The sequence below is a fragment of the Chryseobacterium sp. Leaf201 genome (genome assembly GCF_001421435.1).
Classification (GTDB): Bacteria; Bacteroidota; Bacteroidia; order Flavobacteriales; family Weeksellaceae; genus Chryseobacterium.
In genome coordinates, this window is record NZ_LMKA01000066.1 from 1 (window position 1) to 43057 (window position 43057).

Genomic DNA, 43057 nt, shown 5'->3' on the forward strand with positions numbered 1-43057 from the left:
TTGAATGCAATTAGAAATAAAATCATCCATAGAGTTTATGCCCTAATAAAAAACAATTCTGTCTATGAAAATAAGTTGCATATGTCATAGAAATCGAAGTGACGGTCTGTCAGTTCATATGCTTGTTAAGAAAATTATATAAAATGTTCATTTGACTCCTTACAGTCGAACCACTTCGTTAGGTTTTACATTAATGCAAAACGAATCAAAAATCTAATTCTTTGTTCATTTTGCCTTGATGCAAAACGAACCAAAAGATCAAGACCCAAAACTTTCTTAACGCTACAAATTGAGCCGGCGCTGAAAAGTTTAAACTCGCGCGGATTTAATATAGGCCTGTTGATCACTATTACCGCCGCGCTTCAAACACTAAACTTTTTTTGGTGGCCCGCTCTTTCAATTTGCTTAACGCTGAAAGTTTAATGGTCAGTTAAGGCCAAACAACAATCCTGTCGATCGCTGAACCGCCACCGTCTCTTCGAGTGTTTTTTGGAGCGTAGCGAAGAAAAATGTATCGAGAAGTCAGTGTTATTAATTCACATATTCTTTTGTCTTGAAATCGAAGATTCGACGCAGTCAAACCATGCTTCAGTAACAAAAAGAAATGATCGGAAAGCTGGAAAAACTTATTCAGGATAAATAAAAAATTACTCATTGCTGATCCGTCAGATGTTCTTTTAAAAGAAAAATAAGACCCAACTGTACACCAACCACCAGAATTAATTTGAGGATAAATGTTTTTTTTGCGTATTTGTGTTTAAAAAAGGTCATCCCGAGCAATGCTCCAAAAGTACCTCCCAAAAATGTGAGGATCAGCAACACACTTTCGGATAGTCTGCGCTGCCCGTTTTTTGCCATCCGTTTATCCCATCCGAATGACAGGAATGTAAGGAGGGTTATGATGATGAGGTAGTATTTTAAGGCCATGTATTTTAAATTTTCCGGGATTAATAATCTAATTAGAGATTTGTAAATGTAAGGGGATATTTTAACAACAGTTTTGCCAACTTCCAGCTTTTTTAAGAAGAGACGATCTTAGCTAAGTGTTCAAATAGTTTGCTGTATTTTAATGTTTTACCATTTGAATCGACCTGTTCCGCAGCTTCAACTCAATTTTTAAATAATCAGGTTTCACAAAAATACATTATTAATGGTTTAAAACTTACTATAGGCTATAAAGTATTAAAGCCGGTTTGTTATAAGTTGAAATCAAAGATTACTTAGAATAAAAAATCCTGAGTTCATACTCAGGATTCTAAAATTGTTACTTTTGTTTTTCTTGGTTAGGGTTCATTTGCTTTCCACGGTCACCTTGGCTTTGGTCATACTGTAGATTAGTACCTTTCTCACCCTTATTCGGATTTTTAATGTTGCTCTCATTGTCTTTCGGATCAATTTTCTTTTTCATTTTTTTTAATTTTAATTGTGTTATAATATAGTTTACGATTTCCTGCGGTGTTGTCATATCATCAATATGAATAACAAGGTCATAATGTGATTCCAGCGTATAATCAATGCCATACGAATTTACAAACTGCCTTTTAAAAAATCTGTTGCGTTCTGCAACGGTCCTGAACGTTTCATCCGGCCGGTTGGCTTTTTTAAGCCTTTCCACTGCCTTTTCTTCAGAGATTTTCAGAAAGACATGGAAAGCATCCGCAATAAACCTGAAACCCAGCCGATAATCCATTACCAGATGGTCTCCGGCATTGCAGTACGATGAGAATTCCTCATCAATTTCCTGATCCAGTACCGGATTCCCTGTACATTTATTTTGAAAATCAATAATGTTCAGTCCTTCCCTTTCTGCTCGTTCCCTTATTATGTTCCCTAATGAAATAAAATCATAGCCCAGTTGCATTGCCAATAATCTGCCCACTGTACTTTTCCCGGAAGCCACTTCTCCGGATAGTGTAATTTTTGTTTTCATGCTAATATTTCTATGATTAAGCCGGCTGTGTTTCCCATTGATAAAGTCCGCCCCTTTTAATAAACTTTTCATAATTGTAATCCATCTGTCCGTAAGCCTTTTCAACTCCCGTTTCCATGATTGGCCGACTGTATTCCTGAAGCCCTTTTTTGTTGGTGAAAAACCTGCCGGCAGGATCGATCATCACATAGCTGTCTTTCATTTCTGCATTATCTTCGGTAACCATGATGTTTTCATCTTTAAAAGACCGGTGAGCAGCTATAAAATGATCAAACTGTTCTTTACCGATTACAAATTCATCGATATGCTCGTCATTCTCACCTTTTATCGGCAGCACCTGAAATACCTTCCACCGTTCAGGCTGAGCATATTGTATCAGGTCCGTTAAAGATTCCCGGTAATTCAGCTGATGCACTACCGTGTTGATCTTCAGCTGATAGCCAAAGTCTTTGATGCGGTCAATAAGATTTTTATAAAATTCAACAGTCAGAGGTCTTTTTCCTGCCACTGCCCTTCCGGAACTGATGTTAATGCCGTCATCTATACTGTCAATACTCAGGATGATCCAGTCTAATTTCCCCTGGTTTCTCATCAGGAAATCATCATCAAGCCTGGTCCCGTTGGTAACGATCATGGTGGTCATCCCGCTGTCCTTTGCGGTGCTGATCAGGTCTGAAATCCAGGGACACAGTGTGGGTTCGCCGCCGGCGAAAGTGATTTTCTCAAATCCGGATATCCCGATCTGCCGGACAAGCTCTACAGACTGTTCTCTTGCCAGGTGCCCTTTCGGGAGTATTTTTTTCGCATCCTGAAAAGTGGCAAAGCAAAATTTGCATCTCATGTTACATGGTTCCCAAAGGTGATAGTTTACTGAAGGGATCCTCCCCTCAAAAGGTGTTGTCATTGTTATTTTACTGTTTTTTTGTTGTACTGAGTAATAAGCAAAACAACATCCGGAAAACAATAAAAATGCGTTTCCGGAAATATCACCGGAAACGCAGGAACAAAAAGTTTTTTATGAGGAATGAGAGCGGCTTAGCCTAAGATTTTTTTCAGGGCACCCTGATAATTTTCAGACACCGGCAAATGGCGGGACTCTATTTTACCGTTGTCACCGAAAAGGCTGATCTCCACCGTTTCTTCTTTTTTATGGTAACACCGGATGTGCCTTTTATTCACCCGGAAAGATTTATGGATGGTTACAAACTGGCTTGTCAGCAGGCCCTTCTCTTCCATCCTGGAAAAAGAAAAGTCGACGAGGTTTTCAGGCTTCCGGTTAATGAAGTGGATCTGTTTGTTGTTGGATTCAGATCCGGCCTGCTTATCGGCACAGAGATATACGATCTCATCGATCAGGATCCGGTTCTTTTTGGTTCTGTTGAAATCAAGGTACACATACCGGAGCCCGGAGAACAGTTCCACTTCCCGAAGGAACCTGGTAAAGCTTTTAACAAACTGCTCTTCCGTAAAAGGCTTGGTGATATGATCTACACAAATTTCCGCATCGCGTTTCAGGTGCTCGATATGCTCAATATAATCGGCGGTATTGATGCTTGCAAAGAACACCGGGATTTTCAGTTCCTGCGCGACTTCCATCCCCGTCATGCTGTCGTTGCCCAAATCCAGATCTGCCACCAGAATATCGGGATGTGCCTGTACTGTTCCAAGCTGCTCAAAGAAATGGTCGGATGACCTGCTCCTGAGCACAATCCTCGCATTTGGAATCTTATTGAGATAAGCTTCCAGCTTTTCCAGATGCTTAGAGTTGTCTTCGAGGAGGGCGATGCGGTAAGTGTGGGTCATCTATGTTTCTTAATTGATTTGCAAAATTTATAAAAAATTAATTCTATTACTATAGCTGATCTTATTGCAAAATATCATTGTTACCAAATAATGTTGGCAATATCAAACAACAGTTTATGTCTTTCTTCTAATTCCTCTGCTCCAAATTGGTCATATGACTTAAAGTTCAATTTATAAACATTAATCATCTTGTAGAAATCTAATTTTGATTTATATGAATCTGCTCTTAAAGTTTCATTCCAATACAATGTATTAGAATATGATTTCAATTTCTTTTTAAAATTTTCATTATTACTAGAAATATTGTCCAATCCTTTTAATAAGAGTAATCCGCCTAATCGATTACGCTCTCTCTCAAAAACTTCTTCATTATTATCAAACAGTAGTAAATTTTCTGCGTTATAAGATAAAATATGCTCAATATGAAAACCATTAACTGCACCAGTATTCTGAACAAGGTTATAAAAAGTTTGCTTCATTTCCATCTTCGTGTTGGACGATATGAATTTTTCTATTCTGGCAAAAAAATATCTTTTAAATCTTTTATCCAAGTCAATACCTGTTTCTCTGAATAAGTTGTAATTTAATTTATTTTCTACAGGTAATTGTCTTTGATTTGAAAGCTCTTGTAATAAAAAGTTATCAAAAACCTCTTGTATTTTTTCTAGTGATTGATTTCGAATATCAGAACTTAGCTTATAAATACCAGTAGCAAAAGAATTACTATTATAGCCTCTCTGTAATTGTAACAGACAAAATAACTTATCTAGATTTTTACTTATGGAAAATATTTTTTGCTCCTCATCAGGATCATTAAGAACACAGGCAGACATTATTAGCAAAAATTGCGAATTCATGTCTGTAAGATTATTATAAAAAACATATGGTTGATTATCATTAAATTCTCTGTAATAGTTATAAACTTTTGCGTAAATATTTGTATAATAAACAAAATCATTTAATAAAAATGTTTTTACGCCTTTTGGATTATGCTTTAACATTAAAGTTTGATTATATTCATCCTCAAACATTACACGATGATAATCTTTATCAAATTTTTGGGCTAGACCTCTCGTTTCTGATAATTTACCCTTAAGAAAATAGATAAAAAACTCATCTATTTCATCTTCTTTGAAACTATTAATTAACTTGACTTGATTATCCCAAATCTCATTAAAATCTAATGACACAAGTTCATCCTTATCAATCTGCCCTAGAAGTTTGCCTTTGAGAATTTCGTAGGGTTTCAGTTTTATACCTCGATCATTGATGACTTCAAAAACCATTGGAACATCAGTTTGCTTAACATCAAGATTTATTAATACTAATCTTCGTAGAAAATAGAAGACAAAAGTTTCAAATTCTTTTTTATCGTCAAGCACATTCAGCCATTTTGAGATTTCAATATAATTCTTAACCATATTTTTTGCCGTAACACCTGATGAAGTGTCTATTTCATTTGGGTCTTTACCATCAAACAGATCTTGCATTGCAGTGATATGGAGGGTATGGTTCATCCAAAATTCTTTTTTGAATCCTGAAGTTCCCATAATCTTACTTTTAATCCAATCAATTAAATCAGACTTGTGCAACTCTGATAGGTGTTTTAATTTGATAAGAATTAATGTTAGAGTTGTTAATCTTTGCTGACCATCAACAACAAATAATTTGCCTTCTACTAAGTTTGTAACATAAGTATTGAGATAATACCAAGAGAATTTATCAATTAACTGATCTATTCGAATATCTGAGTCCTTAAACTTTTTATATTCTTCGTTAAAACGGTAAAAAACATCTTCTAATAGTCTTTTTACTGGTTCCTCATTCCATTTATACTGCCTTTGATAAAAATCAATAAAATAAGTTGTATTTGAAAAAACACTGTCAATGTTTTGTTTGTCTGGTGAAATATCCATTGTAAGTTAAAATTTAGGTTATTCTTAATTTATTTTTTACTCCAACTTCTGGCAATTATATAACGTTATATTTTTCCGAATTAATCATAATAATCTTCTTTTAGTTGAAATCTCAAAGCCTATAGGAAAAGGCTTAAATGGTCTCTTAGGTGGTATAACATTTGTTTGAAAATCACGTAGAGCTTTAATATCTAACTCACCAACAATATAACTATCATTAATACCTCCATGAATTTTCATTATATCTCGCTTCCAGCTATCTTTATATGGAGCTCTTATTCTTGTATCACCATATACCCTATTATTACATAATGTTACAAAACTATGTATATCTAAACATGATGATTTTACTAAATTTTCGTACGTTTCAGTATCCTGATTCCAGGCGATCACAAAAAGATTATCAACCTCACCAACTAAAACAGATCTATTATCTATATATAATAAATCGTTACAAATTAAACCACTGAATACAAAACCATTATGTCTAATAATTAATTTTTCTTTATACAATGGTTCAATTCTTAAATTGGCCTTTTCTCTAATATCTTCAATTTCATGTACAGCTCCGATTAATTTAGACTGAAATAATGCTATACTTTGATTTATAGAACCATCTAAATTTTTTAAAACATATATTAATTGATTATCTACTTCTCTCAGTGGAGAATTTATTTTATAATCTAAGCCTGCTACCAAATTAATACCTGCTAGACCTAATTTTGTTGCTATTAAAACATATAAATTTCTTGGTAGTGCTAATTCGTGAAAAACTAAATAATCAATTTTTTGTTTGCTATGAATGATTTTATTGACCAAACTAATTATACGATCAGTTCTATGCAGGTCGGTATCTAAAATCTGTCGTACAACAGCATCATATGACGAGTAGTTTGTCAAGAAATGTGTTGTCGCAATGATTGGATTAATAAGTGAATTAATAGTTTGATTTTTTTTATCAAAATCAACAAAGTAACATCCATCTTTTTGATGAGGTACAGAATTATCTGCATGTATAGATGAAATCTTGTAGTTGTAACTCGCTGCTAAATCAGAAAAACTTTCGGATTCAGTGATAATTTTATTCTTAAACGCAATACTGAGTTCCAATAAACTGATCCTTCGCGTGTAAAAAAAGAATCCTGATGATTTAGTAATAATTCTACATTCCTCATCACACTTTTCATACTTACATCCACATTTAGTGGAATGTAAATTATTTGCTACGAATTCGATACTTTTATATGAAAAAAAGTTATGAACTACTAATTCATCAGTGAGTTGCTGTATGTTTTCAGATAAATAACTAACATATTCATCGTATCTAAAATAACAATCTTTATATGGAATTCTATGTAAATCACAATTGAAAAATTGTTTTACTTTGTATTCTAAGTCATCCTCTAAATAAAAAGTATCTAAATAAATACTCATCATTTTAACTATAAAATTATTATCTGAATGTATAAGAGATAAACTACTTATAATTACTTCTACAATTTTGTCCTTGATAAATTTTGTTGCTAAATCAATTTCGAGGGGATTATTGACACTTTCACTTAAAAATAAAGTAACCTCATGCAATCTTTCAAAATATTTTATGTGCAGTTTTTTATTATTTGAGTGTATTAGAATTCCAAATAATCTTGGTATAAATTTACATAAGTCTATAAAATTTTTTAAATCAAAAACATATTCATAAATAAGCTCTAAAAACTTGTCTAATCTATTGGACCAATATTCTTGGGTCAACAAATTAATATTATTTTCAAAGCCAATTAATTCCTTTACAAAATTATTTCTTTTTAAAGTTATACCAGTAGATTTACGTAAACTATCTACTTCTTCGCACTCTTTATTAGAGTCACTAAAAAAATCTGAAGAATCAATAGCATCATACTCTGATGTATCTGGTATTAATTTCCATTCACTTGAGTTTTTATTAACTGCTCTTTTAAGGTGCTCTATTTCTGTTTTATCTTTTTCGAAATTAAATAAAAAAATTTTCTCCTTATCAATGTTAAATTCTCCTAGTGCAATTTTTCTATTATTATCTTTTTTTTCAATAATTGTATTTTCAACAATGTCATGCTTCTCTAATCGTTCAAGTATGGTGGTTAAGTTTATTTCGCGATCTTCAGTATCTTCAACGGCAATTATAAAATCATCAACATACCTTCCATAATATAATGGTTTGACATTATCTACAATATCTTGATCGAACTCTTTTAAATAAAAATTTGCTAAAATTTTTGAAACATTTAATGTTAATGGCAAACCATTTTGAGATTTTTCTTCATTTTGATCAAAGTGCGAATAAAATTTATTATTTTTTGAATTAAATTTTTTGATAAGATTAAATAATACTTCATTAATAAATATATCAAATCCATCAGTCATAACTTCTGAAGATGATAACAATTTATCAATCTTCAACTTCAGATAGTCTATATCAATTGTATGATAGTATTTACGTAAATCTGATGTGATAACTACAATGTCCTTCTCACTCTGCTCAACCTTTTTAAATAAATTATTCTGCCAGTTTTTATAATCGGTGAAATATGGTTTATAAAGATTACTATTTTGTCTATAATACGGCTGATTAATCTTTTTATTATTTTTTTCAAGTCTACATCCGTACACATTAGAAGATAATAGTTCATCTATCTGATATCCAATTCGATTAATCCATAATCCTCCGACCATTTGGAAAAAAATGTCAATATTTCCAATAAAGCGACATTCAACACTTCTAATATTAAAAAGACTCTTTCTTGCGTTTTCTATCGTTTTAGGTGCAATTATCTTTGAACGATTACCATCAGTAAAGTCAATCTTTTTAAAAAAAAAGGTCATGCTTCCAACAGATAAATTAGATATAACTCTTTTGAGATTTTTACTTGAAAGAATATCATACAGAATTTCAATATTCTCCTCTAAGTGATCCTCAAATTCGATTATTTTTTTTAAAAGAATACTGTCTTTTTCAAAATACAAATCTCGTTTAACTTTTCTGTAAACGTAATATAACTCTTTACGTGAAAATTCGTTTAGATTATTCATGGTTTAAATTTCGCTTAAAATACTTTATTTCTTCTTAACTCTCATTATCTCCTTTCCCCAACCATTCGGCACAATGTTCTTTTCTCGCATCCAATCCAAAGCCTTATCAAGTCGATCAGCATATTTTGCCTTACCTTGATCCCAGTTTAAGAAATCTTCCTTCAAAAGGTCATCAGTGATGGATTCTTTTCTAATTAATCTATTATTCCAGACGGCATATAAGGTTGAGATAATTTCAGGTTCTTGATAGTTATAAGATTTGAAAACCTCAATCAACTGGTTGATTTTCTCTTTCTGCTCATCTGAAAAATAGCCATAATCTTTCAGCGATTTATCATTATTTTCTCCACTAACTATTCTTCTTAAATTACCGTGTTCTTCTATGACAAACCATTTTGATTTTAAAACCTCATCCCAAAACGTTTTTGTAAAACCACCGTCATAAGGACCTGCTGCCTGCACAGAATAATTTTGATTAAGGTCCTTCTGCAAAATGTGACATTCTACCAAATGAAGAAGCTTCTCAAACTTCGTCTTACCAAAAGATTTATCTTCTAATGATTGGTTGATAATATGTGTTGCCAGCATTTTACGCTGTACTTTTTTATCTCTTGTAGATAAAGTGGGATAAGATGGATTTTCTTCTGCTACAATTCTTAAAACCTCTTCATCAGGCTGAACATACTTTTTAGAAACAACTTTTTTAGGTTTCTCACCATTCTTCAACGCCACAATCTCTTCTAACAAAACCCTCGCATCCCCATCAGTCTCCAGCTGTTCTGTAAGATCGCCTTTGAAAGCTTTGTGCAAAATAGTCTGTGGCAAAGTTTCTATTTTGGCTTTTAGGTTTTTGTATTTTTCTTCTATGGCATCTGCTTTTGCAAATAGACTTTCTACGCGGAAAACTATTTCTTTTTGTTCTTGAAGTGATGGTAGGTTAATTTCATATTCTTTAAGTAATGGAAATTCTACACTTTCTACAGTAGTACCACTTTTCATACAAGTATTACGTATGTCTTCTTCTAGCCCTCTTAAAGAATAAAGCAAAAATTTATAATTAACTCTGTCATTAGGAATCAAAACTTTTAAATCTTGATTAACGGTTGTTTCAACAATATTTGATGATATGGGTAATATTCTTCTTAAAATCCCACTTCTTGTAACAATTAAAATTGAATTTTTTGGAATTAAGATTGCAGATGAATTTTTAACAGCTTGCTCTGTAATTTTATCTATCGAATCTGAAAGAAATAAACCTTTCATATCCTTAGCAGTTATCCACAACACTGTACCATTTTGCCAATAATCTGTTACAGCTTTACTTGGAGTTCCACCACCTTTCCAAACTCCTAAATCTTTAAGTTTTAAAAATTCAGATTGCTTAAATGGCAGTATATTCCCCGTCACCGCTTTCGTCAAAACCTGCTGACGAAAGTTCTTCAATAAAACCGGTATTTTTGCCATTGAGGTTTTGATGCTTTCTAACTGCGCAAATAAAGAATCTAACTTTGCTACAATACGGGTTTGCTCTGCTAATGGCGATAGAGGAAATTTTAAGCCTTTTAATAATTGTATTGTAATTTGTGGTTGTGCTGTTCCTGTTATGACCGATGATTTATCAACTTGAATCATTGCATATTTAACATATCTAAGATTTATTAGTTCATCACTAATTTCATCTAAGACAATCGAATTACTTGTGATAAATGATTTTAGATTAGTTTGATGAATCGCTCCACTTGCAGCTCCTCGACAAGAAATTATTATTTTATATTTTTCATAAGAATAATTAGAATATTTTCCAATAATTCCATTGGCTCCGTAAACATTATAACCATCTTCAGTTAATTCACTTACAGATAAACCCTTCCCATACACTAAATTAAAAATATTCTCAAGCTCAGTTTCCACCCAATTATTTGGCAATTCTTTCTCCATCAATTCAATTCTTTAATCATTGCATTCAGTTGTTCGGTAATGCTTTGCAGTTCTGCCAATGCGTCTTTGGCAATATCTATCGGTTCGCCAAGATCATCGTTGTTGCTCAGACTGCTGTCGGATATTAATCCTAAATCGAGGCTGTAATTTTTCTTTTCTATTTCTGCCAAAGTAATGCATTGCCATCTTTCGTTGGCAACTTTTCTTCTTTTGGCTTCGTCTATGGTAGCATCGTAGTCTTTCACCACATTTTCAAAGCCTAAACCTCCAGTGTAAGCGGTAATGAAATCATCAAATGCTTTCTCTGTAAACGGGGTACGCTTTCCGAAGTTGGGCATATTGGTACGCATATCGTAGAACCACACGTTTTTGGTGTTGGCTTCTTCGGTTTTGCCTCTGGTGAAAAATAAAACATTTGTTTTCACACCTGCTGCATAGAAGATTCCGGTGGGCAAACGCAAAATGGTGTGAAGGTTGCATTTTTCCATCAGGTCTTTTCTGATGCGCTGTCCGTCGCCATCTTCAAACAGAACATTATCTGGTAAGACAACAGCTGCACGACCTGTTCCGTCTGCAATAAGACTTCTGTAAATATGTTGCAGAAAATTCAGTTGTTTGTTACTGGAAACGTATTTTAAATCATTTCTTGTAGGTTTCTCACCACCTTTCTTCGTTCCAAAAGGTGGATTTGCCAATACGCCGTTGTAACCTTTCAGGTTTTCGCCTAAGCTGGTTAAGGTATCTCCTAAATGAATGGTACTTTCCAATCCGTGAAGTCGGGCATTCATCAAAGCCAAACGGTGCGCATCGCCCACCAGTTCTACGCCAGAAAACGCTTTTTCTTCTTGAAATTTAATTTGGTCTGCCGACAAAGTATATCGGTAATCGTATTTTTCTTTCAGATAATGGTCTGCCGAAATCATAAACCCGAAAGTTCCGCAAGCCGGATCGTTCCATTTTTCACCCAATTTCGGAGCCATCAGTTTCACCATCACATTAATTAAAGGACGAGGTGTAAAGTATTGTCCGGCACCGCTTTTCTTTTCTCCCGCATTTTTCTCCAGAAGGCTTTCGTAAATATCGCCCATCACATCACGGTCCGATTCTTCATACCAATCGAGCTTATCAATCGCCTGAACTAATGTATTGAAGTTGACAGGTTTTGTCAATGTTGTAGAAGCATTGGTGTAAATATCTTTGATGGATGCGCTTTCGGTCTCATTACTTACAGTAGCTAAAAAAGTACGGTACATTCTAAAAGCTTCTACATTGTCTTTCTGCTCTACAAATTTAGCCCATCGGTAATCTTCTGGAATCTGATCTGCAAAGCCTTTTACTTCAGATAATTTCAGAAAAAGAATGTATGTTAATTCGTTAAGATATTGGTGATAGGTAACCCCGTCGTCGCGGAGTACGTTACAAAGATTCCAAAGTTTATTGGCTATTTCCTGTGCGCTCATATATTTTATTTAATCAAGATACTCCCATTGTCTCAAACCATGATTTTACTGATTTGCGGGATTACTTGATTTTTTTGTTTTTTATTTTTATCTCTATTCTTATTTTCGAATCTTAATTCTTTTCATCATCTGAACCATGATTTTCCTGATTCTCAGGATTACAGGATTAAAAAATCCTTCATTCAGGTCAATCCTGTGAATCCTGGTTCAAGACTTTTTATCTGTACAGCCTCTTAAATTCCAAACTCTTTGCTCCGAAATTAATAAGCAATCCGTCATTGATATTATAGGCTTCCAGATAGTTTTTAGCCTGTGCAAGATGCACATCCTCTAATTTGATGATGGCTTTGATTTCCAGCATTATTTTATTTTCTATGAAAAAATCTACCCTTCTGGTGCCGATGTATTGTCCTTTATATTCTAACGACATTTCCATTTCTCTTTCAAACTCAATATTCCTCAAACCAAACTCAACAGATAATGCTCTCTGATAAATAACCTCCTGAAAACCATTTCCCATCACACGGTGTACTTCCATCGCAGTACCGATAATCCGGTGGGTTAAATCGTTTATTTCCATCGTTTGCATTTTTGTAATTCTACCTATCGTAATTCAAATTTTTGGGACTGCAAAATTACCTGATTTATGTCTTATTCCAGTAAAATTCGCTGTTCAATATAACTAAAATCCTGCAATCAGGTCAATCTTATAAATCATGGTTCAAGACTATTATCCTCAATCAATGAACCCTTCACATCATGATTCAAGTTGTTATGCGCTATACAATTCATTGTTCAATTCGGTAATCAAGTCCTCTAATTCATTATTAAAAATCTTATTAATTCTGGTAAAACCGCCTTCGTCAATAAAAGGTATTAAATCCAAATCTTTCCTGGTTAGGATGGTTTCTGCCACCAGTTGTTTCTCAAAACGGTCAATCCATTTCAGCTGATGAACGTTCCAGCTTCTGCCGGATTTTATTTTGCTGACGGCGTTTTTCACACGGTCTTGTGGTGTAATTAAATCTACTCCGATAGAAAGGGTGCGAATATAGGCAATAATATCGGCTGCAATATCTACATTTTTTGCAGATTTCCAGGCGATATTCAAGGCAACTTCAGTAAACCCTTTTTCGTCTAAAAGTAACCGCAGTTCTTTCAGTGACTTACGGTCTAAGTCTTGGGGTTTATTGCAGATCACATTAATGGCTGCAATCGTATTGGTATTTTCTTCAATAAATTTCCTAAAGCCTTCAATATAGTCTTCCGGTTTTTCTGCATTGCCATAGCCACGGGTAACGTCTTTGAGGGAATCCTCATGAGTGGAATAAATCTGCGTATATTTTCTGTATACCCTGGTATCCAGATAATCCCAAAGTGAACTCAGCTTTTCTACTTTTTCTCTGATGTCAGCCGTTTTGGTATTTTTCAGGTCATCAATCAATTCACTGATCGACTTACCATCAGTGCGCAGCCTGACATGTTCCTGCTGATCGGTCTTAAGGATTTTTGATTTACGCTGCAGTTTTGCAATGATTTCTTCAATCTGCTTATTCAATCTCTGCTCATCAGTAATTCTTCCCGTCTCTTTTACCAGTTGGGTGAAGCTGTATGATGGGTTTGAAACGGTTTGCATCTGGGTGTAATCCTTCAACGCTTCATATAATTTTACGGCATCAAAAATTTTAAATGCCTCTTTCCCGATTTCCGGACAAAGACGGGTCGCTCTTCCCAACATTTGTTCATACAGGATTCGTGACCGTACCCGGCGCATAAACACAATATTGCAAATCGACGGAATATCAATACCGGTACTTAACAAGTCAACGGTTACTACAATATTGGGGTATCGTTCATTCTTAAAATCTCTTGTGAGCTGTGCGTTTTCATACACGCTCCCTGTAATTTTTTCGATTGCCTTGTTATGTACCTCTATGCCGATTTTTTCAAATTCTTCTTTAAGCATCAATAAGATCGTATCAGCGTGGCTGTCCCGTGCGGCAAATATAAGCGTCTTCTCCTGACCATTGGGATCTAGATTTTCTGCCAGATATTTTACCACCGTACGGTTGAAATTATCATTCAGGACCTTTTTATTGAAGTGCTCTACATCAAATTTAAGTTCATCATCCAAAGCTTCGAGGTCTGTAATTTCTCCGGTTTCAGCATCATAAGCCTGAGGCTTTTCCCCTCTTTCCCATTTGATGCCTTCAGAATTAAGATCAGTCGAAATATTATAAGGCGGCTCATGATCAACTAAATTTCCGTCAATAACCGCCTGCCGGTAAGAATAATCAAACACCGAATTTCCGAAGATTTCTTTGGTATGTAAAGCAGGCGTCGCCGTCATCCCGATTTTAAAGGCATCAAAATAATCCAATACTTTTCTGTACTGCGCAACGTAATCTTCTTCGCTTCTGATTCCGAAATCATCTTCGTTTATTTCTTTATCCAGCTGGTAACCCCGGTGTGCTTCATCTACAATCACACAATCGTACGTATCAACGGTGAGAGGTTTTTCCGATGAATAAAAGAGCCTTTTTACCATACTCTGAACAGTAGCGAAATGAAGCCGGGTTTCAGAATCAGGCTGTGCAACAGTCATATCTTCAAACTTGTAAATACCACCAAAAGACTGTTGGTCTTCAATTTTGTTTTCGGTGACACTGTCTCTTGCCTGGCTTGCTAAAAGTGTCCGGTCTGTTAAAAATAGTATCCTCTTAAACCTGTTGGCTTTAATCAGTCGGTAAATCAATCCGTTAATGGTTCTTGTCTTCCCGGTTCCGGTCGCCATGACCAGCAATACCCTTCTGTCATGAGGATGTTCAATTAATTTATTTTCAACTGACTTGATGGCTTCGATCTGATAATCGCGAAGATTGAGACCTTGAGGAGAACTCAGGTAATCGTAATCACTTTCCGTCAGCTTTGTATTGGCTGCCATTGCGTCCCTTTCATAAATTTCTTTAAGACCATCCGGCGAAAACCATCCCCTTAAAGGATAAGAATGATGAGTACTGATGCGAATATCCTGGAACCAGATGCCACTTTTGGTCTTAATCTGTTCCAGATATTTCCGTCCATTGGTGGAAAAAAGAAAGGGAGCTTTGTAAGAATCCCATTCTCCGAGAAATTTAAAATCATTGTTCGGAACAATTTTTTCAGCATAGATTTTCGATTGACGCAAATCAGTAGAAATATCAATACCATATCTTTTCGCTTCCACTATACCATACAGTTCAAGTCCGATGAATAAAACATAATCTGCATACTTAGAGCCACAGGGCCACTCGGCGATAGCCATATTTCTTCCTTTTTGCGGAAGCGTTTTGTTGATTTTATAATTGAGTTTTAGAGTGTCGCATTCCCATCCGCCCTGCCTTAGCTGGTCATCGATGAGCTGCAGACGGGTTTCCATTTCATTCCAGTCAATTCGGTTGGCAGATTCCATCGATCTATTTCTTCTGGAACTGACTGCCTGTTTAGATTGGTTTAAAAGCTCAATTTTATTTTGGTAATCCTGGATTTGACCTGCTAATTCAAGTAATTTCTTATTGAATTTTTCGGTTTCGATTTTTGATTGTTCTGGTGGAAGGTCATAGTTTTTAACTTCTACATCATCATTCTCATACGTCTCAAAAAACCATTTTGACAAAACAAATATTTTTTTAAGAATAAACAAAGCCTCCTGTTTACTGCTTTCGCCTTTGTGGGAAGCATCGTTACCTGATTTTCTGATCGTATGAAAAAGCGACCCTATAATTTCAGGGATAACATTTTTGTTCTGCAAAACCTGTATGGCTTCTATCTGGCTCTTACCTTCAATATTTTCTACTTCAAGTTCTGCGATCAGCCGTACTAATTTTTCACCAAAGAGTCTGGCTTTGGCTATGGAAGAGCTTGCATCGATATAGTACAAACTTTCGGCAAGCCTTGCCTGGTTAAATAATGCCGGATAAAATTCGCTGAGAAAATTAAAGCTTGATGCGTGAACCATAAGTTATTTGATACATTAGTTTTCAATTTCAAAGATAATAAAAAATGCTATTCTCACTCATAAATGAATTTTATTACAGTAATACTGATGTATTTATTTTATTACTAGAAAAATTTCTTTTAATTCCTAAAGCAAGACTGTTTAACCGGTAATTTCACTCCTGATTCCCTGCGCTCGCAACTGGGCCTTCAGTTTTTGGATATACTGCCTCATTTCAGCATCAGATCCCGGCAGCAGTGTTGCTCTGCCCGCAAACATCAGCTTCCTTCCGGTTTTGCCGCTTTTCTCAATGACCTGCATTCTTACGTTATAGCCTCCTGCGCCGGTAAGCGTGCGTTCAATGGTGAAGACCACTTTTGCAATTTCGTGAATGCGGTATTTTTTAAAAGAAAAATTATTGATGATCAGGTAACCGTCTTTCAGGACAAAAGGATCTCCATTTCCCTTTTTCAGAACCAGCGTGAGCAGCAGGACCAATACAATCCCGCTACCGATGAGCCAGTACGCCAGGTTCCCATACTCGCGGTAATCGGTTGTGGCCGTAACCACGGTAGTACTCCCCGCTTCTTTCAGTGCCCCGGAATCCAGAAGGTCGCGGAGGTCATCGCTCCGCAGGTCAGCAGAGGCGGTCAGCTGACGGGCAACGGAAGCATCCTTCAGTTCATAGACCGCTGACGGCATCAGCTGCGAGCTTCCGAGCGCATCAAAATAAAAATACCGGTGGCCCGACTGCCATACACTTCCGTAACCGGGATTTCCGCCAGGGAGCTTCTGCAGTTCCGAGGCCCTGACACCATCAAGTTTCTGGAGATGGGTCCTGCGGTTCTGGAGCCCCGTTTTCCGGCCCCAGCTTTCGGATACCGAGAGGTAATAGATCCTGTCACCCCTCCTGAATACGTCAGGCGCAATCTCCTCTACCGGCTGCTGCCCGAAAGGAGGGTCGCCGGCCCGTTCCGTTTCTTTATTTTCTGCATTATAGAAATACATGCCGTCCTTAGCCATAAACAAAACGTGAGCGGAATGGATCAGCGACCGGCCCAACAGACGGTAAGGGGCTTTCGACGGATCAAATGACTGACCGTCCACATATACCCTTCCGCTCCGGTGATCCACCAGATAGGTGTTTCTTGAGGGCAGGTCCCCTTCAATGCCCAATTCATAAAGATCCGGACTGTAAGCCGTCGGCAAAAGCTGATGGCGGTAATACACCCGTTTTCCGTCGGTAAAATAATCAACGCTGAGGCGTTCGCTTCTCTCCCGATACTGGATCATCAGGGGTCTCAGCTGCCCGGGGTCTGCTTCCGGCATCGGCAGTCCTTTATAAAATGCCTGCCGGCTGCTGACTGCAATATCCTGGCTCAGCCTGGGCTGATACTTTCCGCCTCTGGGAAGTTCCACGGAAGGATACCGGTAGCTCTGCGGTTTCGCATTCAGGCCCCACCGGTAACCGATAAACTGTATGGTATAAGCAAGAGCTCCAAGGGATTCATCAGCTTCCGAAATACCGCTGCAGTACCAGGTGGTGGTGCCGTCGGTATAATAATTATTCCCGAGTGCAGCAGTCCGGTCCGGCCGTAAGCCTTTTAAGATGAGGTTCCCGGCATAGACGTACCGGCCGTCATAACCGATATGGGAATCCCTGTACGCACCGGACAGGACCCTGAATGTTTCCGGCCGGGCACCGCTGACTTCATAATAACCGTTGCTCGGCACCAGGGCATAGACCTTCCCGTTATAGGTGGAGAATATGCCGTTCAGTTCCTTCTTTTTCTCATCAAAATCCGCGGCCGGGTCGCTGCCGGACAGCAGCGTAAAGAGCAGTGTTCCCGCAGACAGGATCAGGATGGCAGCAGCAGCAAAGAACAGGTAACGGTATTTGTACAGCATAGCGGTATTTAATTATATTTAAAAATAGGCAAAAATAACGGCATTACCGCTTCGCTTAAAAATGGGTTTCGGTGGCTTCGGCTCTCCCGGTGGCTGAGCGTAGCCGAAGCCACCGGAGGGGAGCCGAAGCCTTCCTACCGTTCTTTATCATAGAACTTATAATGGGTTTCATTCTTACATTCTGCTGCTTTTTTAAGTTCTTCGTCCCGGCTATTCATCAGCGCCTCCTTCTTTTTCCTGCTCCAGCCCTGTACCTGCTTTTCGCGGTAGAACGCAAGATCGATGCGGTCATATTCCTCATAATAGGTAAGTTGTACGGGAAGCCGTTGTTTGGTATGGTTGGCGCCTTCCCCAGCCTGATGCTGGGCGAGCCTCAATTCAAGGTCATGGGTGCTGCCGGTATAGTAGCTGCCGTCGGAGCACAGGAGTATGTACATCCATCCTTTCATGGTTGGTCTTTTTTAGTTGTTAAAAATAGTGATTTTCGGGAACGTATGGTGGTGGGGCTTCGGCTACGCTCAGCCACCGGGAGAACCGAAGCCACCGGCATCCGGAATCTCAACAAGAAAAAATCCCCACCCCTGCGGGTGGAGATCAGAATTCAGTCAGCATGCCCGGCTATACCAGAGTCAGGGCACCGAGATAGGCACTGTTCGAGGCCGAGGTCTCTTCCGTGTTATGGAAATAGGCCCAGACCTGCACCTGTTTTCCTGCATAGTAATCTGGCAGCGTAACATCATACGTCAGGCCCGTCCTCGCCGCAACGGATTCAAAAATCCCGAAAGTGCCGAGGTCTTCACTGTAGCAGACCACACTGGCTTTATCCGTAGCCGAGGCATTGCCCTGGGCGGAATTGTCCTGCCAGGAAAGCCGGATGATGTTTCCGGGCTGCGGGGCTGCGGTGATGTCCTGGAACCCGGCCAGGTCGCCTCTGGTGATCAGCACTTTGCTGTAGACCAGTTCCGGAATATCCGCCGTTACCTGTACTGCTTCGCCGATGGTATACGATACCGCCAGGTTCACCCTGGATTTCGAGCCGCTTCCTGACCCGAAATACCGGTTCTGGATGGCGGTAAGCGGCTTGAGGAAACCGATCACCAGCTTAAACTTCAGCTGTTGGAGCATCTGCTTCCCGGTCGCCTTCCGGCTGCTGGGCTTCGGCGTGCTCCTGATGATGTCCTGGCCGCGCCAGCTGGCGCCTACTACCGTTCCTACTTTTCCTGAGAATCCCCCAAGGATTCCTTTTGTGATTCTTGCCATATTGTTATGCTTTTATGGGTTAACGGAACGAAGGTACCACAGGATTTCCTGTTTTCAAATACCCGGGAAAGCTGTGTCTGCTATTGTCCGGTTTTGGCAGGTTTTGGCAGGGTTCCTTCCCCTTTTCTTCGGTACTTCTTCGATACTCCTTCGGTACCTGTTCGGAAAAAAGATGTTTTTTCCGAACAAATACCGAAGAAACACCGGATAAAACCCGGAGGAGCAAGCCCATATTGGTGTACCGTTCCGCGCCGATTGCCTGCTTATCCTTCCGGTAAATTACATCCAATGCACATCCGGCGCTTCCGGATTGCAGAAGCGGCAAATGATTAATCCGTAAAAATGATGGAGACTGGATTTGTATTGTGCTGAAAAACAGCCGGCAGGTATTCAATGGTTATGATAACCGCTGTTGCCTTATGATCCCTGCTATCGGTAAAAGTATTTTTTTGCGGATTTTGCTTGCGCCGGACCCGGAGCAACGGGTCCCGGCCATACCGCACAGGCAGACCTGCTATGACAGGATGAATTCCCATGTGCCTCCTGATCAGACCTGCACTGCAGGCCGGTACCCAAAGCGTCAGGCAGGGCAGATGCTTCCTTTCCTATTGCAGATCAGCCGCCTGTAACAGGCGGCTGATTTTCATTTGATCTTCAGGACATGGGCTGCATACGAAAGCAGGTACAGGAAATACCGTTTATTCCTTTTTCAGGGGCTGCATCAGGGCTGGCCGGTACCGTTAAAAAAAGATTTCGGATAAAATATTTTCCTCCCGATCTTCACATACGGGATTGCTTTGGATTTCCTGAGCCGGTGAAGCGTCCGGTCACTGATGTTCAGCAGCTGCTTAACGTCTGCGCTGTCATAATATCCGGAGCTGCAGGACTCTTTTTTGTCCAGACTTTTAAGAATTTCGGAAAGGAAAACCAGGAGTGTCCCTTTAAACTGTTCTTCATCGGAGAACGGATGATCGAATTTTGTTTTCATCGTAGTAGGGTTATTAGTTAAGATAATAGTCCTGCCTCATTGTAATTGTATTTTATATATGCTAACGTCAATAGAGTGTGAATTATTATCAGCATATACCACATTTTTGCCATTTCCTCAGCTGTTGTTAACGGTTAAAGCATAAGAAACAATAAATCATTGCAAATATTCAATGAACTGTTGACAGATCATGTAAAACCCTGTCTTTGTCCCGGATAATGTCTGAACCAGCGGATGTATTATTCCCGGCTGGTTAATGGATCAGGTAATTTTCTAAGTATTGGTATCTTACAGGCGGTGGCCATGCCTTATATTTTCAGCCGGTAAAAAAGATCATCCGATATGATACGATCCGTCGCCTTACAGGCAGGCGTTTGTTTCAGAATATTTCCAGGGAATTAAGTATATCCTGTTAAGCTTTTTTGCAATCCCATCTTTCATCACGGCATTTTCCGGGGTAAGTTCTGCCGGAATTTCCTGTGCCGTGAAAGCTTCTTTTCCCGTTCTTTCATCTTCGGGAACTGATGCGCACCCGGTCTGCCATATCTGCTTTCTCGTCTGTAAAAACGGTCGTTTTAGCTGATGCTGTTTTCAGAGAAGCGTATATTCAGCTGAAAAATATAAAATAGTACGGTATCTTCAGTACCACATGTTATATTTGCAGTATCGTGAACAATGAAATCAACTAAGCCTGAATCTTATATGATATTAAAAAATATGAACGGACTGTATGCGATACTGGGTATCCTGTTCTTTTCCTGCGCAGGAAACTTTTCCTACGGCCAGCAGCCCGGCCGGCATACTTTTACCCTTGGTGAATCTGACTTCCTGCTGGACGGAAAGCCCCTGCAGATGATCTCCGGGGAAATGCATTACCCCCGCATCCCCAGGGAATCCTGGCGCGACCGGATGAAGATGGCCAAAGCCATGGGCCTTAATACGATAGGCACCTATATATTCTGGAACGTGCATGAAGAAACCCCGGGAACCTATGATTTCAGCGGGAACAGCGATATTGCCGAATTTGTAAAAACGGCCCATGAAGAAGGTTTGTGGGTGGTACTGCGCCCCAGCCCGTACGTGTGTGCAGAATGGGAATTCGGAGGTTATCCCTGGTGGCTCCTGAAAGACCGGAACATGAAGGTAAGAAGCACCGACCCTAAATTTATGGCAGCCTACACCCGCTATATCAGGGCATTGGCAAAGCAGCTGATCCCGCTTCAGATCACCCACGGCGGCAATATCCTGATGATCCAGATTGAAAACGAATACGGGTCCTACAGTGATGATAAGAATTATATGGACCTCAACCGCAAAATCTTCAGGGAAGCCGGTTTCGATGGGATCCTCTTTACCTGCGACGGTGCCGAAAAAATGCCTGCGGGCTATCTTCCCGGTTACCTTCCGGCCGTTAACGGACTGGAGGACCCGGCACAGGTGAAGTCGCTCATCAATACCTACCATAACGGAAAAGGGCCTTATTATGTGGCGGAATGGTATCCCGGATGGTTTGACGACTGGGGGAAAAAGCACGCGGATGTACCGTCGGAGCAATCGGCAAAAACACTGGATAAGCTGCTGGCAGCCGGAATATCCGTAAATATGTACATGTTCCACGGAGGCACCACACGGGGATTTATGAGCGGGGCCAACATGAATAAAGAACTGCCCTACTCACCCCAGGTATCCAGCTATGATTATGACGCGCCCCTTGATGAGGCCGGGAACCCTACCGAAAAATTTCATGCTTTCAGGAAGGTGATTGCCCGATATCTTCCTGAAGGAGAATCTCTGCCGCCGGTTCCTGTTAAGAAACCCGCCATCAGAATCCCGGATATTGCACTGGAACAGCATGCAGACCTGTTCAGCCAGCTTCCGCTGCCCAGGCGTTCTGACAAACCGTTATCTTTTGAAGACCTGGACCAGGCCTACGGTTTTGTTTTATACCGCACCCGGATCAAGAAAGGAGGGCTGCTGAAGCTTCAGGAGCTCAGGGACTATGCACAGGTGTATGTGGACGGCATTTATAAGGGAAGCCTTGACCGGAGGCTGAACCAGAATGCTGTGGATCTGACCGGGATTTCAACGGAGACCGTCCTGGATCTGTGGGTAGAAAACAACGGGCGCATCAACTACGGCCCTTTCCTTAATGACAACCGCCACGGGATTACGGAATCTGTTTCTCTTGACGGCCAGGTGATATCCGGATGGGAACTGTACCGCTTCCCTTTTAAAACCCCCGGGAAATTTTCTTTCAGCAGGAAAAAGGAGATGAAGGAAAACCGGCCGGCACTGTACAAAGGCAGTTTTACCCTTAATCAGTTGGGGGACACATATCTGGATATGCGTAATTTCGGGAAAGGCTTTGTCTTCCTGAACGGGCGTAACCTGGGCAAATACTGGAATATCGGTCCGCAGCAGACCCTTTACGTGCCCGCTTCCTGGCTCAGGAAAGGGAAAAATGAAGTGCTTGTTTTTGATGAGCTGAAAAACGGACATACACAGCTCCCTTCATCAGACCATCCGATGCTGGATCATAATCCCAACATTCAAAAATAATGAGAAAAAAGATCATTACAGCCGGGGTTATCTTAGGGATGCTGCCGTGCCATGGCCAGACTGCCCTTCTGCCTTACGGTGCCCTGCCTTCCGAAGCACAGCTGAAGTGGCATGAAATGGAAATGTACTGCATCATCCACTACAGCACAGGAACCTATACCGACCGTGAATGGGGTTACGGGGATGAAAGCCCCGCACTGATTAATCCTTCTGAGTTTGATGCGGAACAGATTGTATCTGCGGCAAAAGAAGGCGGGTTCAAGGGGGTGATCATTGTAGCCAAGCACCATGACGGCCTGTGCCTCTGGCCTACGGAAACCACGGAGTACAGCATCAGCAAAAGCCCGTGGAAAAACGGAAAAGGAGATATTGTACAAGAATACCGGAAAGCCTGTGAAAAACTCGGGATGAAAATGGGAATTTACTGTTCTCCGTGGGACCGCAACAGTCCGTTGTACGGAACGCCGGAATATGTTGACCTTTACCGGAAACAGCTCCGGGAGCTTTACAATAATTACGGCGACCTGTTTATTTCCTGGCATGACGGGGCCAACGGCGGAGACGGATATTACGGAAATAGCCGGGAGACCCGGAAAATCGACCGCGCTACGTATTACGACTGGGACTCTACCTGGGCCATTACCCGGGCGATGCAGCCGGGAGCGGTTATTTTCGGGGATGCAGGCCCGGATGTCCGGTGGGTGGGAAATGAGGCGGGCCATGCCGGGGAAACCTGCTGGGCCACTTATGAACCCCGGAGCCCGGAAGAAGGCCGGAAGCCCGCCAACGGTTTTACAAAGTATGAAATGGGAACTGAAGGCACGCGCAACGGTAAATACTGGATGCCTGCTGAATGTGATGTTTCCCTCCGCCCGGGATGGTTTTATCATGCCCGTGAAAACAGCAGCGTAAAAACGCCTGCCGAGCTGCTGGACCTTTATTACAAGAGTGTGGGCAGAGGGGCCAATCTTGATTTAGGATTATCTCCCAACCCTGAAGGCCGGCTGAATCCCGAAGATGTCAATTCGCTCCGGCAGTTCGGAAAGCTGCTCAAACATACTTTTGCCCTGAATCTTGCGGAAGGGGCTGTACTGCAAGCCAGTAACATAAGGGGAAATAACCGGTCTGAATACGGCCCGCAGCATCTGCTTGACCCGGACCGGTATACCTGCTGGGCTACCGATGATGAGGTACATCTGCCTGAACTTATAGTGATGCTCCCTGCTGAAAAAACCTTCAATGTAATCCGCTTGCGGGAGAATATAAAACTGGGGCAGCGCATAGAAGCATTTACCCTGGAAGCACTTCTCAACGGGAAATGGGAAAAGATTGCCGCCTCCACCAGCATCGGTCCCAACCGGCTTATCCGCCTTCCGCACAGGGTTACCACGGCGGGCGTTAAACTGAAGATCACCAGGTCTCCCGTTGCGGTGGCCTTAAGTGATTTCGGCCTGTACAATGAACCTGAAATGCCTGACAAGCCATTGATCCGCCGCAGTTTTAAAGGAAAAGTCACCCTATCTTCTACACAGCCTTCTTCCGTCATCTATTATACGCTTGACGGCAGTATCCCCACTCCCACTCCCACTCCCACTTCAGCATCTTTACGGTACCGCAAGCCGTTCATGATGGTGCATGACGGAACGGTAAAAGCAATATCCGTTCATGGCAGCCGGCAGAGTGAAACCGCTTTCCTTGCATTCGGTCCCGTAAAATCAGGCTGGAAAATCATACAGCCCCTGTCCTTGGATATAGCACATCCGAGTGCCTATGCCGTTGATGACCATCCGGAAACGATCTGGATCAGCCCTCAGATCCATTCTCCATCAGCCCCTGCACAGCTGGTGATTGATACCGGCAGAAAACAGAACCTGAGAGGGTTTACCTATCTACCCCGCCAGGACGGAGACGCAAGCGGAACCGTAAGCCATTACCGGATTGAAACCGGTACGGACGGCGTGCACTGGCAACGTGCAGCAGAAGGGGAATTTTCGAATATCAAGGCAAATCCGTGGGAACAGCAGGTCATTTTCAGGCAGACGGTTACTGCCCGCTATATCCGCTTTACGGCTGCCGGACTGATATCCGGAAATGCCTGTACGGCTGCTGAGATCGGGATCCTGACTGACGGGAAATAAGGATCAGCTATTTTACTGATCGCCTTAAGCTTTAAAAACCTGAGATTACTTAAGCATAATGATATCACACAAATGATGGTGGTTGCGCAGGTTTTTCCGTGAACTTTTTTATTTAAAATTGAAAATCTTAGGGTTTTCTTCTGAAATGAACTTTAAACGACCGGAATAATATGCTCTCAGGCAGCTTACGTGTTTAAATACATTCTGACATGCTGTACTTTAAAATGCAGCTGCATCTGTTTTTAAGATGGATTCAATAAAAAATCCTGCCTTTTATGATTTTAATCACGCCTTCGTTTTCCATTTTTTTGAAGGTCCTGATCACCGTTTCTACCCGAAGTCCGGTGAGTGAAGAGATTTCCTTTCTGGTATACGGAATCTGATAAGAATAGGGTTCGTGCCGGTTATGGTTTTCCTTTACATAATCAAGCAGGGTCAGCAGCCTGCTGGCCGCATCATCAGACGTCAGGCTGTTCAGAAGGATATAGTTAAAGCGAATCCGTTCTGATACATACTGAAGGAAATTCATCTGGACTTCAAAATCAGCCTCCATCAGCCTGAAAAGCGTAGGACGATCCAGCCTCAGGACGGTACAGTCTTCCATGGCGACTACATCCACCGGGTAATCACGTGCAGAAAATAAAAAAATTTCCCCTACACATTCCCCCTGAAGATGAAGGCTCTGGATAAATTCCCTGTTCCGCATCCTGGAATTTGTGAGCTTTATTTTCCCTTTTATCATCTGATAATAATAGGCAGGTGCGCTGTTTTCTTTAAAAAGCAGTTCATTTTTCCTGAGTTTAATAACATCTGCTCCGAAAGCCATAAGTAAATCTTCCTCTATAACCATAACCTTTGAATTAAAATTTACACGAATCCCGAATCCGGATAAAATGCATAACAACCCATAACTGTACAGGTTACCACAAATTACTTTACATAACTTCCTGATCCGCGCTTAATAAAACAGATCAGTTTTCTTCTTCCCATAAAAAATAATGATCTTCACGTACTAAATCTACCCCGGCTCCTGACTTCAACAGATCACAGCAAAACGGCACTCCATCATATTGATCTGAAAACGGGAATAATTTTTATGTAATTTACAATTAGTTATCGGATAAATATTCCGTTACCGGGAAAATATACAGACCGTTGCTGCGACAAACCACCTATTATGCTCTGCATAAATAAAATTATCCGGATTTTCCATGTGACCTAAATCATATTTGTAAACTAATGATATCTCTATCTTTGATCTACCTGATTAAAAAAACCGGGAACAGGCTGATAAAACGGAATGATATAATGATAAAATTAAAGATATGACACTTTTCCTGTTTCAGTCAGTACCCCGGTATACAGCCTGCTGAAATGTATCCGTTTGAAAGAATTTTTTGTAACGGCTATATAATAAAAGCCTTACTGCATCTGCTTCTCAGGACAGGAAAAAGGAGCCTCAGCTGCGGATCCTGAATTCATAATAACGAAAAAATAAAATAACCCTAAAAATCAGATGATGCCTACCGAAAGAAAACTTTTGAGGTTTGCGGAAGCGGCTGAAGCATATTACCATTCAGGAAATGATCTGTTCCACCGGAACTTAAAAGGAGATGCAAAACGTAACAGTTACCCTGAAGGGATAAAAGAGTTTATACAGTACGTGATTCCGGATTATTCCTGTACCGGAAAGCCCCTGCTCTTTCCTGAAAAGCCATATCCTGCAGATATCATGGTCATTTCTGACAGCAACAGCATGGTCCTGAAAACAGGTAAAGCCTGTATCTGTATCCTGCAGCTGCTTAAAGCGCGTTCCCGGACGATTGCCGGAACAGCCTGCATGATACCGAAGATCCGGGACAGGGATGTAATGAAACAGCGAAACGGGTTCCTGCGCAAAACAGGACAGCAGCATGGGGACAGCCCAGGTACAACATTAAAAAAGATCCAATGGTTTTGGTTACAGGAGCAACAGGATTACTCGGCAGGATCATCGTCCTGGAACTGCTGAAAGCGGGAAGAAAGGTAAAAGCCTGCAAAAGGCCGGGCAGCGACCTCTCGGAAGTCAGGGAATCTTACCGGCTGTATACCGGTGAGGCAGATGCCTATTTTGATAAAATTGAATGGGTGGATGTCGATTTCAACAACCGGACTTCCCTTTACAGCCTGCTGGATGATGTAAGAGAGGTTTACCACTGTGCCGCCAAGGTAAGCTTTGACCCGCGGGACCGGGACGAGGTACTGGATACCGGGATTATTACCACCAGGAACATCCTGGAAGCCAGCCGGTACAAGAACGTGAGGAAGTTCCTGTATGTAAGCTCCGCGGCCGTTCTGCATATCCGTAAAAAAGCCATGGAGACGCAGATTGAGAATTTCGGGTTTACCGACAGGGGGTACCCGCCTTATGTCATTTCAAAATACATCGGCGAAAAAATGGTCTGGAAAGCCTACCGTGAAGGCCTGAACACCGTCATCATCAACCCCGGGATGATCATCGGCAGCAGGGCCCGGAAGCCGGAAAGCAGCAGCCAGCTGCCTGAACTGTTTGTGAAAAGCCGCTTTACCTTTTCCGGCGGCACCTCCTGCATCGATGTGAGGGACGTGGCCACAACCGCGGTAAGCCTGATGGAAAAGAATATTTTCGGGGAACGTTTCCCGGTTGCCTCAGAATATGTACTTTACAGGGACATGGCTGCGATGGTGAGAGAGGTGATGGGCCTCGGCAGGCCCATCCTCTTCCCGGAAAGATTCATGAAAATAATGAAACCGGCAAGAAGGATCCTGAGCCTGTTTAACGGGCATGCCCGTTTTCTTACAGATGAGAATATCGCGTTTGTGTCAGACCACCAGTACGTTTCCTGCAGAAAACTCAGAAAAAAGCTGTCCTGCACGTTTTATTCCGCTGCAGAAAGCATCCGCTTCCATTACGGCAATTATCTGGCTTACGGATCCGGGAAGCAGGCAGATACCGGTTCTTTTTCAAAAACTGAACATAGTAACTGACATTTCCCCTATTATTTAATCATGGTGTACAGGAAGAGATTAAGCAGCAACAACACCATAAAATCACCGGTCTAGATAAGAACCTGCCGATATGGATGCCTGACTGATCTGCCGTAAAGTTAATGTGTGCATAGTCTGTAAGCTTCCAGTAAAAATCAGTCTTCGGCACACGGATTATGACCCTACTGCAAAACCCGGTAATTGCAGATAAAAATTATTAAAAAAATATATAAAAAGAATTATGACCATGTATTTATTAAAAAAAAGCGTAATTTTATCTTACGTACATCAAAACAACATCTGTTCTTTAATCCCCTTCTATGCTTGTTGATACCGATTTACTCTCTTCTTACGGAGCTACCACCACTACATATGATCCTTCTGATATTATTTTTGAAGAAGGCGAAATCCCCAGGTATTATTATCAGATTGTAACAGGCTCCGTTAAGCTTAACCATACGGATGAAGATGACAAGGAACTTATCCAGAGTATTTTAGCTCCCGGCCAGAGCGTCTGCGAGCTGCTGCTGTTTATTGATGAAAAATATCCCGTTAATGCAATAGCCATTTCAGAATGCACCATTATGAAACTGCCGAAGCCCGATTTCCTGCAGCTGCTGGATGAACACCACCAGCCATCGGTAGATGTCCGGAAATTCGTTTCCGAGCGGCTGTACCATAAGTTCATCATGATGCAGAACAATGCCTCCATCTATTCCCACATCAGGATAAAAGGGACGCTGGCGTATTTTAAAAGCTTCAGCAATAACCAGGCTCCTTATTCGTATGAATCCCGCTGACCCGGAAGCAGCTGGCCTCTATTACCGGGCTCCGTATTGAAACGGTGATCCGCACGGTAAAAAAAATGGAAAGCGAAAAAATCCTGAAAATAAAAAACAAGAAAATCTTTTTTTGAGCGTCAATGAGGTGGCAGGTAATGAGTGATGAGTTATGAGTGATGAGTGATGAGTGATGAGTGATGGGTGGCAGGTTGCAGATATCAGTTGTTGGGTATTAGGTTGAGGTGGTAGGTAATGAGTGATGGGTGATGAGTGATGAGTGATAGGCAATAGTTTGCAGTGGTCAGGGATCAGGTGGCAGCGTGGCAGGTGAAGGATAAACCGATCGTGCAATGCAGGCAGCGTCAGGTTATTTCCTGTTTTCTGGCGGATGTTTGCAGCTAAATAAATTGGCTATTGTAAAAAATCAGAATTGCAGTTTCCGGCGTAAAAAATCTCCACCTGAATGAACGGATGGAGATCAAACTGAATCAGGTTCAGTTTAGTATAATTATTTTTAAAGCCCAATTGAACTTGTATCCACTTAGCTTTATTAAAGCAGCTTTTAAAGGATTATAAAAGGGCACTTAAGTGTTGAAAATCTTTGATTTTTCTTCTGAAATGAATTTAAATAACTTAAATGTTTTTAAATAATTTTAATCAGGCTTAATCTAAACCATCGTATCATTCGCTGTCTTATTGGCTGAATTATTAGCTGTGTCATGCGAAGCTTCAATTCCGGACACCACTTCTTTGGCATCCTCTTCGGGAACGGTCTGCGGGCTCCATTTTGCATGTCTTGAAGGCTTAAGCTTATGACCCATTGTTTTGGTATACACTTTGGTGAATTCTGCCCCGAAAAAGATAATCTGGAAGCTGTAATTGATCCAGAGAAGCAGTAAAATAATGGTTCCTGCGGTACCGAAAGAGGAACTGGGGTTGAACTTATCAAAATAAAAAGTCAGGATATATTTTCCCAGCGTAAAAAGGGCTGCTGTTACGGCTGCTCCTACCCAAACCGATTTCCACTGCAGCTCAACATCCGGCAGGATTTTGAACATGGCTGCGAAAAGGAAAAGGGTAACCAGCAGGCCCACCACAATATTGATGATGTTTACAAAAATCAGGGTCTCAAGGCCGAAACGGCGGATGACCCAATCATTGGCGAGGCCGATAAAAGAGCTTAACAGCAGGGTAATCAGCAGAAGGAAGGCAATGACCACGATCATCCCCAGGGAATTCGCACGGTCGAGAAGATATTTTTCCCACGCTTTTTTCGGAGCGGCCGTTACATCCCAGAGCTTGTTAAGGGATTTCTGAAACTGAAAAAACAATGAGGTGGCCCCAAAGACCAGCGTAACGATCCCGATAATTTTCATGACGACATTCTTTTTATCCACCATGCCTCCTATAACCATCTCTTCGAGGCTCTTCCCGACATCTTTCCCCATCATACTTCCGATGAGCTTTGTTATTTCACCACGTACAGCTTCCTCACCGAAGAAAATCCCCGTAATCCAGATCACGATAATCAGAAGACCCGGGATTGAAAAGATTGCGCTGTAGGCAAGGCTGGCGGCTTCCGTGCCTAAATCCCGTGCGCTCCAGTCTTTATAAGTCCCTTTAAGGATTCCCCAAAAATTGTTCAGTATTTTCATAATTTATTTTTTGATGATGCAGCCGGCAACACTTTAATGTTACGGGCGGCCGTCAGATATTTTTTAACACCTTCAAATTCCGTACCTGCCTGAAAAGAGTGGTATCTAAAGGTTTTTTCTGTATAGCCTGTACTATTTTCAAAGTGATGGAACTGCAGGAGAACGAAGTAAAATAACTGTATCCGTGAAATGGCTGACGGTAATTAAGTTACCCTGTTGCATTGCTGCTGAAAAAGACAAAAACAGCCTCTTATCAGGGCTGTTTTAACGTATCATAAAGCAGTTTTAATTATTACCGCTTCGTTGGCCTGTTCAGTTTTATGACAGTCATTGCTGGATCAGGCCTGAGCCTTCTTTCTGCGGCTCGAAGGTAATGACGCTCTGCCTCAGCATTTCTGCGGGGAACAGCTGCAGGGCACCGTCCCGGGAGCTGTGCCGGAACTGTTTGTTTTTCCCTTTTATTATGCCGGTAATCTTTTTGTACACCTTGTCAAATTCTTTTGCCTTCACCTGCAGGGTATGCACGCCTGACGCGTGCCTGATGTTTATTTTCCTGAAATTCATTATGCTGTTTTTTCAATTTAGTTCCTTAACCCATACTATTATGATGCCAGAGCCCCTGTTTCTCTGTCATCCCGTACTTAAATTGACAACAGAAGTACGGGAACTCAACTTAGGAAAAGCCATGGTCTTATCCGTATCTGTGAGAAACAGAATGTATCTTCCTGTAAAAACCAGTGGATTGCTTCCGGGCTCCGGCAGATGTGAAGCTGTTAGTATTCGTTGGTTATGAGTACGACAATGAGTACCTTTGCGGTATGGATATTCAAGAAACTGAAAAACAGATACTGAAAATTGTTAAAGAAAAATACGACAAAACCGGCGGGCACAACGGCAATGCCTTCGGAGACTTTGACCACCTTCTGAACCTGCCGCTTATGGAGCGAAACGCACTCCTGGAAAGAATGGCTGCGGAAAAGAAAATTATGGTATTTAATGGTCCTAATTACCGGATGATCACCCTGCCAAAGTAAAGCTGCTGACTATTCAGGGGTTTTTCTGTACCGGATTTTCATTAGCCTGCAGGCTCTTAATATGAAAAAGCAATAACAATAAAAGCTAAATAATTAAACCTTCTCCACCTTATTATTGTGGTTTCAAATCTATTAAGTATTGATCTGAAACTATCCAATCCAGTCAGGCATTTGTCCTCTCTATAGCATATCGCTCTTTGTACAACTGATGATCAAAGGAATAATCATTATCCGTATTTGAGTTTCTTTTATTGTGAGGAATATTAGCTGTTATTTCCAATTCTAAAGTTTTTAACCCTAGCTTTTCAGCATCAAACCCGGCAGTAAAATCCAAAAAGAGCCCATCCACTTGGATTAAATCAGTACCAAAAGACAAGGTTATTAAAGAAAATCGTTTAGTGAGGGCTATCAGATTGAATTATGGCAAAATGATATTATACCGGTAACAGGATAAAGATTTCAAAATGATGAACAGGACATCAACCGATTCAACCTATTTATTGTATCAGATCTGTCCCTGCCCGCAGCTTATAATCTTTCCGACGGGTGATTAAAAACTCACCATTCGTTTTTAAACATACAGCCTTCCGGTTTCAGGCCTTCTGCCGTAGATAACGGATATCAAAACTATATTCAGAGGTTAGGAATTCACTTTAATTAGTCACATACCTTAGAATTTTCAGTTCTGTACTGACGGCTAAAAACAAGAATATTCAAAAATCCTGCACTAATCTTTTGATATTTAACCCTTTGAAAACATTTATATTTTTTCTTGTTTGTTTCATTTTTTTATTTAGCTTTACCTCGTTAAAAAAATTAATAATCCATGAAAAAATTCGTTTTACCTGTTTTTGCTATTGCGATAGCATTAACTTCCTGCTCACAAGCAGATGAATTATCTAACAATGACGGTTCTCTGTCTGCACAGCACAACACCCAGCTTTCATCCAGAACAGGTGGATATGACAAAAATTTAATAAAAACGGCTCCCCTGCAGGATCAGCTGGAATACAAAGATTTTTATCTGAGAGAAGCGGCAGCATTTGTTAAAAAACTGAACTTAAGTACCAAAGACCTGATTAACCTATGCCATGCATCTGAAGGTCAGGAAAATACGGTTATCTTAAGGGATATTGTGGAGTTTTCCAAAGACCAGGGCAGTTACAGTGAAGAACTGGAAGCTGAATACCTAAGCCTTAAGGATGCATTTAAAGATATCGACGAGGGTAAAAACTACAATATAGCCCTGTACATTCCGGAAGCTGAACTGCTAATCAGCCATTACAACGAGAATAACAGCAGCGATACCTATTATTTCGCCCAGCTGGATGACAGTTCACAGAATAAGTTTTTTTACAATTTATGGGACGAAACCAAGCAGAACTTCACCCCGGCAAATAACTTTGTTACCGAGAATGATGCTGAGGCTTTTGCAACAGGCGGACGGGCACTTTTGGTATTTGATATACAGGATGTCTCTTTAGATCCGAACCCGAACTTCCCTCAAAAAGGCGGAAACCCTGTTTATTCACCACCAAGCAACCCACCTTCCCCTAATCCGAGCAAACAGTATAAGGTTGGGAATATGACGATAAAAGACCATAAGGAATCTTATGTTGCCGGTGCCTCTGAAATTACTGTTCAGATGTTCAGGTATGAAAATGGAGTGTCCCAGAAGATCAGTTATATCAACAGTACTACAGTAGGACAATCAGAATTTATCTTTGCCGAATTCAAGCGGAAAGATGTAAGACAGCAAAACCAGCGTTATATTGGCGCTACCCTTGGCGGGATGATCAATACTGCTTCAAATGTTTACCCGAATACCAGGCTTTTATATACCATTTATGAAGCAGACAACTGGCCTGTACAGACCAGATATGATTATTTCAACGTTAACGGGCAGAACTCCAACATCAAGTACGGATCTTCTGACGGCTATTATTACTCAAGCAACCAACACTCATTGTTAATGACGAATTATGCAGATAACGGAGCAATCAGATTCTCTCCGTTCTTACAGTAAGATGAAAATAAATCAATTTATAGTATTTTCCTTTTTAGGATATGTAAACTTTTGTTTGGCCCAAACCGGGCCAGACAAAAAGTTTAAAGTGGACGCAGGCGTTGAATTCAGGATCGTTCCTTTCAACTTCAGAAATGCGGAAGGACTATCAACTTCCAATCAGTTCTTTCTGTATAATCGTGACAAGCATTTATCCGGGAACAGCATTAATGTGGGGATTGAATACTTCTTTCTCAAACATACCACCATAGGCATCAGCCAAAGCTTCAGATATGATCAGCTCTATTCAGATTATAATCTGAATAATCCTAATGATTTTTCATCTGCCGATCAGCATATGCGGTTTATTGCAGATACCGAAGTACAGTTAAAACAGTATATCCCTTTAAAAAACAGCAATCAGTATCTTATTGCGAATATCGGGTACGGTTTTATGAATAACAATACTTTATTCCATGTAACAGAAGTATATGAGAGAAATGCAGACGGGCAGATCATGTTCAGCAGGTCCAGTGAAGTGGATTTCCAATTTCAGGCTTATAAAATCGGTGTAGGCTACAAGTACAAAAAATTTGAAGCCATAATAGGTACTTACATCGTGGAAAAGCATAATTTTGATGATTATACATCAGGATTCGGCATGCCTTTTTTAAGGCTGAATTATAATGTCCTTAGTTTTTAAATAAATTATCAGCAGATAACTGATGAACTTCCTACAGGCTTTTATGGAGCTTGAAAATTACCGGCAGGCCTTAAAACTTTATATGTATATAAAGTTTTTGTCTTTTACCCCCCTCCTCTTAATACAGCGTCTTATACCCAAAGAAACTCTGTGATTACATGTTTCGTACGTTTAGTGTTTTTATCTGCTCCGGGTCAGCTGCTTGTAAAATCATATTAACAGGATGCCTGAAAAATCTTATCCGATGATCAGATAAGATCGGTACTCATGCATGCATTCACGAAAAACATTTTTTCTTATCAGGCATAATAATCTTAACTATAAGCTGATCAGTTACCGGTAATGTATCATACGACATTCCCTGTCGCCTCCCGGAACAGCTTCAGTGTTGTCTGAATAATAAATCTTTCCGGCTTTAACAACAATTCATTACCTCTTCTTCCGGTTCCAGAACATCAGAGCCTGTTCTTTTATTTAAAGCATACAAACACTCTATGACGTTTTGTCTGAGTTACTACTACCTCCTTTATAAACAATAAATAATTGTAAATCAATCAATATATCATTGCTTAAAAAACAAATATGTGTAACTTTGCTGTATGATGAAATAAAACACGACACGTTCTGTCGCTTTACAGGAATACCTTTGTCACATGATATGGAAAAGACAAGAAAAAAATTCAATAAAGTTGACATAATTCACATTAAACAGTTGTAACACAGCTTTGGAATGTGAAAAAAAAGAATACTTTTGCAACGTTTTTAAAAAATTGATAACACTGAAAATAGACTAAGCATGAAAAAACTCTATGTAAGCGCACTTACCGTGTGCGCTGTCATGTCTGCCTGTGCCCAGGAAACACTCTGGCAGAAGGACATCAAATCCGCTACGCAGGATTTTCTCTCGCAGGTAACCACCACTATCGACCAGCAATACTTAATTACCGGAAGCTCTATCCAGAGCGATAAGCTGCAGAGCAGCGACAATAAGCAGAACCAGGGGTACGATTTTCATTTGGTTAAACTGAACCAAAGAGGAGAAGAAGTCTGGGAAAAATATTTCTCGGGACAGAACCACGATTTTTTGTCTGCTACGGTTAACACCCAAGAGGGTGGCTTTCTTTTGTCAGGCACTTCGTATAGCTCGCAAGGCCTTGATAAGAAAGAGGATTCCAAAGGCGGTTCAGACCTCTGGCTGATCAGGATTAATGAATTCGGGGATGAATTATGGCAGAAAACCATTGGCTCAGCATCTGATGAAGAAGCCAGAGCCGTGATCCAGACTACGGATTTAGGATTTTTTGTGGCAGGGAATGTTGCCTTCGGCTCCGCTCAGGCAACGGGCAAAGGCTACGGTTCCAAAGATGTGATGGTCATAGGGCTGGATAAAAATGGGAAAGAGATCTCACAGCTCATTTTAGGCGGGAAAGGCCTGGATGAAGTGGAAAAAATGATCCCGACCAAAGACGGCGGGGCTTTACTGGGCATCTATTCCAGAAGCAATACCGGAGGATCAAAGAAAACAGAGAACTATGGCGAAGGCGATTACTGGATCATTAAATTAAATAAAGACGGCAAAGTAGAATGGGAAAAGAATTTCGGGGGCAAGGGCGATGACCATTTAAGGACTTTGGCATTGACACCGGCAGGCTATTTAGTTGGCGGTGAATCCAGATCGGAAAGATCAGGCAATAAATCGGTTGGCATCGAAGAAGGAACCGACCTGTGGCTGGTCTCTTTGAATGAAAGAGGTGAAGACCTGTGGCAGAAATCGTACAGCTTTAAGAACCGTGATGTGCTGATGGGGATGAGTGTTGTAGGCGGGAAGTCTGGAGGAGTTCTGCTTGGAGGGTATACCCAGGCAGAAGGAAGGATTGAAACGGATGATGAGAAATTCTGGATGCTGTATCTGGATGAAAACGGAAATGAGCAGTGGCGCAAGCATGTGAAGGGAGAATCCAGTAAAAGAGAAGAAAGGTTATCGGATATAAAGCTGAACCGGGACGGCTCGATTATCCTTGCCGGAACCAGTGCCGAGGAACTCGGGAAAGAGAACTGGAAGATCGTGAAACTCGGGGATCAGCAGATTGACCAGCTGATCGAAAAGCAGGACATCAGGATCTACCCGAACCCGGTGAATGATTATGCGTATGTGGAGATCGGTCTGGAGGATGGAAGCGGAAAGCTGGGTGACGGAAAATCAGAAGCGGAGATTACGGTATATGATATGGGGGGAAGACAGCTGCAGAGCATTAAAACAAAGAATAAAGTAACGAAGATCAATACGCAGCCGCTGGTGCAGGGGGCTTACCTGGTGAGTGTAAAAACGGCTGAGGGAAAAACGGCGAGTGCGAAACTGATTAAGAAATAATAAGATAAACAGACCATGAAGAAAATTGTAATATATGCAGTAATGCTGGCGACGCTTTCCGGCAGCATTTCTCTTTCCGGACAGGATAAAATTGAGCTTCAGAAATATGACTACGTTACGAACGGTGATACCAATATGTTCCAGGGGATTCCCAACATCGGGTTCCCGCTTTTCAATGTAGCAGTTCCTACGGCAGGGATCAGTATTAACCTGTCGGTAAACTATACCACTGAAAGCGCTTCTGCATTCAACCTGATCAGTGACGTAGGAAAAGGATGGAACCTTTCTTCCATAGGAAGCATTGTGAGAAGCAAGACGCGTAATGAACAGGATTATACCTTGAGCGGTGCCAGCGAAGCAAGGTCAGATGTCTATTACTACAGCTATCCTGGTGGCAGCGGCAAATTTTACATCGGCAAGGATGCCTCTTCCCAGGAGCTGACCGGGGTACATACCTCCCCTTCCAACGATAAGATCATCGTTACGAAAGACAATGCCCGGACGGATAAGGTAAAATCATTTACAGTGGCAGATACCCAAGGGAACCGTTATGTATTTGACAAAATCAACATCAATATACTGCAAAAGGCTTTTGATTTCGGCGGTGCGGAAACGAAGCTTATCAACAGCGGCTTTTTACTCTCTAAAATCTATAATGTAAAGAATGAGGAGGTTGCGGCCATTGAGTATGAAACAACCACAGAGCTCATCAATCCGGCAGTAGGCTCCATCCAGCAGCAGAAAATAAAGAAGATTACAGTTAACGGAACAGGGACAATAGAATACCTGTACCTGCCGAACAACCAGCCCCATAAGATAGGCGGCCCCGAAAGGGACTGGTATCAGCTTGACAAAGTCATTTTGAAAGACACACGAAATCAAATAGTCAACCAGTATCAGTTTTTGCAGAATTTTAGTTCCAATCTCGGTGAACTGATTAATTTGGATAAAAACAATAATCCGGTCCAGAAGTTTTCCTTTGAATACAACCAGGAACTTCTGTCAGGATACGGATATAAAGATGCTTTCGGGTATCCGGATATCCATGATCCGTGCAGCCTTGACGAAGGAGAATTGCAGACACCCGGAAGTACCAACAGAAATACGGCGGCGTACGGAACTTTAAAGCGTGTTACTTTACCTACCGGAGGATCTATAGAATATGAGTTTGAATCCAATGCCGTAAAAAAAGAACAGGCAGTACCCCAGTGCCCCTACGGACAGCCCTGTTTCTATAACAATCATGATTTTGATAAAATATATACCTTAAACTTTGATACGGCACTATCAGAATATTATACCGTTACGCTTCCTCCGGGATATAAAAGTAAATTATTTTATACATACGGATACCTATTCCACCCTTCTTCCCCTCCCAGGCCCGGCGTTCCGAATATTATTGAGTGCCTGGCAGGCGGCCCCGGCGGATATTCTGCAGGACAGCCTTTTATAAACCCTTATACCGGGAACGAATGCGGAGGAATACAGTATACTGAAGCGAACGGCCCCACACTGAACCTTCTTTTCAGCGGACCGAGAAAAGGGTATGGAACTCTGTTTATTTACGCTGCCAAAGATCAGGCGAGAGATGAAAATGAATATGGCTACGGCTTAAGGATCAAAAGCATCAGGAACTTCGATCCCGGCCAGGCAGCCCCGGTAAGCCACATCAGTTACCGGTATGATAATTTCAGTAATCCCCTGCAGTCCAGCGGAGAGACGCTGGACCTCTCCCCGGCAGTTGATTTTACAGACGGAAGGGGCAGCAACTCGGTAGGATATACCAACATTAAAGTAACCAACATGATCAACGGAAATTATTCTGAATATTATTTCATGCCGCAGCAGGAAATAAGTACCGGAAGCATCCCTTCTTTTGCCATGCTGGACCAGGATATGAGTGCCTACCTGAGGGCCAACGGGCTTTTGCGTAAAAAAGAAGACTATAATGCAGCAGGCCAGCTCCTTCAGAAATCAGAAATGAGCTATGAATTTAAAGAGGTGCCGCTGCCAAATATTACCCATGGATTAAATCCCGTAAATAAAATCAATATCTCAAAACAGGGCACCGTAACGGAAAGCTATATTGCTGCTTCTAAAAAGCTGGTAACCTCATCTGAAACCTATATTGAAGACCGCTACAACAATGTGGCCTTAACCAGAGAAACCCTGGCCGACGGAACGGTTACAGAAAAAACCTTCCTGTACCCTTCGGATAAAGGCATCCAGAAGCTGCTTACCGCCAATATGGTGAATATCCCGCTGGAAACCTCTACAAAGAGGAACGGGAAAACGGTAGGAAAAGCAGAAACCAGATTTGATGATGCCTCGCATCTTTATCCTACTTCTGTTATTTCTTACCATATGCAGACCCAGGCCCCGGTAACAGCTTCCACTTTAGATGTCTATGACAGCAAAGGGAACCTGGTGCAGGCAACAGTTAAAAACGGGATTCCGGTTACCACGATATGGGGGTATTACCAGAGCCAGCCTATTGCGGTAATCACGGGAGCCTCTTATGCACAGGTTTCTTCACTGGCTACGGTAACGGCTGCCATAGCTGCTTCCAATGCAGACCATGATAATCCTGCTCTGGAGCCTCAGTTACTTACCGCTTTGGAAAACCTCCGTAAAGATCCGGCATTGCAGAATTACACGGTGAGTGCAACAACGTATGATCCGATGATCGGGGTAACCAATTCCATATCCTCCAACGGGATCCGGACGGTAAACGTGTACGATGCAGCCAACCGGCTGATGAAAGTAACGGACGCCGACGGAAAAACGCTGCAGGAAAACCGGTACAACTATAAAAACTAACCATGATGAATAAAAAAATAACCAGAAGAAAAGCATCATCTGATGAAACAGCGGTAAGAAAATATTTTTCATTTCTCACGCTTCTTTTTTCATTGATCATCTCTGCGCAGAACAACCTGAGTGCAGATAAGAACTATATCTACACCAGGAGCTGCCTGGATGCAGACTGTATAAAAAAAGCAGAAGCCGTACAGTATTTTGACGGGCTCGGCAGGCCGGTGCAGACCATTGCCATAAAAGCCACCCCGCTCGGAAGAGATGTAGTGACCCCTGTGGAATACAATACGGTGGGGAAACAGGTGAAGGATTACCTGCCGGTTCCCCAGCAGGGAACTTCCGGAGGGGCTTTCTACGGCTCCCCTTTTGACGGTGTGACCAATGTTTACGGGAATGAGAAAATCTATTCCGAAAAAATCTATGACCAGGCCTATACCGACCGGGTAAAACAGGTGGTTTCCATAGGAACTGCATGGGTACAGAAACCGGTGAGCCTCGGCTACGAAACCAATCTTGACGGCGAAGTGAAGAAATATGTTGTGACGACCGGCTGGACGGAAGGAAGAACGGATTCACAGATCACACTTTCTACGCCTTATTCAGCAAATCAGTTAATGAAATCTTCGGCCACCGATGAAGACGGCAACACTACGGTGGAGTTCCAGAACGGTGAAGGCCGGACCATCCTGGTGAGAAAGAATGACGGGACGCAGGATGTGGATACCTATTACCTGTATAATGAATACGGCCAGCTTGTGTACGTAATCCCGCCCCTGGCTGTCGGGAATTCTGCGCCGGACCAGACCACCCTGGACAACCTGTGCTACCAGTACCGGTATGACGGTATGGGAAAGCTGGTGGAGAAAAAAGTCCCGGGTAAAGGCTGGGAATACCTGATCTATGACAGGCAGGACCGGGTCATCATGACGCAGGATGCCAATTTGAGAAGAACCGATAATACGTTCCTGGCCAAAGGATGGATGTTTACCAAGTACGACAAATTAGGGAGAGTAGTATATACAGGATTTTTTCCTTCAGCGGAAACCAGGGCTGCTGTACAGACTCAAATTAATAACCTTACGGTAAACCCTGAAAACAATGAAGCGAGAATTCCAAGCTCATTTACTTCAGACGGTATGCAGGTGTTTTATACCCAAAATGCCTTTCCTTCCACCGGGATCAGGGTGTTGGGTGTCAACTATTATGACTCCTACCCTGCTTACAGCTTCAACCCGGCTTTTCCTGCTTCCGTCATGGGACAGAACATTATTACCGATGCCCAGAATTCGGCCATCAGTACCCAAACGCTGCCTACCATGAGCGCAGTGAAAAACATTGAAAACCATAACTGGACAAAAACTTATATCTGGTATGACACCAAAGCAAGGGCTGTTTCCACCTACTCGATCAACCATTTAGGAGGCTATACCAGAACAGAATCTGAGCTTGATTTTGCAGGCGTTCCCAAACAGACCAAAGTCTATCACAAAAGACTGAACGCTGATCCCGAGAAAGTGATTACCCAGACTTTTGAATACGATGCACAAAACCGACTGAAAAAGCAGTGGCACCAGGTAGACAGCCAGCCACAGGAATTACTGTCTGAAAATTCTTATGACGAACTGTCCCGGCTTTCCAACAAAAAAGTAGGCAGCAATCTCCAAAGCATCGACTATACGTATAACATCCGCGGTTCCCTGGTACAGCTGAATGACCCTGCCGGCCTGGGAACAAAGCTGTTCGCATATGAGTTAAAATACTTCAATCCGCAGAACACGGCAGGCTCTGCCGGGAAATACAACGGAAACATTGCCGAAGTGACCTGGAAAACAGCCACAGACGGCGTAAAAAGAAGATACAATTACCGGTATGACGCTCTGAACAGGCTCACCAAAGGACTGTACTCCGAGCCGGAAGCCTCGGTTCCCCAGAATGACCTTTACAATGAAACAGTAACCTATGACATGAACAGCAACATCAGAACGCTGCAGCGAAACGGAAGGAATTCTTTGGGTCTGAAGGGGCAGATTGATGATCTTACCTACCAGTATTCAGCAAATCAGCTGGCTTATGTTACAGATGATTCCGATGATTACAGCGGCTACCCGGATGTGTCCGGGATTGCCATTGCTTATGATGACAACGGGAATATGAGCCACCATAAAGACAAAGGCATCCTGGACATTAAATACAATTATCTTAACCTGCCCGATTATGTAAAGTTTAATGAATCTGTACCCAGCAGAGGCGGCGCAAGATATGTTAATACAGTTTATACCTACCGTGCCGATGGTACAAAGCTGAGAAAAGAATACAACTATAAGGAAGCCAACACCTACTATCTGGCAACAAAAATCACTGATTATCTGGATAGTTTTCAATATGAAGCCGATGCAACACTGGCAGCTCCGGCAACAGTCCCTTCTTTGAAATTTGTCCCTACGGCGGAAGGTTATTACGATTTCGAAAAAAACAGGTATATTTACAGCTATACAGACCACCTGGGGAACGTACGTCTGAGTTATTTTAAAAATGCCTCCGGCAGCGCAGAAGTTCTTGAGGAAAATAATTTTTACCCGTTCGGGCTGAAGCATGAAGGATATAACCAAACTGTTGGTAATCCCTCGTACAATTACCAGTACAACGGCAAAGAACTGCAGAAGGAAACCGGCTGGAGCGATTACGGTGCCAGGATGTACATGGCGGATATCGGGCGTTGGGGCGTGATCGATCCCCTGGCTGAAACATCAAGAAGATTTACCCCGTATAATTATGCATTGAACAATCCGGTAATGTTTATTGATCCGGATGGAAGGAAAGCACAGGCCCCGGAAACAGAAATGACGGATTATACCATAGGAGCTAATTCATTCTGGGGGACCACAGGAGGCGGCCGTAAAAAACTTGTCCCTTTTCTGGGAGGACAGGATTTTTTGGGACAAATGTTTAACCTCGTGGATGCGGCTACTAAAAGATTGGCGGAAGATAATGGCGGTGGCCCAACCCCAAAAAACAGCACCGGACCGGGAATAGTGGGTATAATTACAAATTTCTTTAGTAAAATTCTTGGAAAATCTAAAAGGGATGCACAATTTTCTACGGTCTTACCAGGAGCTGTGATAAGCAGAGCCTGGACTTTAGAGGTAGGACAATTAGCCCGTGTAGGATTGGCGAATTTGGAGGCAGCGGGAACTATTTTAGGCAGAGCAGGAGTCTGGTCTCTTCCTTTGATGTTAAATGGAGACAGTTCGCATGCGCCTGCTTATGATATACCTCTTACGGGGGCAACAGATGTTACAGGTGAACCACAAAATGAAAATTTATATTTATATAGAAATATGAGGAGTGTAAACGGTATGCCTATGGTTGGAGAAGGTTTAGATAAATTAGGTTTAAGAGATAGAGATGTTAATCTTCTTTCTAACTCTACTATGATAACTTCTCTTTTTGAAAATGGGTTATCTGTTACTGCAGGCTATGGTAATGTAATACCGCCTAATGTTCCTGATTTTAGCAGAGGAAGAGGAACACTTTTTAGAATACCAGCAAGCTCTTTATTGTCATACGGTTTAATAGGCCTACCTGTCTTTAATCCTAATATTCCTAATTATGGACAAATACGTCCTGCATTTCCTATGAATGTAGGGACATTTAGAACATTAATACAAAGTACTGCTCCAACTTGGCAACCTGTAAAATAATTAAATATATGGAAGAAAGAAATATTATTATAAGAAAAATT

General features: G+C 41.4%; 30 protein-coding genes. 13 read left to right on the forward strand and 17 right to left on the reverse strand.

The window, feature by feature from the left end; translation table 11 throughout:
* Positions 1-651: 651 nt before the first annotated feature.
* From ASE55_RS08590 to ASE55_RS08655, 13 genes are all read right to left on the reverse strand, one after another.
* Positions 652-927: a DUF1294 domain-containing protein gene (locus tag ASE55_RS08590; RefSeq protein WP_056217943.1), complete on the reverse strand. Its 276-nt coding sequence runs from the start codon at positions 925-927 to the stop codon at positions 652-654.
* 337 nt (positions 928-1264) lie between these two features.
* On the reverse strand, positions 1265-1930 hold the full coding sequence (locus tag ASE55_RS08595) for a cytidylate kinase family protein (RefSeq protein WP_056217945.1): 666 nt from the start codon (positions 1928-1930) through the stop codon (positions 1265-1267).
* A 16-nt stretch (positions 1931-1946) separates the two neighbouring features.
* Positions 1947-2834, reverse strand: coding sequence for a viperin family antiviral radical SAM protein (locus tag ASE55_RS08600; protein ID WP_082474377.1), 888 nt, complete (start codon positions 2832-2834; stop codon positions 1947-1949).
* A 131-nt stretch (positions 2835-2965) separates the two neighbouring features.
* A complete protein-coding gene (locus ASE55_RS08610) occupies positions 2966-3733 on the reverse strand; it encodes a LytR/AlgR family response regulator transcription factor (protein WP_056217954.1) in 768 nt (255 codons plus the stop codon).
* Between the two features lie 80 nt (positions 3734-3813).
* A complete protein-coding gene (locus ASE55_RS08615; protein WP_056217957.1) occupies positions 3814-5649 on the reverse strand; it encodes a DUF262 domain-containing protein in 1836 nt (611 codons plus the stop codon).
* An 84-nt stretch (positions 5650-5733) separates the two neighbouring features.
* Positions 5734-8715, reverse strand: coding sequence for an RNA-directed DNA polymerase (locus ASE55_RS08620; RefSeq protein WP_056217960.1), 2982 nt, complete (start codon positions 8713-8715; stop codon positions 5734-5736).
* Positions 8716-8739: 24 nt separating this feature from the next.
* Positions 8740-10653 carry a restriction endonuclease subunit S gene (locus tag ASE55_RS19875; protein WP_082474378.1) on the reverse strand — a complete coding sequence of 638 codons (1914 nt, stop codon included), beginning with the start codon at positions 10651-10653 and terminating at the stop codon, positions 8740-8742.
* Positions 10653-12113, reverse strand: a complete 1461-nt coding sequence (locus ASE55_RS08630) for an N-6 DNA methylase (protein WP_056217963.1) — start codon at positions 12111-12113, stop codon at positions 10653-10655. Before ASE55_RS08630 ends, ASE55_RS19875 begins: the two co-directional genes overlap by 1 nt.
* A gap of 217 nt (positions 12114-12330) precedes the next feature.
* Positions 12331-12693 (reverse strand): GxxExxY protein, encoded by a 363-nt coding sequence (locus ASE55_RS08635; RefSeq protein WP_056217966.1) that lies wholly within the window; start codon positions 12691-12693, stop codon positions 12331-12333.
* Positions 12694-12885: 192 nt separating this feature from the next.
* The gene (hsdR, locus tag ASE55_RS08640) at positions 12886-16110 is read right to left on the reverse strand and encodes a type I restriction-modification system endonuclease (protein ID WP_056217968.1); all 3225 of its coding nucleotides are present in this window, start codon (positions 16108-16110) and stop codon (positions 12886-12888) included.
* Positions 16111-16251: 141 nt separating this feature from the next.
* A complete protein-coding gene (locus ASE55_RS08645; protein WP_056217970.1) occupies positions 16252-17997 on the reverse strand; it encodes a DKNYY domain-containing protein in 1746 nt (581 codons plus the stop codon).
* A gap of 134 nt (positions 17998-18131) precedes the next feature.
* Positions 18132-18446 carry a GIY-YIG nuclease family protein gene (locus ASE55_RS08650; RefSeq protein ID WP_056217974.1) on the reverse strand — a complete coding sequence of 105 codons (315 nt, stop codon included), beginning with the start codon at positions 18444-18446 and terminating at the stop codon, positions 18132-18134.
* 169 nt (positions 18447-18615) lie between these two features.
* The gene (locus tag ASE55_RS08655) at positions 18616-19257 is read right to left on the reverse strand and encodes a DUF6266 family protein (protein WP_056217976.1); all 642 of its coding nucleotides are present in this window, start codon (positions 19255-19257) and stop codon (positions 18616-18618) included.
* Positions 19258-19263: 6 nt separating this feature from the next.
* Here ASE55_RS08655 and ASE55_RS20100 point away from each other — a divergent pair, with 6 nt between their 5' ends.
* On the forward strand, positions 19264-19590 hold the full coding sequence (locus tag ASE55_RS20100) for a hypothetical protein (protein ID WP_128414534.1): 327 nt from the start codon (positions 19264-19266) through the stop codon (positions 19588-19590).
* A 388-nt stretch (positions 19591-19978) separates the two neighbouring features.
* Here ASE55_RS20100 and ASE55_RS08670 read toward each other — a convergent pair whose 3' ends face one another.
* Positions 19979-20245, reverse strand: a complete 267-nt coding sequence (locus tag ASE55_RS08670; protein WP_056217985.1) for a helix-turn-helix domain-containing protein — start codon at positions 20243-20245, stop codon at positions 19979-19981.
* A 717-nt stretch (positions 20246-20962) separates the two neighbouring features.
* On the opposite strand from ASE55_RS08670, the gene ASE55_RS08675 reads away from it, so the two are divergent.
* Positions 20963-22804, forward strand: coding sequence for a glycoside hydrolase family 35 protein (locus ASE55_RS08675; RefSeq protein ID WP_056218025.1), 1842 nt, complete (start codon positions 20963-20965; stop codon positions 22802-22804).
* The gene (locus ASE55_RS08680; protein ID WP_056217987.1) at positions 22804-24942 is read left to right on the forward strand and encodes an alpha-L-fucosidase; all 2139 of its coding nucleotides are present in this window, start codon (positions 22804-22806) and stop codon (positions 24940-24942) included. The genes ASE55_RS08675 and ASE55_RS08680 overlap by 1 nt, the downstream gene beginning before the upstream one ends.
* A gap of 253 nt (positions 24943-25195) precedes the next feature.
* On the opposite strand, the gene ASE55_RS08685 is transcribed toward ASE55_RS08680, so the two are convergent.
* On the reverse strand, positions 25196-25792 hold the full coding sequence (locus ASE55_RS08685) for a Crp/Fnr family transcriptional regulator (RefSeq protein WP_128414535.1): 597 nt from the start codon (positions 25790-25792) through the stop codon (positions 25196-25198).
* A gap of 666 nt (positions 25793-26458) precedes the next feature.
* Between ASE55_RS08685 and ASE55_RS08690 the strand changes: the two genes are divergently transcribed.
* The 4 genes from ASE55_RS08690 to ASE55_RS20925 all read left to right on the forward strand — a co-directional run bounded on the left by ASE55_RS08690 (position 26459) and on the right by ASE55_RS20925 (position 28864).
* Complete coding sequence (locus ASE55_RS08690) at positions 26459-26953, forward strand: hypothetical protein (RefSeq protein WP_056217993.1); 495 nt, start codon at positions 26459-26461, stop codon at positions 26951-26953.
* Entirely contained in the window at positions 26893-27948 is a 1056-nt protein-coding gene (locus ASE55_RS08695) for an NAD-dependent epimerase/dehydratase family protein (protein WP_056217997.1), read from the forward strand. The genes ASE55_RS08690 and ASE55_RS08695 overlap by 61 nt, the downstream gene beginning before the upstream one ends.
* Positions 27949-28268: 320 nt before the next feature.
* Positions 28269-28748 carry a Crp/Fnr family transcriptional regulator gene (locus tag ASE55_RS08700; RefSeq protein ID WP_056218000.1) on the forward strand — a complete coding sequence of 160 codons (480 nt, stop codon included), beginning with the start codon at positions 28269-28271 and terminating at the stop codon, positions 28746-28748.
* Positions 28749-28792: 44 nt separating this feature from the next.
* The gene (locus tag ASE55_RS20925; RefSeq protein ID WP_410493010.1) at positions 28793-28864 is read left to right on the forward strand and encodes a hypothetical protein; all 72 of its coding nucleotides are present in this window, start codon (positions 28793-28795) and stop codon (positions 28862-28864) included.
* A gap of 534 nt (positions 28865-29398) precedes the next feature.
* Here ASE55_RS20925 and ASE55_RS08705 read toward each other — a convergent pair.
* Together ASE55_RS08705 and ASE55_RS08710 are read right to left on the reverse strand one after the other, a co-directional pair.
* Positions 29399-30385 (reverse strand): YihY/virulence factor BrkB family protein, encoded by a 987-nt coding sequence (locus ASE55_RS08705; RefSeq protein ID WP_082474379.1) that lies wholly within the window; start codon positions 30383-30385, stop codon positions 29399-29401.
* Positions 30386-30712: 327 nt separating this feature from the next.
* Positions 30713-30949, reverse strand: a complete 237-nt coding sequence (locus ASE55_RS08710; RefSeq protein ID WP_056218001.1) for a hypothetical protein — start codon at positions 30947-30949, stop codon at positions 30713-30715.
* Positions 30950-31203: 254 nt separating this feature from the next.
* Here ASE55_RS08710 and ASE55_RS08715 point away from each other — a divergent pair, with 254 nt between their 5' ends.
* From ASE55_RS08715 to ASE55_RS08745, 6 genes are all read left to right on the forward strand, one after another.
* Positions 31204-31419, forward strand: coding sequence for a hypothetical protein (locus ASE55_RS08715; protein WP_056218005.1), 216 nt, complete (start codon positions 31204-31206; stop codon positions 31417-31419).
* Between the two features lie 826 nt (positions 31420-32245).
* Positions 32246-33445, forward strand: a complete 1200-nt coding sequence (locus tag ASE55_RS08725; RefSeq protein WP_056218010.1) for a hypothetical protein — start codon at positions 32246-32248, stop codon at positions 33443-33445.
* A gap of 88 nt (positions 33446-33533) precedes the next feature.
* Positions 33534-34127: a hypothetical protein gene (locus ASE55_RS08730; RefSeq protein WP_128414536.1), complete on the forward strand. Its 594-nt coding sequence runs from the start codon at positions 33534-33536 to the stop codon at positions 34125-34127.
* A gap of 796 nt (positions 34128-34923) precedes the next feature.
* The gene (locus tag ASE55_RS08735; RefSeq protein ID WP_056218016.1) at positions 34924-36498 is read left to right on the forward strand and encodes a T9SS type A sorting domain-containing protein; all 1575 of its coding nucleotides are present in this window, start codon (positions 34924-34926) and stop codon (positions 36496-36498) included.
* A gap of 15 nt (positions 36499-36513) precedes the next feature.
* The gene (locus tag ASE55_RS08740) at positions 36514-39318 is read left to right on the forward strand and encodes a hypothetical protein (protein ID WP_128414537.1); all 2805 of its coding nucleotides are present in this window, start codon (positions 36514-36516) and stop codon (positions 39316-39318) included.
* 5 nt (positions 39319-39323) lie between these two features.
* Positions 39324-43016, forward strand: a complete 3693-nt coding sequence (locus tag ASE55_RS08745; protein WP_157844638.1) for a DUF6443 domain-containing protein — start codon at positions 39324-39326, stop codon at positions 43014-43016.
* The last annotated feature ends 41 nt before the right edge of the window (positions 43017-43057 follow it).

What these genes read in the sequence shown, in the direction of transcription:
- ASE55_RS08590 (WP_056217943.1), bottom strand. Translation starts at nt 927, where the DNA reads ATGGCCTTAAAATACTACCTCATCATCATAACCCTCCTTACATTCCTG.
- ASE55_RS08595 (WP_056217945.1), bottom strand. Translation starts at nt 1,930, where the DNA reads ATGAAAACAAAAATTACACTATCCGGAGAAGTGGCTTCCGGGAAAAGT.
- ASE55_RS08600 (WP_082474377.1), bottom strand. Translation starts at nt 2,834, where the DNA reads ATGACAACACCTTTTGAGGGGAGGATCCCTTCAGTAAACTATCACCTT.
- ASE55_RS08610 (WP_056217954.1), bottom strand. Translation starts at nt 3,733, where the DNA reads ATGACCCACACTTACCGCATCGCCCTCCTCGAAGACAACTCTAAGCAT.
- ASE55_RS08615 (WP_056217957.1), bottom strand. Translation starts at nt 5,649, where the DNA reads ATGGATATTTCACCAGACAAACAAAACATTGACAGTGTTTTTTCAAAT.
- ASE55_RS08620 (WP_056217960.1), bottom strand. Translation starts at nt 8,715, where the DNA reads ATGAATAATCTAAACGAATTTTCACGTAAAGAGTTATATTACGTTTAC.
- ASE55_RS19875 (WP_082474378.1), bottom strand. Translation starts at nt 10,653, where the DNA reads ATGGAGAAAGAATTGCCAAATAATTGGGTGGAAACTGAGCTTGAGAAT.
- ASE55_RS08630 (WP_056217963.1), bottom strand. Translation starts at nt 12,113, where the DNA reads ATGAGCGCACAGGAAATAGCCAATAAACTTTGGAATCTTTGTAACGTA.
- ASE55_RS08635 (WP_056217966.1), bottom strand. Translation starts at nt 12,693, where the DNA reads ATGGAAATAAACGATTTAACCCACCGGATTATCGGTACTGCGATGGAA.
- hsdR (WP_056217968.1), bottom strand. Translation starts at nt 16,110, where the DNA reads ATGGTTCACGCATCAAGCTTTAATTTTCTCAGCGAATTTTATCCGGCA.
- ASE55_RS08645 (WP_056217970.1), bottom strand. Translation starts at nt 17,997, where the DNA reads ATGCTGTACAAATACCGTTACCTGTTCTTTGCTGCTGCTGCCATCCTG.
- ASE55_RS08650 (WP_056217974.1), bottom strand. Translation starts at nt 18,446, where the DNA reads ATGAAAGGATGGATGTACATACTCCTGTGCTCCGACGGCAGCTACTAT.
- ASE55_RS08655 (WP_056217976.1), bottom strand. Translation starts at nt 19,257, where the DNA reads ATGGCAAGAATCACAAAAGGAATCCTTGGGGGATTCTCAGGAAAAGTA.
- ASE55_RS20100 (WP_128414534.1), top strand. Translation starts at nt 19,264, where the DNA reads ATGCTTTTATGGGTTAACGGAACGAAGGTACCACAGGATTTCCTGTTT.
- ASE55_RS08670 (WP_056217985.1), bottom strand. Translation starts at nt 20,245, where the DNA reads ATGAAAACAAAATTCGATCATCCGTTCTCCGATGAAGAACAGTTTAAA.
- ASE55_RS08675 (WP_056218025.1), top strand. Translation starts at nt 20,963, where the DNA reads ATGAACGGACTGTATGCGATACTGGGTATCCTGTTCTTTTCCTGCGCA.
- ASE55_RS08680 (WP_056217987.1), top strand. Translation starts at nt 22,804, where the DNA reads ATGAGAAAAAAGATCATTACAGCCGGGGTTATCTTAGGGATGCTGCCG.
- ASE55_RS08685 (WP_128414535.1), bottom strand. Translation starts at nt 25,792, where the DNA reads ATGGTTATAGAGGAAGATTTACTTATGGCTTTCGGAGCAGATGTTATT.
- ASE55_RS08690 (WP_056217993.1), top strand. Translation starts at nt 26,459, where the DNA reads ATGATGCCTACCGAAAGAAAACTTTTGAGGTTTGCGGAAGCGGCTGAA.
- ASE55_RS08695 (WP_056217997.1), top strand. Translation starts at nt 26,893, where the DNA reads ATGGTTTTGGTTACAGGAGCAACAGGATTACTCGGCAGGATCATCGTC.
- ASE55_RS08700 (WP_056218000.1), top strand. Translation starts at nt 28,269, where the DNA reads ATGCTTGTTGATACCGATTTACTCTCTTCTTACGGAGCTACCACCACT.
- ASE55_RS08705 (WP_082474379.1), bottom strand. Translation starts at nt 30,385, where the DNA reads ATGAAAATACTGAACAATTTTTGGGGAATCCTTAAAGGGACTTATAAA.
- ASE55_RS08710 (WP_056218001.1), bottom strand. Translation starts at nt 30,949, where the DNA reads ATGAATTTCAGGAAAATAAACATCAGGCACGCGTCAGGCGTGCATACC.
- ASE55_RS08715 (WP_056218005.1), top strand. Translation starts at nt 31,204, where the DNA reads ATGGATATTCAAGAAACTGAAAAACAGATACTGAAAATTGTTAAAGAA.
- ASE55_RS08725 (WP_056218010.1), top strand. Translation starts at nt 32,246, where the DNA reads ATGAAAAAATTCGTTTTACCTGTTTTTGCTATTGCGATAGCATTAACT.
- ASE55_RS08735 (WP_056218016.1), top strand. Translation starts at nt 34,924, where the DNA reads ATGAAAAAACTCTATGTAAGCGCACTTACCGTGTGCGCTGTCATGTCT.
- ASE55_RS08740 (WP_128414537.1), top strand. Translation starts at nt 36,514, where the DNA reads ATGAAGAAAATTGTAATATATGCAGTAATGCTGGCGACGCTTTCCGGC.
- ASE55_RS08745 (WP_157844638.1), top strand. Translation starts at nt 39,324, where the DNA reads ATGAATAAAAAAATAACCAGAAGAAAAGCATCATCTGATGAAACAGCG.